Genomic DNA, 57671 nt, shown 5'->3' on the forward strand with positions numbered 1-57671 from the left:
GCAGCACCGCGAAGTGCCGCAACTCGATACCGAGCGGACGGAGCGCCTCCGTCATCACCCCCGCCGCCCGCCAGTGCGCCCGCCGCAGCAACAGGCCGAGAGCAAAGGGCGAGGTGTCCCCGGGACGGTCGGTCGCACGCGAACCGGCCGAGGGGTGAGGAGCGTCGGCAATCACAACTCCAGGTTACCAGCCACCCATTCATCCAATACGGTATCGTTTGAAACAAACTGTGACTGTGCCCGCCTCCGCTGCGGCCTGACAACGCCGGCGCGGGATCACCCCGGGGTACTCGAGGCTTGCCTTGACGGCGGTCGTTCGGGGAACGATCGTGAAATAGAGCCGATGGCGAAGGTAATCCGGCGGTCATCCGGCACGGCACACCAGGTAGGCACCATGGCACACTCCCACGCGCGGTCGGGCCCGCTGCCTCCGGGGTCGGCACCGCTCCACGTCGACACAGCCGCGGCCATCGCCGTCTCGGACTCTTCGGGCCGCATAGTCCTCTGGAGCAGCGCCGCACAGGCACTGTGGGGTTACGGGCCCGAGGAAGTCATCGGCACGTCGCTCACCGGTCTCCTCACCGCCGACGGGGCGGCGCTGTTGCATCGTGACGGCCGCTCCGTCGAGGCGCGGGTCTGCTTGTCGCCACTGGTGGCCTCTGAACTGCCTGGCGGGTTCCTCCTGACCGCGGAGCCCCAGGTGGCCGCGGAGGCTCGGTCGGGTACGCAGGAGCCCGGAGACGAGGCGTTGATGCGGTGGGTGTTCGAGCAGCACCCCGCCCACCTCGGGGTATTCGACTGCGAAGCCCGGAGCCTGAAGCAGAACCACACGATGGCCCGGGCCACCGGCCTGCGCGAGGACGAACTCCGGGACCGGCGCGTCAGCGACCTGATCCCGGATGCCTCGCTGATCGAGAACGACCGATGGATCCGGCGGGTGGCCGCGACGGGCGAGCCGGCACAGAGAGAGGCTTTCCTGAAGGTCCCCGGCGAACCGAAGGCGCACGCCTGGACCGTGGACTACTTCCCGCTCAAGGACCCGGTCGGCCGGGTGCGCGCAGTGGCGATGTCGGCGTACGACTACTCCCAGCAGTACGAGTCACGAGAACGGCTGGCCCTGCTCGGCGAGGCACGCACCCGCATCGGCGCCAGCCTGGAACTGGAGGGAACGGCTGACGAGCTCGCCGAGCTCCTCGTGCCCCGCTTCGCGGACGTTGTCAGCGTCTACTTGTTCGAGGAGGTCTTCGGCGGTGATCTGCCCGCGTCTGTTCCCTCCGGCCCCGTTCTGCTGCGCCGAGCCGCCCAACGGCCTGAATTCCTCGCGACGGGGGCACGTCCCGCCCTCGGCGAGACGCGGTGGCACCCGGCTTCCTCACCGGTCAGCAGGAGTGTGGCGACGGGGAGGGCGGAACTGCACGACGTCACCGATCCACAGATGGCCCGTTGGTTCGCCGACGCCCCCGCGACCGCGGCTGAGCTACGCGCCGGTGGAGCGCACTCGCTGATCACGGTGCCGATCCGAGCCCGCGGCACCACTCTCGGAGCTGCCGCTTTCTTCCGCCATGGCACCTCGCACGAGTCTTTCGCCGCCGACGATCTGACCGTCGCCGAGGACGTGGTCGCCCGTGCTGCGATCTGCCTGGACAACGCCCGCCGGTTCACCCGCGAACGCGGCATCGCGCTGTTCCTGCAGAGCACCCTGCTGCCTCGTGGCCCGATCGTGCATCCGGGCGCGGAGACCGCTGCCCGCTACCTACCCGCCGACCGCGCCACCGAGGCGGGTGGGGACTGGTTCGACGTGATCCCCCTGCCAGGTACGCGCGTCGGCCTGGTCGTCGGGGACGTCGTCGGCCACGGCATCGGCGCCTCGGTCACCATGGGCCGGCTCCGGACGGCGGTACGTACTCTCGCGGACCTCGATCTGCAGCCTGACGAACTCCTCACCCGCCTCGACGACATGGTGACCCACCCGGCGGAAGAGACGGGCGACGAGACCGATGCCGGTGCCACCGATTACAACGCGATCCCCGGCGACATCGGCGCCAGCTGTCTGTACGCCGTCTACGACCCCGTGTCCGGTACCTGCACGCTGGCCCGGGCAGGTCATCCGCCCCCGGTCCTGGTATGTCCGGACGGCACCACGCAGGTCGTCGACGTGCCCGCCGGGCCTCCGCTCGGGCTGGGCAGCCTGCCGTTCGAGGCTACGGAGCTGACCATTCCCGAGGGCAGCCTGCTGGCCTTGTTCACAGACGGACTCGTCGAAACCCGCGGCCACGACGTCGATGACCGAATCGACGAGTTGCGGAACGCCCTGGCCCGGTCCGTGCCCTCGTTGGAAGAACTGTGCGACACAGTCCTGGAGTCCTTGCATTCCGAGACGCGAACCGACGACATCGCCCTGCTCGTCGCCCGCACCCGCCTCCTCCGCAAGGAACAGGTCGCCGAGTGGGGCGTGCCCGCAGACGCGGCCGCTGTGGCGGAGACACGCAAACTGGTGGACGAGCGGCTCACCGCGTGGGGGCTGGAGGAGGCCGCGTTCACCATGGAACTGGTGGTAAGCGAACTGGTCACCAACGCGATCCGATACGGCAACGAACCGATCCGCCTGCGGCTGATCAAGGAGCGGTCTCTCATCTGCGAGGTCTCCGACAGCAGCAGCACCGCCCCTCACCTGCGCCGGGCCCGGGTCAGCGACGAGGGCGGCCGGGGACTGTTCCTGGTCGCCGAGCTCACTCAGCGCTGGGGCACCCGCTACACCTCGGCGGGCAAGACCATCTGGGCCGAACAAGCCCTGGGCCGGTCGCCGCGGACGGTTCCCTCTTTCTGACAGGTCAATTGCTCCTGGTGTTTCACCACGCGAGTCCTGATTGGCCATCCGCGGGGCCGCCTCATGGCCCAGCGCTTCGCCGACGCGGCCGGTGTCACAGACCGGGTGGTCGCCCGGTCCTGGTGGGGGCTATGCGGGCACGACGATGCGCGGAATCGCCCAGCGGGCGGACGTGGATCCCGCGCTGATCCACCACTTCTTCGGCAACAAGGACGGCCTCTTCCGAGAGGCCGTTTCCTCCCGGATCGACATGTCCGCCGTTTTCGAGTCCCGGCCGGAGAAGACGGAGGAGGGAGAAGAAGAGGGAGAGGAGAGGAAGGTCCGGGAGGAGAACCGTGGGAAGCGGATCGCGCGGACGTTCCTCTCCCATTGGGAGGACCAGTCGACCCGCCCCGCGCTGGTCGCCGTCTACCGGGCCGGCCTGTCGGACGAGACGACGGCCAAGACGTTCGGCAACGAGTTCGAGGCGGCCTTCGTGTCGTGCTTGGGCCGGATCGCCTCCGAGGAGACCGAGCGGACACCGACGTTCACGTCACTGGTGTCCGCGCAACTGGTCGGCCTCGCCACACTGCGCTATGTCCTCGCGGTGGAGCCGCTGGCCTCTCTTGACTTCGAGGAACTGATGGAACGGCTCGTCCCGGCCATCGAGGTCCACTTCCGCCGGCCGTCCTCGGCCTAGCCGCTCCCGGTCCTGGGCCGCTCGCTGCGCGTGGGCGGCCCAGGGGGAAAGCGCCAGGTCAGCCTGTGCTGTCTCGCCGAGCTGCTCCAGCCGGCGGGCGACCGTGCTCTCGGTTGCTCCTCATGCGATCGCAGCGCGGCCGTAGCGATCGCGAGCCTGGACAACCATCTCCGGGACGACTGCGCCCACCCGCGCCAACTGGTCCAGGGCGGCGACGACGATCGACTCGGCGTCGACATGGAAATAGCGGCGTACGGCATCACGGGTGTCCGACAGCCCGAACCCGTCCGTACCCAGCGACGTGTAGTCCTGCCCCACCCACTGGCTGATCTGGTCGGGCACCTGCCGCATCCAGTCGCTGACCGCCAGAACGGGCCCTGGAGCGCCCGACAGCGCAGCCGTCACGTACGGAACGCGCTCCTCACCCCGAAGCCGCGCCCTGTCGGCGCTCATGCCGTCGCGGCGCAGCTCCGTCCAGGAGGTCACCGACCACACGTCAGCCTGGACTCCCCACTGGGAGGTGAGCAGTTCCTGGGCCTCCAGCACCCAGTGGATGGCCGTGCCGGAAGCCAGCAACTGGATCCGCGGCCCCGCGCCCAGTTGCTCCGCCTGCCGGAACCGGTAGATGCCCCGGAGGATCCCCTCCTCGACCTCCGGCCCGGTTGACATGGCCGGCTGCTGCTTGGGCTCGTTGTAGACCGTCAGGTAGTAGAAGACGTCTTCGGGCTGGTCGCCGTACATCCGTCGCAGCCCTTCCCTGACGATCACGGCGATCTCGTACGCGAAGGCGGGGTCGTAGCTCACCGCGGCCGGATTCGCGGATGCCAGCAGATGGGAATGTCCGTCGGCGTGCTGCAGCCCCTCACCTGTCATGGTCGTACGGCCGGCCGTCGCCCCGATGACGAACCCGCGCCCCATCTGGTCTGCCAGGGCCCAGAACTGGTCACCGGTTCGCTGGAAACCGAACATGGCGTAGAACATGTAGAACGGGATCATGGGCTCGCCGTGAGTGGCGTACGAGGTCGCCGCAGCGGTGAACTCGGCCATGGAGCCGGCCTCGGTGATGCCCTCGTCGATGAGCTGGCCGTTCTTGGCCTCGCGGTAGTAGAGCAGTTGATCCGCGTCGACCGGTTCGTAGGTCTGACCGTGCGGCGAGTAGATGCCGGCTGTCGGGAACAGGGATTCCATGCCGAACGTGCGGGCCTCGTCGGGGATGATCGGCACCCAGCGCCGGCCGGTCTCCTCGACGCGCATCAGGTCCTTGACCAGTCGGACAAGAGCCATGGTGGTGGCCACTTCCTGTCTGCCGAAGCCCTTCGTCAGGGACTCGAAGGGCCCCGCCGGGGGCGGCTGCATCGGCTTGGCCACCACCTTGCGTACCGGGGCGGGGCCTCCCAGAGCCGTACGCCGGTCGCGCAGGTACTGCACCTCTTCCGAATTCTCACCGGGGTGCCAGTACGGCACCAGGTCGCCGCTCAACGCGCTGTCGGGAATGGGAAGTTCAAGCACGTCCCGCATGTCGCGGAACTGCGCCATGGTCAGCTTCTTCATCTGGTGATTGGCGTTGCGGGACTCGAAGCCCGCGCCCAGCGTGTGGCCCTTCACCGTCTGGGCGAGGACGACGGTCGGTGCTCCGTGGTGCTGGACTGCGGCGCGATAGGCGGCATGGACCTTGAGGGGTTCGTGCCCACCGCGCGAGTTCTCGAACAGATCGGTGAGCTGCGCGTCGCTGAGCCGGGCGGCGATGCCGGAGAGCGCATCACCGGTGAAGAAATGCCTGCGTATGTAGGCGGCGTCCCGCGCTGCGTACGTCTGCATCTGGGCGTCGGGTACCTCGCCGAGTCGGTGGACGAGGGCCCCTGTGGTGTCCTGTCGCAGCACGGCGTCCCAGGCCTCGCCCCAGAGGGACTTCACGACCTTCCAGCCCGCTCCGCGGAACCGGCCCTCAAGTTCCTGAACGATCTTGGAATTCGACCGTACGGGGCCGTCGAGGCGCTGGAGGTTGCAGTTGATGACGAAGGTCAGGTTGTCGAGCCCCTCGCGGGCGGCGAGCGCCAACGCGGCCGTCGCTTCGGGCTCGTCCATTTCCCCGTCCCCCAGGAACGCCCATACGCGGGACCCGGATGTGTCCTTGATGCCGCGCGCGTGCAGGTAGCGGTTGAACCGAGCCTGGTAGATGGCGGCGAGCGGGCCAAGTCCCATGGAAACGGTGGGGAACTCCCACAGCCACGGCAGGCGGCGGGGGTGGGGGTAGGAGGGCAGTCCGTGGCCGCCGGCCTCGCGCCGGAAACTGTCCAACTGCTTCTCGTCGAGGCGTCCTTCCAGGAACACTCGGGCGTAGATGCCCGGCGAGGCATGCCCCTGCACGTACAGCTGATCGCCCGAGCCGTCCCCGTTCTTGCCTTTGAAGAAATGATTGAACCCGACCTCGTAGAGCCATGCCGCCGAGGCGTAGGTGGCTATGTGACCGCCGAGCCCCAGGCGGGAGCCGCGTGTCACCATCGCTGCCGCATTCCAGCGGTTCACGGCGGTGATCCTGGACTCCACGGCGACATCACCGGGAAAGACGGGCTGCGCGGACGCGGGGATCGTGTTGATGTAGTCCGAGGACAAGAGCCCGGGCAGGGCGATCCCGGACCTGGCCGCGTACTCGTGCACTCGTCGCAGCAGGTACACCGCCCGATCCGGCCCTGCGTTCCGCACGACAGCGTCGAGTGATGCCTGCCATTCGGCGGTCTCCTCGGTGTCCCAGTCGGGTAGTTGGTCGAGCTCGCTCGTCGCAGAGAACTCAGTGGGCCGGAACGGATCACTCATGGCGGCCTTTCTGTCACAGCGTGGGCAGGTGAGAGACCGACTGCCGACACGGAGGTACTCCGGTGCCGACCGGTCAAAGATGTGCGTGGGTGGGGTGAAGTCAGCCGTTCACAGCACCTAGGACCGCACTCTTGCCACTTTTGTGACAGTCCTCGGCACTGTGCCGATGCGACGGGCCTGCGAGCCTCGCAGGCCACGTACGTGCTGCGCGAAGCGTTCGAGTACGCCTGCACCGAAACCGCGAAGTCCTTCGGGGCACGACCCACAGCCGGGGCTGTACAACGCTGCCCTGGCCACCGACACCTGCATCACACCGCGCTTCGGTGTCACACCTTGCCGGGCTGTCCGGTCAGTAGTGCGTACCAGCGATTTCGCCAGGAGGGCCAATGGACGCACGCCTCAACTACTACGGCAATCCCCTCGCCGGCAAGGTGCTCAAGCACCTCTTCTCGGCCAGCAAGGTGCTGTCGGACTCGACGCTGCCTGCCACCATTCAGTATCTGGTGGAGGTCCGCGCCAGCCAGATCAACGGCTGTGGCTTCTGCACCGACATGCACACCAAGGAGGCCGCCCACGCCGGGGAGTCCTCGGTGCGGCTCAACCTGATCGCCGCCTGGCGGGAGGCGACGGTCTTCACCGAGGCCGAGCGCGCCGCGCTGGAACTGGCCGAGCAGGGCACCCGCGTCGCGGACGCGAGTGGTGGTGTCACCGACGAGGCATGGGCGAACGCCGCCAAGCACTTCGATGAGGACCAACTCGCCGCGCTGACGACCCTCATCGCCATCATCAACGCCTACAACCGCATCAACATCGTCACCCAGCAGCCGGCCGGCAGCTACAAGGTCGGCATGTTCGGCTGAGCCAGAGCCGGAGTCCAGCCGGACGCGGACGGTGCTTCGTCCGCGTCACCGCTGCCTTCGCGCGGAGAACGGCTTCCGGGCGCCAGCCGATCGCGCTCGACACGTGGTCGGCTGAGCCGGTTTCTTCGGGGCCCGGTATGGGCGTGGCCGCATGTCTACACACATCACCGTGGTGCCGCCGCGCTCTCGATGTCGCGTTGGCCGAATGGGGGCGACCGCCGACCCGCTGTGCGCAAAGCAGCAAGCTCGCTGTGCGCAGAGCAGGGGGCTCGCGGCGTGTCACAGATGCGGTCCACGCTTTGTCTTCGCTGTAAAGCAATTTGTTGTGAGCCCGGAATTGCCGACACGAGATCGTCCGTTCCGGGCCGGTCTACGGAGGTTTATCACCATGCACGAAATGCACTCAGAGGACGGCTTCGGACCCAAGATGCTGGCGGACGTCAAACCGCCTTTCGTTCCTGAGGGTGCTTCGGGGATGACTGTCCTCGTCGAGTGGGCTCCCGGTCACCCTGGGACTCCTCCGCACCGCCACTCGGGGCCGTGTTTCGGCTACGTCCTGGAAGGAGCGGTCCGGTGGGAGCTCGAGGGTGAGCCGGAGCACGTGATCAAGGCCGGTGAGACCTTCTGGGAGCCCGGCGGTGACGTGATCCACTACCAGAACGGCAACGCCTCGTCGGACGCGCCGGCCAAGTACATCGTGTTCATGATGTGCGCGCCGAACCAGCCGATGCTCACCCTGGTCGACGACGAGGAACTGAAGGAGCGGGCCCACCTGCGTGCCCCGCGGCCCACCGACTGACCTCCCGGCTGCGCACAGCCCGGTCACCGCCATGGCCAGGGCCATGGCGGTGCCGCAGTCGAACCGCGGTCCCCGGCTGCCGAGACCGCGGCAGACGGCCTTCTTCGCAGCCGCTGCTCCGTGGTTCCCGCTGACCGCTGCATGGCCGCGACGGCCCGGACGAAGCTCGCCTTGGCGGGCCCGTCGCACGAGAGCCTGGCCGAAGGCCTTCCGTCGGAGCACCTGCCGTGCACCTCACGCCAGGCTGCGCGGCGATCCGGATGCCGTACCCATGTCCACCAGTGCGACGGGCCGCACGGCTGCTTCTGGGGCAGCCGCCGGCGCCCGAACCCCCAGGACGCGACCGGCGCCGGATGGAACGCCGCCAACTCGTCGGGCGCCCCGAACAGCGCGAGTTCCTCAGGAGAGCCAGTCGGTGTAGCGCGTGGGGGCGAGGTGGGCGTTCTTGTCGGTGAGGACGTCGCCCTTGACCACGGCGAACATGCCGGCGGTGGGGTCGGTGACGACGGAACGGTGGTCGCCCTTGTGGGACAGGGTGATCCGGCCCAGTTCGTCCAGGGGGAAGATCTCGGGGCCGGCGATGTTGCGGATCCCGTTCAGCGGGGCGCCGATGGCGACCTCCGTCACCGCTTCCGCCACGTCCTTGGAGGCGATGGGCTGGATGGGCGTGGCGGGCAGTCGGACGTTGTCCGCGTCGGCGGTCCAGGACAGCACCGCATCCATGAAATCCATGAACTGCGTGGCTCGGACGATCGAGTAGGGGATCGGCCCATCCGCGAGGATCTTCTCCTGGAGCGCCTTGGCGCGGTAGTAGTCCATCTCGGGCACCTGGTCCGTGCCGACGATCGAGAGAATGACGAAATGTCCGACGCCACCCTTGTCGGCCGCCGCCAGGAGGTTGTCCATCGAGGTCTGGAAGAAGGCGAAGGAGGCGTCGTCGAAGGTCGGGGAGTTCGTCAGGTTGACGACGACGTCGGCTCCCATGACCGCTTCGTCCAGGCCCTGACCGCTGATGATGTCGACGCCCGTGGACTGCGAGTGCGGTACCGCCTCGTGTCCGGCGGCGTTCAAGTTCTTGACGACCTGCGACCCGATCAGTCCCGTACCGCCGATGACTGCGAACTTCATGACATGCCCTTTCGCCGGTAGTACGCCTGAATTGATTGCATAAGCCACTATATGTGGGCAATATGGGTTTGGCCTGGGCACATGCTGCCCGACTGCCGGGGACGGGTTCGTGGCCGAAGCGGTCGACGGCCCAATCTGGCGTGCACCTGCACGAAGAGCCGTGGGCGCGGAATGTCTGATGGCGCAGGGCCCGCGTCGTGGGCGAACGGGCGACCGTCGGTGCTTTCGGAGACGCCCGGCACATGTCCGTCGACGCCCGGTACATGCCCGTTCGCCGCTTGGCCAGGGCTGAGGCACTCGCCGAGCGAGCCGCACACCACCGACTGTCACAACAGCGGGGACGTGTCGGTCAACTGACTGTCCGCATCTGGAAACCCTCCATACGCGAAGGTGCACCAAATATGGCATACGACATTACGAGTCCATTGGGCTCTGCCCATGGCGCGGAATCCGGCATCGCATGGCGGCACGGCACAAAGAGGCCACGTGACGTAAAAAGGCCGACGGACGCGACCTTTCCCGCGTCGTTTTCGGCTCAGCGCCCGGCCGTGTACTGCACCGCTGACGGAGTCATGCCATGACTGAGCGGACCCGGCTGCCCAATCTGTCCACCGACAAAGACTTCGACGGCAAGGCCTTCGCCCCGATCTACACCACGGCCGTGACGGTGAGCGGGGGGGTGGTGAGTCACGGGCGGGCCTCGGGAAGGGCACGCTCGGGCGACGGAGTCCTGGATCTCAACCTGCGCATGCCCGCAGAACTGGGCGGCGACGGCCAGGGGACGAATCCCGAGCAGCTGTTCGCCGCCGGCATGGCCGCCTGTTTCCACGGGGCGCTGAGTCTGGTCGCACGGCAGGCCGCGCTCGACCCCGCAGCGATCTCCGTGGAGGCGACCGTGGCCTTCGGACGGGACCCTGCGGACGGCGGCTACTTGCTGCACGTCGACCTTGAGGTCAGATGGCCGGACATCGACCTTGCCGTCGCCGCCCCGCTCGTGGAGAAGGCCGATTCGCTGTGCCCCTACACGAAGATGGCCCAGCGGGGAACACCGACAAGCATCAGGCTGGCCTCATAGCCGACGGCGAAGGCTGCCTGTCCAGCTGTATGTCGTTTCCGTAGCCGTCGTGTGCGTCGTGCCGGCACACGACGGCTACGGAAAGCGGAGACCAACCGGCCCGTCGCCGGTCGACCGGGAGCGAGCAGGCCACAAACGCCACCTGATCACCGACGGGAGCGGCACGGTGCTGCCGGTCACCCTGACCGGCAGCAGCCTCAACGTCGTCACCCGGTTGCCGGCCCTGGTGGACGCCGCAAAGCGCACCCGAAGGATCGGACCCGCCACCCCGTGCCGTGGCAATGGCATGAGCCTCCACCGGTGGGTGGTCGGGTAAGCCCCTGACCGTTGAACAACATCCGGCCGCTTGCGCGCGCCGGACATGCCGAGCCTCAGGCGTTGCAAGTCCACGTTCACAGCGCATCCGGGGCCACCGGAGGAACCCCGGACCCCGGTTCCATCGCGCTCCTGCTCTGCTGGATGATCTCCTGGACGTGAAGCTCGATCTCCTGCGGATTCAGGCCGAGCGCCTTACCCGTGTGCACCGCCCAGACCTCGGCGCGCACATTGGTCTCGAAATCCAGGTCGGCCCGGACGTTCTCACGTACCGCTTGCCGATTCTGGCTCACCATGACGAATGTGGACAGGAAGATGGCCTCCAGGCTCACGATCATGGTGAGCAGCCCGAACGGGTAGGGGTCGAAGACGGCAACGGAGCCGAACAGCCTGAGATTGAGGGCGATCCACACCGCGAACCAGACGACATGGACGTACACGAAGCCCATCGTGCCCGCGAAGGCAGTGATCGCGTCCGCGAACCGGTCCTGCGACGTGCGCATCCTGACGAACGCCAGCCGCTCATGGCGCAGGCGGAGGTCGAGGCGCCGAGTACCGCCGGAAGCGGAGCTCGGCCGGAAGGCTCGGCCTCCGGGGTGAACGGTCATTCCCACTTGCTGCCTCGTTTCCTCGCCGGGGACGCCCTCGCCACCAGCCACCCATGGCCCCGGAGCCTGCCTGCTCCGAGCCGCCGCACGTGTGCTTCGCCAGGGAGACGACATCGAGCACGGTGCGAAGTCTCGACACGACCAGGTGGGGGCAAGCAGGCCACCGCGTGCGCTTCGGACCGTTCCGGCTCCCGTCTCCAGTCGCCGATCAGACGGTGATCGCCCTCGGGGACGAACGGCACGCCCCCCTGCGCCGAGGGCACTTGGGAGTACTCGGCCTTGGTCGTGTACTGCGCCCGGTTCTCTGGGACATCCTCTCGTAAAACACGGCGTCGACCGGACAGACGGGTGCGCGTGCGTGGCAGTCCACCGGGCGCTCGATGAGGCAAGCCCCGTCATCGATCGACGTCGGCGCAAGGCTGTGCACTGACGTACGGCATCTTCCGCTCCTTTACCCGACGGAGGTGACCAGTGGTCAGCCGGCTCGCCAGGGCGGTGGCCGACTGGAGGTATGACCATGAAGCCCTCGAGGTTGTGACGGCCGGCGCCTGACCCGCCCAGGTCGTCGCCGGGGTGAGGCACTGCGGGAGCAGGGTCGCAGTGGCCCGCCGACGGGCAAACACATGCCGGCAGGTACGAGCGGCGGTGTGCCGCAGTACACATCGTCTCTCCCCCACGTCGATGTCAGTGGACGCCATCACCCACGAGATCGTCCGCGAAAGGTGTCACAGATTCCGGAACGTCCTGGTCGTACTGAGTGACAATCCCTCGGCGATCGGAGTAGATCGTGGCTATCAGCGAACAACGTATTTCCACCATGGTGCTGGTGATCGGAACCGGAGGTGCTGGGCTGCGAGCAGCGATCGAACTGGCCGAAGCCGGTGTCGACGTCCTCGCCGTCGGCAAGCGCCCCAAGGAGGACGCGCATACGGCGCTCGCTGCCGGAGGAATCAACGCCGCCCTCGGCACCATGGATCCCGAGGACAGCTGGCAGCAGCATGCGGCCGACACGCTCAAGGAGAGCTATCTGCTCGCCGATCCCCGCACCGTGGAGATCGTCACCCAGGGGGCCGCTCGGGGCATCGGCGACCTGGAACGGTTCGGTATGGCCTTCGCTCGGGAGGAAGACGGACGGATCTCCCAGCGCTTCTTCGGCGCGCACAAGTTCCGGCGGACCGCCTTTGCCGGCGACTACACCGGCCTGGAGATCCAGCGCACGCTGATCCGGCGCGCGGACCAGCTGAACGTTCCGGTGCTGGACGGTGTCTACATCACCCGGCTTCTGGTCCACGACGGCGCCGTCTTCGGTGCCTACGGCTTCGATCTCACCCATGGAACGCGGTACCTGATCCACGCCGACGCGGTCATTCTTGCCGCTGGTGGTCACACCCGCATCTGGCGGCGAACGTCCTCCCGGCGCGACGAGAACACTGGCGATTCGTTCCGGCTGGCCGTGGACGCCGGCGCCCGTCTGCGCGACCCCGAGCTGGTGCAGTTCCATCCCTCCGGGATCATCGAGCCCGAGAACGCGGCCGGCACCCTCGTCAGCGAGGCCGCGCGCGGTGAGGGCGGCATCCTGCGCAACGCGCTCGGCGAGCGGTTCATGAACCGGTACGACCCCGCCCGCATGGAGTTGTCGACCCGCGACCGCGTGGCCTTGGCCTCCTACACGGAGATCAAGGAAGGGCGAGGGACGCCCAAGGGCGGAGTGTGGCTCGACGTCTCCCATCTGCCGCGGCAGACGATCATGACGCGTCTCCCCCGGGTCTACCAGACCCTGCTGGATCTGCAGATGCTGGACATCACCCGCGATCCGATCGAGATCGCGCCCACCGCGCACTACTCGATGGGTGGGGTGTGGGTACGTCCCGAGGACCACAGCACCGACGTGCGCGGTCTGTACGCCATCGGTGAGGCGTCGAGCGGCCTGCACGGTGCCAATCGCCTCGGCGGGAACAGTCTCATCGAACTGCTGGTCTTCGGCCGTATCACGGGCCAGGCGGCCGCCGCCTACTCGCAGTCCCTGACCGCCCAGCCCCGGTCGGCGTCGGCTGTCGCCCAGGCCCGCGCGGAGATCGACGATCTGCTGGTGGCCGACGGACCGGAGAACGTCCGCGCCCTGCAGCGCGCCATCCGCAACACCATGACGGAACACGCCGGAGTCGTACGCGACGAACAAGGCCTGCGCGCCGGGCTCATGGATCTCGCGGCGATCGAGAAGAGGATGGAGGACGTCGGCGTGCACCCGGACATCGCCGGCTTCCAGGATCTCGCGCATGCCTTTGATCTCAAGTCCGCGGCACTGTCGGCCCGGGCGACCCTCGAAGCAGCACTTGAGCGTCGTGAGACCCGCGGCTGCCACAACCGCAGCGACTACCCCCACCTGGACCCCGCTCAGCAGGTCAACCTCGTGTGGTCGCCCACGACTGGTATCACCCGGGAGAGCATTCCTTCCATCCCCGACGAGATCTCCTCGCTGATGGCAGAGGTCTCGACCGATGGAAAGCTCGCCGAATAACCCATGTGGCGTGTCCCGGTGAAGAGCCTCGCTCTCGTACGCGCAGGCCAAGCCCTGGGGCCCGATACGGGGATTTTCTCGATTCTCACGAAACTCTGTCACAAATGAACCTGCTGTCCGGTCTCTCCTAGTGCGGACCGAAATTATTTCGGCGCCGACGAGAAACTCGCAGTTGCACGTCGCACCATGAATACCTATGAAAGGAAACCGCTATGAAGGTCGTAGTGATCGGTGGAACCGGGCTCATCGGCTCGAAGCTGGTCGGCAAGCTCAACGAGTACGGGCACGAGGCGGTCGCGGCCTCGCCCAACACCGGCGTCAACACGCTGACCGGCGAAGGGCTGTTGGAGGCTCTGCAGGGCGCGTCGGTCGTGGTCGACGTGTCCAACTCCCCCTCGTGGAACGACGAGGACGTCATGAACTTCTTCCGTACCTCGACCACCAATCTCCTGCGGGCCGAGGCGGACGCTGGTGTGACGCACCACGTGGCACTGTCCGTGGTCGGCACCGACCGCCTCCAGGAGAGCGGCTACTTCCGTGCCAAGCAGGCGCAGGAAGAGCTGATCAAGGCCTCCGACATCCCGTTCTCCATCGTCCACGCCACTCAGTTCTTCGAGTTCGTGAACGGGATCGCGGACATCTCGACCGAGGGCGACACCGTGCGTCTGGCCCCCGTCAAGTTCCAGCCCATCTACTCCGACGACGTGGCCGCGGCCGTCGGCCGCACCGCGGTCGGCGCCCCGGTCAACGGCGTGGTGGAGGTCGCCGGCCCGGACGTGTTCCAGCTCGACGGTCTCATCCGTCAGGTACTCGCCGACAAGGGCGACACCCGCACGGTCGTCACAGACCCGAGCGCCCCGTACTCGGGTGCCACGCTGAAGGAGACCACGCTCGTGCCAGGTCCTGACGCGCATATCGCCGAGACCCGGTTCACCGATTGGCTCGGGCAGCAGCGCTAGACCCTGCGAGTGGCCCCTGACGGCAGTCAGGGGCCACCCCGGACGCAGATTCGCCGCAGAATGCGCCCCTGTCTGAGATCCACGCACGAAGGAACCGGCTCGCCATGTTCAACTGCATGGAAACCACTCTTTTTCGCACTGCCCCCTTTGCAGGGCTGACCGGCGTCTACGCTGTCGACCCGATCCACAGCACAATCGGGCTCTCCGTCCGGTACGGCATGGTCACGAACGTGCGCGGAAAATTCACTGCCTTCGAGGGCATAGTCAAGCTCGATGGAGAATGTCCCACCCGGTCCGAGGCCTACCTCAGTGTCCAGACCTGTAGCGTTGACACGGGTTATCCGGAACGGGATGAGCATGTCACCGGCCCGGATTTCCTCGATGCCGCGACGTTCCCTCTCATGAGCTTCCGCTCGGGCGGATTCCTCCGTGCCGGTCACGACCGCTTCCGTATGGCGGGATACCTCCTGATCAAGGACATCGAACTACCCGTGCACGTCGACCTTGGGTTCCGCGGAGCGAGCCGGGACGCTCACGGTCGGAACCGTGTCGGTTTCACGGGCACGGCCACCTTGCAGCGTTCCGACTGGGGGCTTGACAGCAAAAGGGCCCTGGCCACGGGCGGAGTTCTGATCAGCGACAAGGTGAAGGTGACTCTCGACATCCGTGCCGTGCGGCTGGACCAGGCACACGGCTCATAGGCCTCGAGACGCCTGCCGGCGTATCCAGCAGAAGGACACACGATGACGCAAGCCACGGAGAACGGCATCGACCTGGCGGCCACAGTCGTAGCGCTGACCGCCGAAGCCGCCGAACTTCACACGCGTATCGGCGCGCTTCACGAAGAACTCGTGGCGCTCAACGAGCAGATGAATGCCATCTCCGCCGCTCTGCGGCAGCCTCCGTCGCGTTGAGCAGTCGCACGGACCGCAGACGTCCGGCACTCGGCGCCGACCGGCCGTGCCGCCCGTCGCACAACTCTGGGTGGCGCACCTTGTTGGGGTAGGTAACGCGTTGTTCCTGTCCCAGCGTGCCTCACCCGGCTGATGAAGAGCGAGACCCTTCAGCGCGAGCCCTGATCGGGCGCCGCCGACGCGATACGCGAAGGCACGAGGTCCCCACCACCGCGGACACATCTGTCTGTCGTGGATCTCGCCCGCACCGCCCGCCCATCCTTGCCATGCGCTGTCCCCGACAGGCACTCAGCAGAGGCGCCCGGCGAACGCGGACCGCACGGCACGGCGCGCCTGCTTCAAAGGATTGACCGCGGCCAGAGCAGAACGACTTCGGAGACGGCCGTGCCCGAACTGTGGGCTGGTTTGGTTGGAAGCAAGGCCGTACACCACTGCGTTGTGTGGCTTTGGCGGTGTTCAATGGCTCCACCGAGGCGACTCCAACTGGCCCCATTTTGCCTCTGATTCGTGAGGATCAGGCGTTGTGACCTGGCTGTCGGAGGGCGGTTCGATGGGGGACCACCGAGGTGGCGGAGACGCGGAACGCGGTGGCCGTGGGACCGCGTTGCGGTGATGACGGCCTCGGCCGGACCACAGCACAATGCGCGAGTGGACAACGACATCATCATCCGTCCGGCCGCCTCCGATGAAATGGACGTCGTCGCTGAGCTTCGATGGCAGTGGATCCTTGAGAACCAAGACGTTCCCCTCATCGGGCGTGAGGAGTTCGTGCAGCACTTCGTCGCGTGGGCGAGGGAGAACACGTCGTCGCATCGCTGCCTGGTCACGGTCCGCGATGAGGTGATCATCGGCATGGCCTGGCTGGCGGTCCTCCCACGGGTGCCCAGCCCGCGCGCCCTGCAGCGGGCGTCAGGAGACCTGCAGTGCGTGTATGTCGTTCCCGGCGAACGCGATGGTGGCCTGGGGGGCCGGCTCATCGATGCGGTCCTGGACCGCGCTCGGGAACTCGGGCTCGAACGCGTCACCGTGCACTCCAGTCCCCGTGCGATTCCGGCTTACTCCCGCCACGGTTTCGAATCGTCACCCAGTCTGCTGCACGCCCACGTCGCCCGCACCACCTCCTATCCCTGATGGCCGATAAGGGGGCTACTTCGCCTCGTTGAGATTTCTTGCCCTGGTGTCGGCCAGGCGGTGGGACTCGGTGCCCGTCTCGATGAGGCCGGCGTTGAAGGTGAGGCGGTCCACGTCGGCGCCGCGGCGGTCCAGTTCGAGGTAGCCCAGCTCGTCGATTTCTGAAAGGTCGACGCGCCCGTAGCGGGCGATCGTCCTGCCCAGCTGCTCGTCATCGGCGGCCACGACCAGCTCGTTCACCCGGGCCGCGGCCGTCGGGTAAGCGCACCTACCCGGCCGGCACCCCGCCCAGCACGGACAGCGCGTGTATGTGTCCTTCGAAGAACGCCTGCTGCCGGCAGGAACGGAAGACGCGGTGCACCGACCTCGGTCGGTACCCCTGCCCCTTCGGCGATCACGCGGCGGCGGGCGGTGACGAAGTCACGCACAGTGGTGCAGGAGCGGGCGACGCCGAACTGCCTGCGCAGCTACGCCCTGTGGCGGCTCGCGGACCACGCCGCACCGTAGCCGACGGATATCCCACCTGTGACCAGCGCGTGCAGCCCTGCGGGTGGCGAGGCCGCTCAGCGCTCGTCGGCCGACCCGGGCCACAACGCCCGCACTGCGTCGGGCACCTCGGCCACAACAGCCTGATCGAGCAGAGCCACTTGGAGGATGTAGCCGGGGAGGATGGAGAGCATCGTTGATGCGATCCCCTCGGCCGTCGCGTTCGCGGGCAGACCGCCGCTTTCCTGATGGGCACGGACCAAGGGGACCAGATCCGCGCGTATGCGGCCCATGAGATGGTCGAGCTTGCGCGCCAGCGAGGGATTGCGCATCGCCTCTCCCCAGACCAGAACCGCGAGGCCGGCCACGTCTTCCTCGACGGACTTGGCCCGAATCACGTCGAGCAGTTCCGCCAGGACCGCCCCGATGGATCGGCCCCGCCGGTTCGTGGCGATGGCGAGCGTGATGTCGAGGACATCACGCATGTTCTCCTCGGCGATCGCGAGGATCATCTCGTCCTTGCTGGTGAAGTGTCGATACACCGCACCCGCGGACAGCCCCGACTCCGCGAACAGGTCCTGCATGGACGTGGAGTGGAACCCGTCACGGAGAAAACAACGGCGCGCCGCGTCCAGAATCTGCTCGCGACGGGCGTCCATGTGCTGCTGGGTGACCTTGGGCATGAGGCCAGCCTAGCAAAGAAAACGAACATTCGTGTTGACGTTCACCGATGTGGCAGGTCAAACTGAGAACCCAAGAAAAACGATCATTCTTTTTTGTGAGGCATGCTGTGAGGAACCCCTTGTCGCGACACCGGGCATGGCGGGAAGTAGCCATTGCCGCCGTGGTGCTGCCCATAGCGATCACTCTGGCGGTGATGGCGTTCGCCTGGCCGGCGGGGCGGATCTCGCCGCGCGACGTGCCGGTCGGGATCGTGGGTACGGGGCCGGCCGGCCAGCGCGCGGTGGAAGGGCTGACCCATGAGATGCCCGGCGCGTTCGACTTCCACCTCTATCCCGACCAGCAGGCCGCGCGGTCGGCGATCAAGAACCGGGATGTCTACGGCGCCTTCGCTGTCTCCGGCCACAGCATCACGGTGCTGAAGGCCACCGCCGCCAGCCCCTCCGTGGCCCAGCTTCTGACCGATGTCGGACAGCAGTTGGCCGACAAGGCCACCCAGCAGATGGCCGCCCGGCAGAAGGCTGCCGAGCAGAAGGCTGCCGAGCAGAAGGCCGGCAGTGCGCATTCCCCGGCGAAGGCCCACAAGCAGGCGGCCGCCCAGCAGGGCCCTGCCCGGCGGAAGCCCGCCCCGCAGGGAGCCGCCAGTGCTGATTCCTCGGTGAAGGTCCTCGTCAAGGCGATCGACGTGGTGCCCGTCGCCACAGAGGACCCCCGGGGTGTGGTGTTCAGCTCATCGGTTTTCCCGCTCACGATCTGCGGCATCCTGATCGGGGCGTTTGTCACGATGGCTCGCGGCCTGGCCCGCCCGCGCCACCGAGTGCTGACACTTCTCGTCGCATGCGCCGTCGCTGCCCTCGGCGTCTATCTCGTGGCCCAGGGTTTCCTCGGGGCACTCCCCCACAACCACGTGGCCACATGGGCGATCCTGTCGCTCGATCTGCTCGCCATCAGCGCCACTGCTGCCGGCGTGATCCGACTCCTCGGGCCGGCCGGCCTCGGGCTCAGCGCCGCGCTCATGGTCTTCGTCGGAAACGCCTTCTCCGGCGCCACCTCCGCTCCGGAGATGCTTCCCCAAGGCGTCGACCACGTCGGCCAGTGGCTGCCGCCGGGCGCCGGAGCCAGTCTGCTTCGCGACACCACGTACTTCGACGGCAACGCCGAAGCCGGCCACCTTGTCGTCCTCGCCCTGTGGAGCGTCTGCGGGCTCACAGCGGTCATGTGCGGCCACTGGGTCATCAGGGAAGCCCGCGGCACGAAGACCACGGCGCCGGCTTCCGGGGAGTTGCTCCCGGCCCTGCCGGGGTCCGGCACCGCTTTGCCGGTTCGGCGTCACGCGCACGCCCACGCCCGTCGCCATGACGACGACGGCTGATGCCGAGCGCTTCATGTGTGCAATCAGGCCCTGTCCGCCGCCGACTTCGGCAGAGTGTCGAAGGCGAATGAGGCGCCGACGCACGCCTGTTCCCTGGCCTTCGTCGCCTCTGGCGCCATGTTCCTGGCGGCGTAGACAGCGGTCCCGGCTGCCCACACACGCAAGCGGCACACCCAGGGCCCGGCGCCGCAGGAGCCGACATCACGAGGGCGCGCCACCTCCATGGGCCAGCCCGCCCCCAGGGGCGCGGCCGGCAGACACACGGGCCGACTCACGACACAACGACGGCCACGCCCACGGCCACGACCACGACCACGACCACGACCACCGAGTACAGCGCGAGGTGTTGAACCGCGACAGCTCGCGCCGTACCGAAACGGATACACACCATGACTACCCCCCAACAACCTCAGTCGGCACGCCGAACCGCGCCTCCGCAGTCGACCGATGACTCTCCGGCCATCACTCGGACCTTCACCCTGCTCAGCAGGCGCTGGAACGGCCTGATCCTCATGGCTCTGGCCAAAGACCCTGCGGACTTCGCGCAGATTCGCGAGCGCCTCCCCGGCATCAGCAACCGCATGCTCGCCCAGCGGCTCCAGGAACTGACCGCGATCGATCTGATCACCCAGGACGTCCCGCCCGGGCCGTCATCGCGAACCCGTTACGCACTCTCTCCGCATGGCAACGCCTTCCTCATCCCCTTGGCCGTTCTGTTCTTGTGGGCGGAGGATCACCTTGCGGCAAGCGATTGACCGGTATCTGATCAACCGGCCACGCCAGGCCCCTGACCTCCCTTTCCGGGCGGCCAGGGGGGAGCCGCAGCCGGACACATGCCTCGGCCGGGGGGGCGACCGACAACCAGGAGGAACGGGAGCACCGTTCTTGACCGCGGGCAGGGTGAGAACCGGCGGTGACTTCGCCGTCGTCTGCGGGAACTGACCAAGCACGCGGAAGTAGCGGGTTGGGTTCACCGCCGCACCATGACCAGGGCCGTGTCGTCGGTCGCGGCGCCCTGGTTGCGGACCAGGGTCCGCGGGCCGGTCGAGGCACGTCCCGATGCCTTCCCACCGGCGTTCCATGAGGCCGTCAGTGTGGATCACGAGAGGCTTCGAGGTACCCGACACCATGGCCCCCCCGGAGGAAGGCCCGGAACACCGCTGGGCAGCCGGCGGCTCCGTCGTGACATCCTGCCTCGCCAAGACCACGGCGCCATTTCTCACGATGCGAACGCTTCCGCGTGGCAGGCCGGACGGGGCGCGAACCGGCACTACTGCCATGTGTAGCATTTTGTGCATATCGTTGCATTTAATGGTCTTGTGACTGCCAGGGGGCACGTAGCGCAGACGAGGGAGATGGGTGGACTTGGACGTCTACGAGGCAGTCACGAGCCGACGAGCCGTACGTGGATTCATCGACCGGCCCGTCCCGAGAGAGGTACTGGAGCGGGTGCTCTCCGCTGCGGCTTGGGCGCCGTCCGGGTCGAACCTCCAGCCCTGGCATGTCTACGTGCTGACCGGCCGACCGCTGACCGAACTCAAGGAGCTCGCCGGCGGCCGTGTGACCGCGTGCGATGCCTGGGACGAGCGGGAATACGAGATGTACCCGCAGACACTGAGGTCCCCGTACCGCGAGCGTCGATCCGCCTTCGGTGCGGAGCGCTACAGCGCACTCGGTATCGCGCAGGAGGACTGGGAGGCGCGTCAGAGGGCCGCTTCCGCGAACTGGCAGTGCTTCGGCGCGCCCGCCGCCCTGTTCTGCTACATCGACCGAGGTCTGGGCCGGCCCCAGTGGTCCGACGTGGGCATGTATCTGCAGACCGTGATGCTGCTGCTCCGCGCCGAAGGCCTGCACAGTTGCCCGCAGATGGCGTGGTCGGTTTATCGCAAGACCGTCGCGGAGGTCCTGTCCCCCCCGGCCGACCTCATCCTCTTCTGCGGCATGTCGATCGGATTCGAAGACACCGCAGAGCGCTACACCCGTACAGGCCGAGCACCGCTCGACGAGACGGTCACATTCGTCGACGAATAGTCAGCGGTACCTTCTGCCCGTCACGGTCGGGCGCGTGACGTGGCGGCGGCGCTGCATCTCACGACGCAACCCGTGAAGTTGCTCCAGAGCCGTGCCGGACACGGCGGGGAACACCGGGCAAAGCGCACGGCTTCCGCCGCCTTCGCATCCGTTGAGAACGCCGATTGGACATCCATGAAGCGTTCCTCGAACTCCCCTGCCGCCTCATCACCCCCCGACAACTGGGCCCACTGTGCCGGCCGTTGTGACAGCCGTTCTGACATCGGCATCAGGAAGCGATCCCACGCCTGTCCATGGCGTCCTCGACTATGCGCAGCCCGTCCATGCCCGGCAGCTTCGCGATGTGCGCGTCGATGTCGCGGATGAGTTTGCGGCCCTCGGAGCCCGCGAAAAGGTGGGTCATGACGTGGGTGACCTCGCTCTCGGGCATGACGCCCGAGCCGACCGGGCCCCAGGCCTTTTCGAGCGCCAGCCGGGCGACCACGCGGGCCTTCTTGCTTGCCGCGAGCCGGTCACGCGCCTGTGACGCGTAGAACGCAACGTGCTTCGTCTCCTGCTGTGCGATCCGCTTCAGCAGGGGTACCAGCACCGGGTGGCTCTCCAGCGCGGCAAGCCGGTGGTACGCCGCTGTCGCCGACCACTCGTTCGCCGCGCCCCACGCCATGTGCACGGCGACGAAGTCGTTTCCGACCAGCCGACCGATCACTGTCTGCTTCACCGTCCCCAGGCGGTCCTTCCAGCCGAGCTTCAGACGGGTCGCCTTGAGCTCGTCGAAGTCGACGCGGAGGCCGTGGCGCTCCAGCACGGCCGCGAGTGCTTCGCCGTGCCAGAACTCCTCGCGGTTCCACATCGTCATGAAGGCGCCCACCGCGGGCTCGTCATGAGACGGCGTCGTCAGCAGATCACGCAGGTAGCACACTGTGTGGTATTCGATGTCACACATGTAGCGCAGGGTGCGCAATGTCTCCTCGGGCAGTGGGCTGCGCTCGAACTCGTCGAAGTCGAGGTCGGCCCACTGCACGCCGGTGGAGTTCTTCGTGTACTTGTCTATGTCGAAAGCCATCAGTCGCTCTTCTCGTCGGTGCGCGTCGTAACCGTCGCTCGGGCCGCGATGACGTCGCGGCGCACCCCCGAACCGCCCCTCTTCCAGCGGTAGATGTTCCAGTTCCTCTTGTGCGACTCGCGCGCCAGTTCGGCGTCGGGGTTGATCGCCGAGGGCTTGCCCAGCAGCGACAGCCACGGCAGGTCGGAGTGGCTGTCGCCGTAACCGTAGGAGGCGGCGAGGTCGTAGCCGCCCTCCTCGGCGTACCGCTGGAGCCACGCGGCCCTGGCCTCGTCCACAAGCGGCGGCTTCGCCAGGTAGCCGGTGAGCACACCGTCCCTCACGTGCATGGAACTCCCGACGACCTCGTCGAACAGGTCGGCGAGCGGAGCGGCGAGCAGGCCGATGGAGCCGGTGACCAGGACGGTGCGGTGACCTGCCGCACGGTGCGCGCGGATGCGTGCCAGGGCGTCCGCGCTCGTGTGCCGCAGCATCGTATCGGCGTACCCGCGCTGTACGACCTCCTCAAGACGGGCGATGGACATGCCGCGGTAACGGCGCAGGAACGCGCGGATGAACTCCCCGCGGTCACGTTTCTCGGCGCGGAGGTAGCCGGGCAGTGAGGCGAGCAGGTCCGCCACCTCCTTCGGCCAGGCCGCCTTGCGGAAGCCCGCGGTGCGCACCCAGAGATACTGCTCGACGATGTTGGAGTCGACGACGGTCCGTTCGAGGTCGAAGACGGCGAGTACGTCGCTACGCCGCGGCAGTTCGCGTCTCGGGCGGGCGTTCGCCGGCCGGGCGGCCGCGGCCTTCCGGCGGCGGTAGGCCGCTGTCAGCTCGCTGAGGGCGGGGAGGTGCACCTTCTGCAGGTACTGTTCCCAGTCGATCCGCTCCACGTCGAAGCCACGGTCCTCGCGCACCTCGGCCGGAAGGGCGTTGTTCAGCGCGCGGGCGTTGCGGTCGTCGAAGATGATCTCGGTCTGCGCGTACGCGCGGTAGAGGTCGATGAAGTTGCCGAGGGTGGCGATGCCGGCGCGCAGCTTGGCGTTCTCGGTCGCGAGAGCGCGCTTGCGCTCGTCGTTCGGCATCAGCCGCAGAGCGGCGTCCCACAGATCGGCCTTCTTCTTCGCCAGCAGAAGGCCTCGGTTGAACTTGCGCTCGCCCGAGAACTTCCAGGTCGGTACTTTGACGAATCCGTCGCCCTTGGGCAGCGGGTGCTGGGTGTAGTAGTCGCGTACGTTCTCGTACATGCGGTGGAACGGCAGGGGATTCGACGCGCCCGAGGCGATGTGGAAGTACTTCGGCTCGTCGACAGGGGTCGGGTTGGCCGCCACGGCCAGGATGGCGTTGACGACGAAGTCGACGGGGATGACATCGAGGATCGAGTCGGGCAGCCCCGGGAAGTCGGGCAGCTGGCCGCGGCCGTAGGCGAAGATCAGTGGATCGGCGACCTTGAAGCCGTCGATCCAGCCGGGGAACGGATGCTGGAGGGCGCTCTCGATGATCGCGGGCCGGACCACCGAAAGCCGGTGCCCGGCCTCGCCCCAGAGGTCTTCCGCGGCACGTTCGGCGAGTGCCTTCGTCAGGGTGTAGACGTCGGTCCACCCCAGACTCTGCGCGCGCCGCCGGCCGGCGGCCACTAGCTGGGAACGCACCCACTCGCGCCGCGCGTTCTCGCTCGCGCGGGCCGCCGCGATCGGGCCCTCCTTCCCGTGGTTGCCGCGGGCGCGGGACATGAACCGCTCGAGCATCGCCGGCTCCCGCGAGGTGAGTTCGGTCTGCTCGTGGGTCCGTGTCGCCAAGGTCCACTCGGTGTGCCAGAGGACATCGTGTTCGAGCTTGGCCTCGGGCACCACACCGCGGCGGAGCCCTCCGACATAGCAGGTGGACACGTGGACGACGTGCGGGTCGGATCCGGAGGCGAGCAAGGCCTCGTAGAGGCTTACGGCGCCGTTGACGTTCGTGTCGAACGCCTCGTGGATGGGCGGGTCGAACGAGACGGTCGACGCCGAGTGGATGACGACGTCAAGGTGGGAGGGCAGTTCGGGGACGCTGGTCATGCTGCCGTCGAGCACCGTGATCCGTGCACTGACGATGCGCTCGACCTCCTCGGCGCCCACAGCATCCCGCCAGCGCTCGAACACGGGTTTGCGCAGAAGCTGCCGGAGCCGGTCCTCCCCGCTCTGGCTGCCCTTCCGGCGCACGAGGAGTGAGATACGGGTGCCGGGGTGGTCGGTGAGCAGCCGCTCGAGCACGGCCTGCCCGACGAAGCCGGTCGCGCCGGTCAGCAGGACGTGCGCGTTGCCGAGTTCGGTCTTCGCGTTGTGCGATATCACGGAAGGAGCCTCGATTCCACGGTGGATGCGACACCCGGGCGGATGCCGGGGAGCGCGGCGACCATCCCGCGGATACGGCGCGCCTCGGCTCGTCCGCTCCGGTCGCCGAAGACATGGCGTTCGAAGAAGGTGCGCTCGTGCCCGGAGCGACCGACCGAGCCGAGCGGCCAGGCGGCGCGCCGGAGGGCGCGGCGGGTGATGCGCCGGGCCCGGGCCGAGCCCTGGAGCCGGCGCTCGGCCTCCTCGGCCAGGAAGCGGATGTGGCGATGCTTGATCTCCACCACGGGGTTGATGATCGACGCCATGGCAAAGGACACGCCGGCCAGACGCCGGTAGGCCGCCTGCGTGATCCATTCGTCCACGAGGCCCGTCGTCACGTGTTCGGCGACGATCTGTGTACCCGTGATGTTGGCGATGAGGGAACGACGGATCGGGCCACGGCGTTCGCGACGCTCCGCCAGTACCCGCCGCGCCGGACCGGCGCTCGAAGGGAGGTCGCAGGCGGCGGGAGAAGCATCCAGGACGGCGTCGAGGGCATCGGCTATCCAGTACCTCTCGAACATCCACGTGGTGAGGAACGCGGTGACACGGGCATCCTTGTGTGTCGCCGTGACGAGCAGGTCGCGCACACGGTGCAGCGTCGCGCGTTCCATGTCGCGCAGCGCGCGAACGAGCCGGACGGATTCGGCATCGAGCGGCTCTTCGGCGAGCGCCCCGAGGTCGAGGGTTCCGCGGTGGCTGCCGTGTGCCGTACGGGCGAACTCACGCACGTCGAAGCCCGCTGTCTCGGGCGGCGCGGTCGTCGTCTCGTTGTTCGAGTTCATGCACAGGCTTTCTGGGGCGGGAGCAGGGGAAACGCTGCAGAAGCCCCGGAGCGTGCGAGAAGCCGTCGGGGGCCGTCACGTGAGACCGGGCAGCCGACACATGTGTGACACGTGACCTGGTTCCGTACGGGGCCCGCATGTGCGTCCCCTGCGGGGAAGACCGCGAGATCCCGCAGTATCGGCGCGTGGTGTCTCGGTGCGGGCGGCGTGCACCGGGCCTTGCTGGGCATCGCTCGCCTCCGTCAGGTGCGGAAGCTCGTGTCACAAGACGGATGCGCGCCCGGTCTAACGCAGTGACCCGAGAAACGAAAGGTGTGTCATGCCCGAGGACTCAGCCGTCTGCCGTGGTGCGACCGTGGCAATTCCCCTGGGCCGGCTCGTCGGACGTCGAACATGGAAGCCTCGTGGATCTTCAGGTTCCCATGCAGAAGCGCGCTGTTGACCAGTTGGCTCCGAGCGGGGAGCTCGGATGTCGCGCAGGTGGCAGATGAGACCGTGCTGAGGCGTACACGGGTCGCACTGGTCACCGGTGCCACGTCGGGTATCGGCGCGGCGTTCGCGCTCGCTCTGGCAGACCGCGGATGGGACCTTGTCCTGGTGGCGCGCGACACGGAGCGGCTCGGCCGGACTGCGGCCGAGCTCGAATCCCGGGGCCGTGCTGTCGAGGTGCTCCCCGCCGACCTGTTCGATCGTGCCGCCGCCGAGCGGGTCGCCGCCCGGCTGGAGGACCCCGCCCGTCCCGTGGACATGCTCGTGAACAACGCCGGTTTCGGCGTGCACGCGCCGATGACCTCGGCCGACACCGCTCCGCACGACCGGGCGATCGAGGTCATGGGGCGCGTGGTGCTGGTGCTCGCCGGTGCCGCTGGGCGGGCCATGCGCGAACGCGGGCACGGTGCGATCGTCAACGTGTCAAGCACGGCCGGGTTCGTCACGATGGGGAGCTATTCGGCCGTCAAGGCCTTCGTGACCTCGCTCTCCGAGGGACTGGCGAACGAGCTCCATGGCACGGGCGTCACCGTGACGGCGCTTTGTCCGGGCTGGGTCCGCACGGAATTCCACACGCGGGCCGGAATCAGGTCGTCGAGCATTCCGGACTTCCTCTGGCTCGACGCCCAGCAACTCGTCGAGGCGAGTCTGCGCGACGTGCGCCGCGGACGGGTGATCTCCGTGCCGAGCCTCCGGTACCGGGTGCTCATCTGGTTCACACGTCATCTTCCACGCCGCACGGTGCGGTGGATCTCGCGACGGATCTCGTCGAACCGCAACGACAGTCTCACTCACTGAAGGAATCAGTGCGGGCGAGCCCGCACGGGAAGGAAGCGGATGCCTGCGACGATACGCGGCCGTTTCACCTCACGCTCCCACGCTGCGGCGCGTTTCATCGCGCAGCGGGGGCTGTTGAAGCCTCTCGTCTGGAGCATGACCAGCGTCACGGTGCTCGGGCGCGAGCACTTGGCGAACGTCGAGGACTCGTACGTCGTCGTCGCCAATCACACCTCGCACCTCGACACCCCACTCATCATGGGCGCGCTGCCCCGCCGATTGGCGCGTTACCTCGCGGTGGGAGCCGCCGCCGACTACTTCTTCGACGTGTGGCGGCGGCGCGGCCTCACGGCCCTCTTCTTCAACGCCTTCCCGGTCGACCGCACCGGGGCGAACGCGCGCGGAGTGAGCGCCAAGGCTCTGCTGAGCCGGGGAGTGCCGCTCCTGATCTTTCCCGAGGGGACTCGCTCGCGCGACGGATCGCTCGGGGCGTTCAAGCCGGGGGCGGCGGCACTCGCCTCGTCGGCCGAGGTGCCGGTGCTTCCCGTCGCGGTCATCGGCGCGCATGCGGCGCATCCTCGTGGGTCGAACTGGCCGAAACCGGGCCGTCTGCCGGTCGGGGTCGTCTTCGGCGAACCGCTCACCGCCTTTCCCGGGGAGTTGAGGAGCGAGTTCACCGAACGCATCCGCTCAGCGATCCTCACCCTCACCGAGGAGAACTCCGACCGCATCCTCGGCGTCAGTGCCACCTCACCTCGTATACCTGAAGGAGACCGTTCGTGACCGAGCCCACCGGCCGCACCGACACGATGCGCACCGACGATGTGAAACACATGAAGTGGTGGGGCTGGGGCGTGGAGGGCGTCGGATTCCAACACGAGGACAAGCCTGGTTTCGCGCCGTTCGTACAGAAGGCCGTCGGTCTCGATCTCTGGGCGGCCGAGCGCACCGAACGGCCCGACTTCTCGCAGTTGAAGGTGCCGGCCTCGACGGCGCCCGAGGAGTTCGTCGCGGTTCTGAGCGGCATCGTCGGAGCCGGGAACACCGTTGTCGACGACCTGTCCCGAGTCGTCCACACGTACGGCAAGAGCCTGCGTGACCTGGTCCGTATCCGAGCCGGCGCGATAGCACGCAGTCCCGATGTGATCGTCTACCCGGCCGACGAGGCGGAGGTGCAAAGCGTCGTCGACGCGGCTGTCGAGGCGGACGCCGTGATCATCCCCTTCGGGGGCGGCAGCAATATCGCGGGCAGCCTCGAGCCGCACGCGGACGAGTCCCGGGTGGTCGTCTCACTCGACCTCGGCCGCCTCAGCCAGGTGCTGGAGATCGACCCCGACTCCGGCCTGGCGCGCGTCCAGGCCGGGGCGCTGGGCCCTGATCTCGAGGCTCAACTCAATCGGGAGGGCTGGACGATGGGGCACTTCCCCGACTCGTTCACCCACTCGACGCTCGGCGGGTGGGTCGCCACGCGCTCGTCCGGCATGCAGTCGGACAAGTACGGCGACATTGCGGACATCGTCAAGGGGCTGCGCGTCGTGCGAGCCGACGGGGTCCTCGTGATCCGTGCCGTTCCGAGCGCGTCGACGGGGCCGAGCGTGCGGGAGATGGTGATGGGCTCCGAGGGGCGGCTCGGCGTCATCACCGAGGTCACGGTGCAGGTGCACCGGCTCCCCGAGAAGCGGGCCATCCACGCCTACTTCTTCAAGAATCTCGACCACGGCCTCGCGGCGATGCAGGAGATCGCCGAGAGCGACGTCTCGCCCTCGGTCACCCGTATCTCGGACGCGCATGAGACGGCCTTCTCCCTGGCGACGGGCAAGGAGTCGAAGGGTGTTCAGAAGAAGGCGCAGGCCGGCCTCATGGCGTATCTCAAGAGGCGCGGCTGGAACCTCGACGAGATGTGCCTCTCCTTCATCGGCTTCGAGGGCGACGAGGCACACGTGAAACGGCAGAAGTCGCTCGTCGGCCGGATCGTGCGCAAGCATCACGGCATCGGCGTCGGCAAGGGACCCGGTGCGCTCTATGACCAGAAGAAGTTCGACACGCCGTACATCCGCGACTTCCTGCTCGACCGCGGTGCCGCCGGCGACGTGAGCGAGACCGCCGGCCCGTGGTCGAAGCTTCGTGGCATCCACGCGGCGGTCTACGCGGCGGCCGACCACGCCTACGAGAAGATCGGCCGCACCGGCTGGACCATGTCACACATGTCGCACTCGTACCACTCCGGAGCCTGCCTCTATTTCACTTTCGCCTTCGTGTTCGGTGACGACCCGCTCGGCGAGTACGACACCGTCAAGCACGCGATCCAGCAGGCGTTCGTCGACGCCGGCGGCACGATCTCGCACCACCACGGGGTGGGCCTGGAGCACGCGCCCTGGCTGGAGGAGGACATCTCGACGGAGGGTGTCGCCCTCATGTCGGGTCTGTTCGGCGCTGCCGACCCGGGCGGCAACTTCAACCCGCGCAAGATCGTGGTCTGAGTACGGCGGTCGATGGCCCGCGCGCGTGGCCGGCACTCGGGCATCGGCACGGCCACGCCGCGAACGGGGCGGATCACGCACGGCCGCGTGTGATCCGCCCGGGCCGTGTGGGGGGTGCCGGACACCGGCCGAGCGGAAGCCCTCCTCCTTGCCCTTCGGGCCCAACGGTTCCGCGGCACTGGCGTTCCGGATCCCTTTCGAGAGTCGTCCAGCCCCTCGCAACAACCACGATCAGCGGTTGAATACACACCTCGTGCCCGCCGGCGTGTCACAAATCTGCCAGGTTCCCGGTCTCACCTGACAGCACTTTGAATCCTTCACGGAGACGAGAAAGACCGTGACCGCATTCCAGGTCCTCCTGTCGAGCGACGAATCCTGGAGGTTTTCTTTGTCATGGCTGCAGAACAAGGCGACCACGCAACGCATTGGCGCGAACGGGGGGCTTGCCTGCGCATCGACCCCGATCTGTTCTTCCCCATAGGCAACGGCGGCCTGACGCACGTTCAGATCGCCGAGGCCAAGGCCGTCTGCCGGCGTTGTCCGGTCATGGATCAGTGTCTCAACTGGGCCATGAGCGTCGAGCAGGTGGAAGGCATCTGGGGCGGAAAGACAGAGGGCGAACGCCGTCTGATGAGGCGGCGTGCGAGCGCTGAGCACCGCCTGGGGGTCATGCGTGTCACATCCGCGCCTCATGCCCGGTCATATAGGTGGAAGCAGTCATGAGCCTGCGCACCCAAGGAGTGCGGACTCGGCGCCCCGCTGTCTCGGTTCCGCCCACGACAGGCGACCGACCTGCCGTATCCATTTCCTGCCGGCAATAAGACGGGCTCATGACATCAAGACGTCCTTTTCGGGCCGGATGAGGAATGGTTTCAGGGGCATGGATGATCAGAGGCAGATAGAAGAAGCAGGCGAAGGAGGCGGTGGAGAGCGGATTGCCCGTTGGGCGGACAGACGCCTGGGCCCGTACAGCCTGATCCGGGCCAAAGCACGTAGGGTCTTCCCGGACCACTGGTCCTTCCTGTTGGGAGAGATCTGTCTCTACAGCTTCCTCGTTATCATCGTGACAGGGGTCTATCTGACCCTGTACTTCCATCCGTCGATGAAAGAGGTGCAGTACGACGGCAGTTACATGCCGTTGCGGGGGCAGACGGTGTCGGAGGCTTTCAACTCGACCATGCACCTCTCCTTCGACGTCCGGGGCGGCCTGTTGATCCGACAGGCCCATCACTGGGCAGCACTGGTGTTCATCGGGGCCATGCTCGTCCACATGCTGCGTGTATTCTTCACCGGCGCCTTCCGCAAGCCCCGCGAATTCCAGTGGCTGTTCGGGTTCCTGCTGCTGGTCCTCGGCATGTTCGGAGGGTTGACCGGATACGACCTTCCGGATGACCTTCTCTCCGGAACCGGGCTCGCCGTCGTGAACGGGACGATCCTTTCCATACCGATCGTCGGAACCTACCTTTCGATGTTTCTCTTCGGAGGCGAGTTCCCGGGCGGTGAACTGGTGGCGCGCTTCAACACAGTCCATGTTCTGATCATCCCTGGCATCATGGTGGGACTGCTCGTGGCCCATCTGATCCTGCTGCTCCACCACAAGCACACGCAGTATCCGGGCCCGGGGCGGAGCAACAAGAATGTGGTGGGCCTGCCGCTCAAGGTGCGGGCGGTGAAGTCCGCGGGCTTCTTCTTCCTGGTGACCGGTGTCATCTTCGCCATCGCAGCACTCGTGCAGATCAATCCCATCTGGCTGTACGGCCCCTACCGTGTCGACCAGGTCTCGGCCGGATCGCAGCCCGACTGGTACATGGGCGTGGCGGACGGACTGCTGCGAGTCATGCCCGGCTGGGAAATCGACTTCTGGGGCCACACCCTGGCGCTCGACAACCTGATTCCGCTGGTGGCAGGCGTCGGTCTCTTCCTGGCCATGGGCGCATACCCGTTCATCGAGTCCTGGCTGACCGGGGACGATCGTGAGCAGCACCTTCTTGACAGACCGCGCAACCGCCCCGTGCGTACGGCACTTGGTGCCGCCTGGATCAGCTTCTATCTGGTGTCGCTCATCGGCGCGGCGAACGACATCATCGCCACCCGGTTCCATCTCTCGGTCGAATCAGTGACGTGGGCGGTCCGCATCGGCCTCTTCGTCGCGCCTGTCGCAGCCTATGCCGTGGCGAAGCGGTGCGCCCTCGGTCTGCAACGCAGAGACCGTGACAAGGTGCTGCACGGCCGCGAGACAGGTGTCATAAAGCGCTTGCCGCACGGCGAGTTCGTCGAGGTGCACGAGCCTCTCAACCAGGCGGAACTCCACCTTCTTACGCAGCATGAGCAATACACGCCGATCGCACCCGGTGCGAACGGCACCGCGGAGAACCCGGGTGCCGGCAGCCGCCTTGCCCGCCGCCTGCGTGTCAGGTTCAGCGGCGCCCTCTACGGCGAAGGCTCGCAGATCCCCAAGCCGACCACGCAGGAGTACCACGAGATCGCCAATGAGCATCTGCACTGAACAGAGCGACCATGAGCCGACGGCTCGGCCTGCAGGCACTCGGTGCTGATCTGGTAGGCACCCTGCTGCTCTCGTTCGAGGGGATCGACGGGCGCTTTCGACAGGGAAGGGCGCATATCCAGCAAGGCGCGACCGGGCGCGTCACGCGCTCCGCCTCTCCACGGTCTATCCAACAACATGAGTCAACCAGACGGTGTGGGAGAGAGGTTCGGAAGATTGTGCCGAGAACATGTCTCATAGTCGACTACGGCGGTGTGCTCACGACATCGCTCGACGACGCGGTGCGCGGCTTCGAGGTCCGTGAAGGCCTTTGCGAAGGAGCGGTGGAGCACACCTGGTATCGGGACCCGGCGGTGGTCGCGCTCACTCACGACCTCGAACGTGGCAGGGCCACTCAGTTCGATTGGAACCGCCGTATGGGCCGGGCGCTGGGCATCGACAGCACCGATCTCCTGGGCCGGATCTTCGCGGATTCCCGTCTCGACGAATCCATGGTCTCGGTGCTGGCCAGGGCCCGCGCCTCCGGACTGAGGATTGGTCTGCTGTCCAACAGCATGGGTTTGGCGCCGTGGAACATGTATCGAGGCTTCGACATCGACGCGGCCTTCGACGCGGCGCTCATCTCCGGGCAGCATGGACTACGCAAACCGGAGCCGGCTGTGTATGAGCTCATCCTCAAGATGCTCGAAGTGCCCGGCGAGGAATGCGTCTTCGTCGATGACAACGCGGTGAACCTGCCGCCCGCCGAGGCACTGGGAATGGCCACCGTCCTGCATCGCAGCGCGGAGCACTCCGTGACGCGACTCGGAGAACTGCTGGGCGTCGCCCTCAGGCCCAGTCCGTGAGCCTGGAGACTGCGTTGAAGGGGCAAGCGGCGACGTCGCGAGCTGCCTCGTCGCATGGGACAGTGCCCCATCACTGTCACGGACACGTGCGCTGGTGACAATGGCTCCGCACGCGTCGCTGCGTGGCTACGGCCGTTCCTGGGACCCTCACGGGCAGCGAGCGTCAGCGCGGCCGTCGACTCCGGCTCGTCCGTCCGTCCGTCCGTCCGTCCGTCCGTCCGTCCGTCCGTCCGTCCGTCCGTCCGCGGCAAGCGGTACCAGGTGGTCCCCACGGGCATCACATGCCGACGGTCAGGGGCGCGCGAGCCACTCGGTGAAAGTCCGGCGCCCGAAGCTGCCGGCGTCCGCCTCGGGCAGCAGAGTCCGCTCCTGGAGCTCCACGCCGAAGAAAGGGGCGTGTGCGTCGGCGATCACCGCACGCTTGTCATCCTGCGCGGCCAGCAGCTTCTCAGCGAGCTTGTCGAGGCGGACCTCGTCCGGGCCGGCGATCTCAAGTACTCCGAACAGCGGCACGCCGACTGCGACGCGAGCGACCGCGGCGGCGACATCGTCCGTCGCCACGGGGCGTGTCAGGACGGGTGCGACATGGACGCTGTCCGTGTACGGCACCGAGCGTGACATGTCCTCCACGGACTCGAAAAACGGTGTGGCACGCACGATGGAGTGGGGAATCGGCGAACGCCGCACCAGGTGCTCCTGCGCTGCCTTCGCGCGGAAGTAGCCGACGGCTTGCAACCGGTCTGCCCCTACGACGGACAGAATCACATAGTGCTCGGCACCGGCTGACCTGGCGGCCTCCAGCAGATTGCGTGTGGAGGTACCGAAGAACTCCACGCTCGCGGTCTCCGCACGAGAGGGCGCATCGGTGACGTCCACCACCACATCCGCGCCGCGCAGGGCCTTGGGAAGGCCCTCCCCGGTCATGACATCGACGCCCTCCGTGCGTGAAACGAGTGCGACCTCCACTCCGTGGTCCCGAAGCCTCACGACCGTCTTGGAACCGATCAGACCGGTGGCTCCCGCAACAACGACTCTCATCTGGATCTCTTCCCGTCGGGGGGGGTGGCCCCGCTGATGCCTCCGTACGCCTGACGATGACGTCAGCCACGCACCACACCTAGGACAGCGTTCGCCTCGATGTTGTGACATCGCGCTGACACGCGTGCGCGATCCGAACGGCGTCCCCCGAAGAATCGACGCAGTCCCCTGTGTCACAGATTCACCGTGCGCTCGGTCATCACTGCAAAACGTGCAGGGACCCGGACGCGGGTACGCACGGCCGGCCAAGGGCATGTCCGTCCGGAGGTATTCCGTTCACGAGATATGTCCGGCTCAAGACACATTGGATCCACGGAGGTGCAACACGATGTCGGACAAGGACGCGGCGCACGGTCACGGTGAGCAGTCCCCGTCGCAAGGATGGAAGACGGCGGCGACGATGCTCCAGGACGCCGCACCCATCACCATTCCCGAGGGTGCGTCCGCGATGACCATTCATGTCGAGTGGGAGCCCGGAGACCCGGGAACGCCGCCGCACCGCCACTCGGGACCTGCCTTCGGGTACGTCGTCGAGGGAGCGGTCCGCTTCGAGCTCGAGGGCGAGCCCGAGCGCGTGATCGAGGCCGGCGGGACGTTCTGGGAGCCGGGTGGTGATGTGATCCATTACCAGGACGGCAACGCGCTGGCGGACGCACGGACCCGGTTCGTCGTGACCATGATGTGCGCACCGGGCAAGCCCATGCTCGAACTGGTCAGTGAGAAGGAGCTGGCCGAACGGGCCCGGCTGCGCGCCCCGCGCCCCACCGACTGACCAACCACCCGCTCACACAATCAGTTCCGACACGGATTCTGGCCGCTCCGTGGGAGGGTGCGATCCGGCATGAGTGCCGCTGAAGTTGTCCACTACATGCTGACTGCCCTCTTCGCAGCGGCCGCTGTCCGCGCACTCCGGCAGGCTGTCCTGACACGGACTCGTGCTTGCCGCAGCCGTGTCGACCATCTGCTGCACGCCGTCATGGCCCTGGCCATGGCAGTGATGCCGTGGAGTTGGGGCGGTGCCCTGCCGGAGCTGCCACAGTCGCTCTTCTTCGCCACCGCCGCACTGTGGTTCCCGCTGACCGCCGTCAAGTGCGGCCAGGAGCGACGGCTTTCGGCAACCGCGAGGAGACTGCCCTACGCGGTCGGTATGGCGGCGATGACCTGGATGTCGTACCGCGCGGCGGGCCATGCGCACCAGGCGGTGGCCGAGGGCGTTCCGACAGCACACCAGGCCATGCGTCTCAGCCACTTCACGGGTGGGTCGAAGGCCGACAACATCGTCACAGGAGTGCTGGCGCTGTACCTCCTCACATGTTCTCTTCGCTCGCTGACCCGTGACATGCCCACACTGCGCGCAACCGCCGGAACGGCCGACAACCCGACCAGTCTCAGGAGTGTTTGCAACCGCTTCTGGGACGGAGCGACAGCCATGGGGACGGCGGTCATGCTTCTGATGCCCCATTGACTCCTCGCCGGAACCCCGCTCAGCCGGACCGACCGTGTGTCGGCAGCCGTCACAACCGGGGTGACCCGCCGTCGTCGTCTCGCTTCTCAACAAGGCCGTTGCGCCATGCCCTTACGCGAAGACGGCCTGGCCGGGAACTCCGACACACATCACGCCGCCCTCTCAGGACAGCCCCATGTCCGTCACCGAAGGAGAATGACATGACCACCGCTCCCCCTGAGCCGCCGGACGACCTCCTGGGCGCCGACTTCTACCGCTACGAGGCGCTTCTCCCGGACGACGAACGCAAGATACTGCGCAAGGCCCGTGCCTTCCTGCGTGACGAAGTGAAGCCGATGGTCAACGGGTACTGGGACAAGGGCGAGTTCCCCATGGAGCTGATCGAGAAGTTCCGCGGGAGCGGGCTGACCGCCCTGTCCTACGAGGGTTACGGTGAGCACCTGCCCGCCGCCAGCCATCTGCTCGGCGGCATGCTGGCGATGGAGATGAGTCGCGTCGACGCCTCGGTCGCCACCTTCTTCGGCGTCCACAACGGGCTCAGCTTCCACTCCATCTACACCGGCGGGGACCAGGAGCAGCGAGAGAGGTGGCTGCCCGCCATGGCCTCGATGGAGAAGATCGGCGCTTTCGCCATGACCGAGCCGCTGGGTGGCTCCGACGTCTCCGGTGGCATGCGGACCACCGCCGAGCGCAAGGGCGACACCTGGGTCCTCAACGGCGCGAAGAGGTGGATCGGCAACGCGACCTTCGCCGACCACGTCGTGGTGTGGGCGCGGGACGTGGACGACAACCAGGTCAAGGGCTTCGTCGTCGAGAAGGGCACCCCCGGCTTCGTGCCGGTGAAGATCGAGGGCAAGATCGCGCTGCGGATCGTGGAGAACGCCGAGATCGCCCTGACCGACGTACGGGTGCCGGAGGCGAACCGCCTCCAGAACATCAGCTCCTTCCGAGACGTCGCGGAGATCCTGCGCTTCACGCGCAGCGGTGTCGCCTGGCAGGCTCTGGGTGTCATGATCGGTGCCTATGAGCTCGCACTCGCCTACGCCAAGGAGCGTCAGCAGTTCGGGCGTCCGATCGCCAGGTTCCAGATGGTGCAGGACCTGCTGGTGAAGAGCCTGGGCGACATCACCGCCTCCTGGGGCATGCTGGTACAGCTCGCCCGGCTGCAGGACCAGGGCATCTGCCGCGATGACCACTCGGCGCTGGCCAAGGGGTTCACCACGTCCCGGATGCGGGAGGTCGTCGCGGCCAGCCGCGAGATCTTCGGTGGCAACGGCATCGTCCTCGACTACGACGTCGCACGGTTCTTCGCCGACGCCGAGGCTCTCTACTCCTACGAGGGCACCCGCCAGATGCAGACCCTCATCGTCGGCAAGTCCATCACCGGGCAGAGCGCCTTCGTGTGAGTCGTGCCGCACTCTCCGAGGAAGCACGGAATGCTCGGCGAGGGCGTGGGGAAGCAAGGGGAGAGTTCGCAGAGTTGGGGGACCCTGGCTTCCGTCAGGGTTCAGCTCCCGGCGGCAGTCATCACTTCGGCTGCCGCTTGCGCCAGGCGCTGCTCGCCGTACGCGCATGCTCATCGGCTTCGCCTTCGGCGTTGCGGCCGCACCTCCCAGGCCGGCGCACCGCTCACTCGGCCCCGTCGGCGATAGCGCCCCGTTCGACGGCCAGCCGGGTCAGTTCGACGCGGGTGTTGATGCCGAGCTTGGTGAAGATGTGCCTCATGTGGGTGTTGACGGTGTGCACGGACACGTAGAGTCGGTCGGCGATCGCCCGGTTGGTGAGGCCGTCCACGACGAGCGGGATAAGTTTCCGCTCGGATTCGGTCAGACTCGCCCACCCCTGGGAGCTGTTCGTGTCCTGCCGCGGGGCGCCCGCGCGCACGCCGAGTTGCCGAAGACGCCGCATGATCCGTTCGTGATCGCGCAGGGCCCCCGAGGCCACCACCAGCTGAGCCGCCTCTTCGAAGTACGGGATCGCCTGCGCCGTATCGGCTGATGTGGCCAGGAGCTCGCCGAGGTCCTCGCATGCCGCGGCCAGAGCCAGTCGCCTGCCGGTGCTCCGGTAGCCGGTGATGGCGGACGTGAGTGCACGGGAGTCGTTGTGGAGCAGGCCGTCCACATGGGCGCGGACGGCCGCGATGATCTCTTGGCTGTCGTCCCGGGCGGTCAGGGTGCCCAGTGCGCCGGACACGGCGTGCGCGACCGACAACTCCGCGCCGCGCAGCGCGATGCGCACGATTCCGGGCCAGTGGGACGGCGGAAGGGCGAGCAGCCGCGCCGGCTCACTGTCTTCGAAGCTGCCCGTGAGTGCCGTTGCCGCTGCCCCGTCCCGGCCCTCCGCTTCCGCCAAGCAGGCGCGGGCGAGAGACACCCACAGGCCGTACCGCCGCGCGTTCGGGCCGGAGCCGGCTTCGGCGGCGCGGAGATGATCCCTCGCCTTGGCAAGGTCACCGCGCCTGATCGCCACCAGTGCCAGCACGGAGCGGGCCTGCGGATTCGGCTGGGTGATCTCGAGTTCGTCCGCCACCGCCAGACTGGCCTCGGCCTCCACTGCCGCGTCGTCCAGCGCGCCCTGTTCGAGCAGGGCGCAGGCACGGCGAGCGTGCCAGTGGGGAAGTGACCAGCCGAGGCCCAGCGCCTCCGCTTCGTGCTGTCCCTCACGCAGAACCCGATCGGTGTCCGCGAGCCGGTCGGTGGTGGTCAGTACCGTGGCCAGCCACAGCGCCGGAATTCTCGGGGGCCGCAGGTAGGGGACGGTGGGCTCGGCGCAGGCGCGTGCGGTGGCCGCCTCGGCAAGCTCCAGAGCTCGGGCCAGGCGCCCACGGTAGAAGAACGTCTGCGACTGGAACACCATGACGCTGACGACGACGGCCGGATCGTGGCTCCGGTAGGAGGCCGCGACCAGTCCGGTGTCCATCTGTTCGGCAGCGGTGATGTTTCCGAGGTACACGTGGCCCGTCGCCTGCGTCTTCAGCAGCAGGACACGCAGGCCGGACGGCAGCGCGGGGAGGTCCAGCGCCTGCTGCAGGTGTGTCATGGCGGCGGCGTCATCGCCCGTGGCCTGGTGTATCTCGGCGGCCACCAGGCGCAGGTTTGCCTCCTGCGGCGGCTCCAGACCGTCCGACAGCGCGGCGTCGACCAGGTCGAGCGCCTCGTGGACCCGGCGGGTCCGGCCGAGGTACTCGGCGGCGTCGGTCAGCAGACCGACACGACGCCGGTCGCGCCGGGGCAGCAGGCCGGCGATCCGCTGAGCGAAGTCCGCTGCCGCGTCGGGTGCGGTCGACGACAGTTCCCGTACGGCGGTGTGCAGCGTGGTCACGGCGTCGTCGTCGACCGGGCCGCCCGCCATGACGACATGCCAGGCCACCTCCGCCGACCGTGCCCCGGTGGCGTGCAGACTCTCGGCGGCCTCCCGGTGCAGAGCGGTCCGCACGGCCGGCGGCAGGTTCTCGTGGACGGCCTGCCTCAGGAGGTCGTGGCGGAAGGTGAGTCGCGCACCGGCCGCCGAGAGCAGACCGCCGTTCAGGGCGGCCTCCACGCCTGCCAGCAGGCTGCCGACCTGCCTGCCGAGCATGCGGGCGGCCGTGCCGAAGTCGAATTCGCGGCCGAGGACGGAGCCGATCTGGAGCAGGCGCGCGGCATCCTCCGGGAGCTGCTCCAGACGTACGGCGACACTCTGACGGAAGCCGGCGGGGAGATCGTGGTACAGGCGGCCGGCCGCGCCCGTCTCTGGTTTGACGGCATCCGCGTCACGAAAGGAGCGCACCAGTTCGATCGCCAGGAACGGATTGCCCGCGACGCCGCGCAGCATCCTGGCCAGACCGGGTGAAGGCTTCGCCCCGAGCGCGTCGGCCGCGATGTTCTCCAGTTCCTGCTGTGGCAGAGGGCCGAGGGTCAGCCATCGGGCTCCGAGGCGTTCGAGGTCCTCCCGCACCCTGGCCACGGTCGGCCGCTCGGTCTCCGACCGTACGGCCAGCACCCACAGGATCCGCGAGGCGGCCAGTCGTCCGGGCAGCGTGCGCAACGCGAAGAGCGTGGCCGGATCTGCCCATTGCGCGTCGTCCACGAGCACGAGCACCGGTGCGCGCTGAGCCCGCTCCTCCAGAGCGTCCGCGATGCTGTCCAGCAGCGAGAGCCGCTGGTCGTTCACGGCCGCGGCGGCACGGGCGGAACCGTCGGAGGCCTGCAGGGCGGACTGCAGGGCGGCGCCTGCCGCGTACTGATCGAACTCGTCGGCCCGTACGGAGACCACGTCGAACCCGCACCGCCGCGCCCGCTCGTCCAGCTCCGCGAGCAGCCGGCTCTTGCCGACGCCGGGTACGCCTTCCACGACGACGCAGGCGCCCCGTCCGGCACGCACTGTCACCAGAGCTTCGCGGACAGCCGTGATCTCACGGTCCCGTCCCCTGAGGCTCAGCCCGGACCCGGCCTGGTTCCCGCGCCCGGGGTCCAGGTCGCCCGTGGGGTCTGTGCTGCGCATGGGGCAAGCATGCATCAGGCCAAATGTGCCCTCAACGCCGGTCCCCCTGTGTGATCGGCGCTTGCGCCTGGGTGACCGCCGATTGCGCGCCGTCCGCTGAACGACAGCGGCAACGTGCGGGGAACGAACTCGGGTCACGGAGTCGACGGGCTCCGTTCGGAACCGGCTTGCGTGAGCCGGCAGGTCAGTCGGTGGGGCGCGGGGCGCGCAGATGGGCCCGCTGCGTCAACTCCCGCTCCTCGACCAGGGTGAGCATCGGCTGACCCGGCGCGCACATCATGAACACGATGTACTTGGCCGGCGCGTCCGACGAGGCGTTGCCGTTCTGGTAGTGGATCACGTCACCGCCGGGCTCCCAGAAGGTCTCACCGGCCTTGATCACGTGCTCCGGCTCACCCTCGAGCTCCCACCGGACCGCTCCTTCCAGGACGTAGCCGAAACACGGCCCCGAGTGGCGGTGCGGAGGAGTCCCAGGGTCGCCGGGCGGCCACTCGACGAGAACGGTCATCCCCGAAGCACCCTCGGGAATGAAGGGCGGCTTGATGTCCGCCAGCATCCTGGGGCCGAACGTCGACCCACTGTCCTGTTCGACGGTCTCGTTCGCTGAGTCCTGTGCCGACACTGCTACACCTCCGTGGGCCTGCCCGCAACGGATGGTCCGGCACCGCTCGTGGGCCGGTGTACCGCATCCGCGGCCCGTGCGCCTGCTGCCTCACGCGCAGAGCTGCCAAGACCACCCTGCCTCCAGTCGGCGGCCCTCACAAACCAGGAGCCCGCGGCATGGAGAACGCACCTCAGGCGAGGACGGGTCGCTCCTCGGGCATGGGTGGTACCCCGAGCGCCGGTACGAGCGCTGACGCGGGGGCCAGATCTTCTTCGGCCCAGACCACCTTGCCACCCGATACGGAGCGGAAACCCCATCTGCGGGACAACTGGGCGACCAGGAAGAGGCCGCGGCCGCTCTCGTCAAGGGTGCGTGCGCTGAGCAGACGGGGGGAGCAGGCGCTCGTGTCGAACACCTCGCAGGTCAGCACCTGGTGCCGGATCAGACGCAGAGTGATCCGGTCGCTGCCGTGGCTGACGGCGTTGGTGACCAGTTCACTGACGATCAGCTTCGTGGCGTCCTCAAGACCTCCCAGGCCCCATTCGGCCAGCTGACGGGCTGCCATGTGCCGGGCACTGCGGACAGCGGTCTGATCGCTGGGCAGTGTCCAGGAGGCTACCTGGGTGGGGCTGAGCGTACGGGTCCGGATGAGGAGCAGTGTGGCGTCGTCGGAGGGCGCCTGCCCCGGGAAGGTCTCCATCGCGCGGCCGCAGAGCTCTTCCAAGGAGCGGCTCGGTTGTGCCAGAGCGGTGCCGAGGCGGTGCATTCCCACGTCGATGTCGTGGTCGCGGGTCTCGATGAGGCCGTCGGTGTACAGGGCGAGGAGACTTCCCTCAGGCAGTTCCAGCTCCACGGACTCGAAGGGGACTCCCAGCCCGATGCCCAGTGGGGTTCCGGTGGGCAGGTCGGGGAAGGCAACCCGCCCCTGCGGGTCGATGATCGCGGGCGGGGGGTGCCCGGCCCGCGCCATGGTGCATCGGCGGGTGACCGGGTCGTAGACCGCGTAGAGACAGGTGGCACCCACGGCCGCGGGGTACTGCTCCGGGGCGTCGGCATCCTCCTCGGCCAGCCGCTGGACCGTGTCGTCGAGGTGGGTCAGCAGTTCGTCGGGCGGCAGCTCCATGTCGGCGAGGGTGCGCACGGCGGTGCGGAGCCGGCCCATGGTCGCGGCCGCGTTGATCCCGTGTCCGACCACATCGCCGACGACGAGTGCCACCCGCGCGCCGGACAGCGGGATCACATCGAACCAGTCACCCCCGACGCCGTGATCCATGTCGGCGGGGAGGTAACGCGACGCCGTCTCGACCGCCGCGCCACCCTTCAAACGGTGCGGAAGCAGGTTCCGTTGGAGGGCGAGGGCAGCGGTGTGCTCGCGGGCGTACTGGCGCGCGTTGTCCAACGCCAGCGCGGCGCGGCTGACGAGTTCCTCGGCGAGGAGCACATCGACGTCCTGGAACGGCCCCGGGTCCACGGTGCGGATGAACAGCACCATGCCCAGCAGGACTCGCCGCACCCGGATGGGAATGACCATCAGGGAGTGCATGCCGTTCTCGTGGATCTTCCGCGCCCGCGCGGGGTCATGGTCGATCCATGTACCCGGAGCGGTGTCCAGGACCGGCTCAAGGTAGGGCCTGCCGGAGCTCAGGACGTCGGCGAAGGGTGAGGCGGGCGGCCAGGCAACCGCCTCACCGTGCACCCACGGGGACTCCGGGACCCCATGACGAATCGAGGCCAGACCGGCGCGCCTGAAAACAGGGAGGCGTTCGCCCGTGAAGCCGACATGGACCGGGGGCCCTTCGCCGCCGGGGACCGACTGCTCAAGGTCGACGGCGACGTAGTCGGCGAGCAGAGGTACGGCCAGGTCGGCCAGGTCCTGGCTGGTCCGCATCACGTCCAGGCTGCTGCCGAGGCGGGTACTGCCCTCGCTGAGTATGGCCAGACGATCGCGCGCCCGCCGGCTCTCGGTGAGGTCGACGCTGATGACGCACACCCCCAGCACCAGGCCGTCGGCGTCCTGGAGGCAGAAGATCGAAGCTGCGAACGTATGCTCCCGATCCGGGCCCGACGCAAACCGCGTCCGGTAGTCGTGAACCTTGGTGGGCCCGCTCCGGACAGCCTGTCGCATCGCTGATTCGAGTGCCTCGGTCTCGGCGCCCGGCTGCACATCGGTGAATCGACGTCCGAGCCTTCGGTCGCGGGAAATGCCGTCGTGGCTCTCCATCGTGTCGTTCACCCAGGTGCAGCGCAGTTGCGGGTCCCCCACGACGATGCCCATCGGGACGCGGGCGAGCAGCGACTCCCGCACCAGTCCGTTCGTCGCTCCCCCGGAGACCTCGCCGATGTCGGTCACGGACACCAGCCAGCGGACCGTTTCGTCCTGCCCCCACAGCATCGAGACCCGCAGGCTCACGTCGAGCCCGTGACCATCTCTGTGCCGTACCGTCGTCGTGCCCGACCAGCCGTGCTGGGCGCGGCACTGCTCAACGAACTCCGCCGTCGTCGGCTCTTCTTCGGAGTACGGCAGTACGGCTGCGGCCGACCGGCCCACGACGTCGCCGGCGGAGTACCCGACCAGCCGCTCGGCGGCCCGCGTCCATCCGACCACCGTCCCCTGCTCGTCGAGCATCGCAATAGCCGACTCCGAGGGCTCGCGGATGTTCGGCTGCTTATCGGGTATCACTTTGTCAGTGCTGATCATCGAATTCGTTGTCCTCGGATAGGTGGCGGCGGGGCAGACGTCTGCGGCACGCCTTGCTTCGTCACCGTTCTCAATTCCGGACTCGTTCTCCATTCCGGACTCGGACATGCGCTGAATTGCGCCCCTACTTTTCCCTTTTCAGGCTATTGACCGGATACCGCTCTGATCTGTGACAAGAGGCGCTGCCGCGATCGTGGGCTCAGGCGGTTCTCGCGCGCGGGGTCGGCCGGTGCGGACATACGGTGCTGGTATGTGCGCCATGCGGGAAGACGGCGCGGTACAGCCCTACGGGCCTCCTCCGTTCTCACCCGCCTCCGGATCGATTCGCCGGGCGGAGCTGGATCGGCTGCTGGAGTTCGCCGTGCACGACACGGGCGTGCTCGCGGGTGCGGTGTTCTTGGTGGCCTCCAACGGGCACGCGCTGCGGCTGGAGGTGACCGCAGGGCTGCCGGCGGAATATCTGGCGCCCTGGTCCCGGGTGGCGCTGTCCAGTCCTGTTCCGGTGGCGGAGGCGCTGCGCCAGCGGCGGCTCGTCTGGCTGAGCGCCCCCGATGAGTTCGCCCGGCGCTATCCGCGTACGGCCCTCGCACTTCCGTACCACTGCGCGGCGGCCGCGGCACCGATCGTCACCGGCACCAGGGTCTGGGGTGCGCTGCTGCTTTTGTGGCCCGGCTCCGACACCGCCGGGGCCGCCGGTCCGGCGCCCGATCGGGTTGCCGCCGTCTGTCGCCGCCTGGGGCGGTTCCTGCGCGACGCCGCCGATACCGGCCACGCCGTTCGTCCGGGACCGGCACCGCGCACTCTGCCGCAGCAGCCGGCCCGCAGCCGGGATCCGGCCGAGGCGCTGGCCGCGACGGACCTCCTCGAACGGTTGCCGGAGGGCAACTGCTCGCTCGACCTCAAGGGCGAGTTCACCTACGTCAGCGCCACCGCCGCCACCTTGCTCGGCGGCAGCATCCCCGAGCTGACCGGCACCCCTCCCTGGCAGTCCGTGCCCTGGTGTGCCGACTCGCCCTTCGAGGACTGCTTCCGCGGCGCACTGGTCAGTCACAGACCCGCCTACTTCACCGCCATGCGTCCGCCGGACCAGTGGCTCGCGTTCGAGCTCTATCCCGACGGATCCGGGGTGAGCGTCCGTATTTCGCCGACCGGCGCGGGCCTGGCCTCACAGTCCGAGCCCGCCAGGACGGGGACGTTCCTCGGCGAGCCGATCCCCCTGGGCGAGGTCTACCAGGTGCTCCACCTGGCCGCCGCCCTCTCCGAAGCCGTGGGCGTGCGTCGCGTGGTCGATCTGATCACCGAAGAGATACTGCCGGCCTTCGGGGCCCGGACCGTGGCCCTGCTCGCGGCCGAGGACGGCAGAATGCGGGTCATCGGCCGTCGCGGATACAACCCCGGGCTCCTCGAACACTTCGACAGAGCTCCGCTGACCTGCCAGGCACCCCCGGTCCGGGTCCTCGCCACCGGCCGGCCCAGATTCTTCGCCACGTTCGAGGAACTGTCCCGCGCCTACCCGCCGGCCGTCCGTCGGGAAGGTCTGCACGCCTGGGCCTTTCTGCCGCTGATCACCTCGGGGCGCCCGGTGGGTTCGTGCGTGTTCGCCTTCGACCGCCCCCATCCCTTTTCCGAACAGGAACGGGTCGTCTTCTCACCCGTCAGCCGACGCGAGACCGGGAACAGTCGCGCAGCGGGCGCGGGAGCCCAGAAACGCGGCGATCTTGCTCGGGTTGAACACCCACATCACCTTGTGTATGCCTTCCCTCGAAGCGGCGACCGTCAGGATCGTGGCGGGGGAACCGTCGCGGTACATCATCACGCTCGCACGACCATTGGCCTGGACCAGTCGCAGGTCCGTCTCCCGCCAGAACCGCGGAGTGGCGGTCGCCAGGTTGGCCACACGCGCACGGCCCACCACAGGTACGCGGGCGGCACCGCGGAGCCCGTTGCCGTCGGACAGGCTGACGATGTCAGGGGCGAGGACGGCTTCCAACGAGGCCACATCCCCGGTGCGGGCCGCTGAGACGAAGGCGTCCAGCAGGCGGCGATGCTCCCCCGCGTCCACACTCGCGCGCGGCTCGCCCGACAGACGCTTGCGCGAACGGCTCACGATCTGGCGGACGTTGACGACGCTGAGCTGCAGGATCTCAGCAATCTCCGGATAGGAGTAGTCGAACGCCTCGCGCAGGACGTACGCGGCCCGCTCAGTGGGACTCAGCTTCTCCAGAACCAGCAACAGGGCCAGCTCCAGAGCCTCCGCCCGTTGCGCGCCCACCTCCGGATCCAAACTGGTGTCGACGGGCTCAGGCAACCACGGCCCGATGTAGGTCTCCCGACGCACCCTCGCCGACTGCGCCACGTTGATGGCCAAGCGGGTCGTCGCGCTCGACAGGAAGGCCACCGGGCTCACCACCACGGAGCGGTCGGTCTTCTGCCAACGCAGCCAGACCTCCTGGACCACGTCCTCAGCCTCGACCACACTGCCGAGCACACGGTAGGCGATCCCGAAGAGGCGCGCGCGGTGCTGCACAAAGGCAGAAACAGCCTCGTCAAGGTCACTCGTCATAGGGGACGACTTGAGATACATGATCCTGTGGTCCTCGTTCCTCCGGATACGGCTGTCGCATGGCGGGATCACATCGCCACCGCGCGCAAGCAGGTGGCTTCGACAAGCCGTCCTGCGACGCGTTCCTCACGGCCGGCGTCGCGCCGGGCCTGAGGCTCCGCGTGGCTTGTTCTGGTGGTGCGGGAAATGTGGCCACCAAAAGTCACGACTGGTCCCATCGCAGCTGAATCAGAGATCCGAATCGGCCCCGCTCCTCCGACCGAACCGGCACATGGGAATGTCGCAGGCTGTTGTCGGAACCGCGGCGGTCAGGCAGAGACATCGTTGCCTCACCGCCCGCCCCTTGGCTCACATCAGGACTCTGAGCAACAGCTGCACTTCTCTTCAGGTAATAAATGCGATCTTCGCCAACCAGGTCAGACTGGGCCATAGCGGCACCTGGGCGCATCGCACAATCGAGTGATCCGGCGTGCCACGGTCGGCGGTCCGGGCACCGCGCCTCGGCTCATGACCGCGTCGTAGACGTCCAAGACCGCCCGCCTCCCTCATCCGCCTGACCTGTCGAGCCATTGACCGGGGGGGCGAAAGGTGTGACACGGAGCCCAAAACACCCTGTGCGGCAGTCGCACCGGGACGCTCCTTGCACAGGCGACCATGCGATGGACATTGGACACCGCGTCCGGACAGGCCTGAAGAGACAGAGTGGCTCAGGGCACTCCCGAGGCGCATCGCATGATCTAGTGATACGGCTCGGCCGCCGACCGGCAGGCCCTCAAGCACGCAGACGCAGCATCACCACCATCGGCGCTCGCTGTGCGAGCCCAGTGCTCTGCGCCGAGGTCACGAAGGGATCGTCGGGGCAGGATCGCCCGACTGCGATCGTGGCGGATCTTCCACGGAGCACGATGCAGCCTGGTCAGACGTCACGGCGCCCTTGTAGAAGGGTGCATATCATGGTGGTGGGGTACCCATTTCCGCGTCCGGGCCGAGCGGCACGCAGCTGAGTCGAGACGTGGCCGGAGGGGTACAGGATGAGAGGAACGCATGGTCCCCGTAACCCACTCGAGGCACGACATCGAGGTCACTGCCGAAGGCCTCCAAGAGGATTTGGCCCGTCTGCAGATCCAGAAGCAGGCGCTGGAAAGGGAACTTGCTGCGGTCGTGGCACATCTCGGTTCGGTGCAACGGGCCCTCAGCGCCTTCGAGTCCTTGATGCGTGCCCCGGCTGCCGCGGACCAGGCCCACGTTCCGAAGCCCGTCGTCCCGCAGGCCGAGACTGCCTCAACCGAGTCCGCCAAGTCCGCGGACATCGCGACGACACCTGCGCCTCGGGCGCAGAAGCCGCCGAGCAAGAGCGAGGACGCGGACCGTCCTGCTCCGGCTGAGGACGACACGGACGGGCAGAAGAAATACGGCCAGCTCACCGAGCAGATCATGGAGTACTTCGCCGCGGCCGACGACGTCGACGTACGGGCTCGTGATGTGGCCGCCGCTCTGGGCCGCGACTCCGACAGCGGAAGCATCAACGGGGTTCGCAGCACACTCGATCGCCTCGTCGGCGCCTCGCGTATCCAGCGGACCGGGCGAGGTCTCTACCGCGCCCGTCGTTCCTAGACCACGGTGATGTGTCCACGACGTCGTCGAACACCATGAGCCGGAGACGAACGAGGAGGTGGGGTCCGCCGAGTTCGCCAAGGTCATGCATCGACGACGCGAGCGCACGGCGGTGGTCACCTTGTTCGGCTCCACACGCGAGCACGGTGTGTGAGCCGAGCGGCGCCCGGCAGTTCAGCTCAACGATCCCAGGAGCACAGCGAAGCACAAGCCCATGGCCACGGTGATCAGAATCATCGCGGTGAGTGTTCCTCGTAGCCATCGTGTGACGCGGACGCGGTGCTGCTGCGCCTCGCTGATGCTCGCGGCGATGTGTTCCGTCACCATGCGTGCGACGTACGTCTGTTCCTTGAGGTACCAGCTCTCGATATCCGCCTTCTGCTCCTGGTTCAGCCCCGTCACCCGCGTGGTGAGAACCGCCACGCGCTGCCGTGCTGCTTTCAGATGAGCATGCCGGTACAGGAAGGTCTCGATGTCGGTCAGGCCGCGCGCGGCCTCCTTACTCGTGTTCATGGTGTGCTCCACAGGAAAGGCGGTAAGCCCGGGTGCGGGAAGGCAGAGACGCCTTCAGCGCTCGGTAGGTGGACGAAGGCAGGGGCCGCAGCAGGTGCTGCGGTCGGCGGTGAACGTATCCGGGCGACATCGGCTGTGCCGTCGGCGGACTCGAAGCGCCGGGTGACGCGAACGGTGGACAGCTTCCCGGGAGAGAGCCGCAAGGACACTGTCCAGCGCGCCGTTGTGGTGCAGCCTTCACAACAGATGGACCGAGCAGTTCGTCCACCTGTGACAGGCACCCCGCGGCTGCCGGACGAAGGGTAAGCCCACGGTGCGACACGCGTGGCGTCCCGGTTGTCCGATCGGCCGGAGACACCTGCCGCGCCACAAGCCCAGGCTCAGTCGCCGAGGCCGCCGTCCGACAGGGGCGTCGCTCCGACCGGCCGCTCCGCCCGGCTCACGTGGTCATGCGGCCGTGCGGCCACTCGTCGGGCTCTCACCAGGTCGCTGCGGATCGCCGCTCGAGACGAACGCGTCGCGTGGATGCTGCACGGAGGCGAGGGAGACGAGGTCTCGGCCGAAGACCGCAGCCGTGAGCCAGACCGTGAGGACGCGGATCTTACGTTCCCACGAGGGCACGGCCAGGACGTGATAGCCCCGGTGCATCAGCCAGGCCGGAAGCCCCTTGATGACGATCCTCTTGTACTGGAAGATGCCCCGTCCCAGCCCCAGCGTGGCCACCACCCCCAAACTGTTGTGGCGGTAGTTCTTGGTTCTTCCACCGCGCAGGTCGGCCACGATGTTCTTCGCGAGGCGTCTGCCCTGCCGTACGGCGTGCTGGGCGTTCGGCACCGTGTGAGCCCCCGGCACCGTCGACGCCAGGTCGGGAACGGCCGCGTCGTCCCCGGCCGCCCATGCATCCGACACGAGTTCGCTGTCGGTGCCCATGCGTAGATCGGGACGGACCACGAGCAGACCGCGTTCGTCGATCGGGAGATCCGAGTGGTTGTGCACGACCGGATTGGAGGCATTGCCGGCGGTCCACACGACCAACCCGGAATCGAACTCCTCCCCGTTGGAGAGCACTACATGGCCGTCGGCGAGGGAGCGGATCTGTGTGTTGAGGTGAACGTGCGCGCCACGGCGTTCCAAAGAGCGCACCACCCAGGCGCCCGGCTTGTCCCCCACCTCGGGCAGGATCCGGCCCCGGGCCTCGACCAGGTGGAAGGACAGCTCGTCACCGCTCAGCTCCGGATACGACTTCAGCATCGCCGTCGCGAGCGACAGCAGTTCCCCGAAGCCCTCGACTCCGGAGAATCCGCCACCCACGAACGTCACGGTCAGCAGCCTTCGCCGCTCGGCGCCGGGAGGCAGGGACGCCGCCTGGTCGAACGCGGTCATCAGCCGGTCGCGGATGGCCACCGCCTCTTCGACGTGCTTGAGACCGATCGCGTGCTGGGCAAGCCCCGGGATGGGGAAGGTGCGGGTCACGGCGCCGGCGGTGACGACGAGGGTGTCGTAACGCAGTTCGTAGTCCGCTCCCTTGGCAGGCCGTACCGTGATCGTCCGGTCGGCATGGCGGATCGCGGTCACGGTCCCTGCGATCAGCCGGGCGCGGCGCAGGTGCCGCCGCAGCGACACGGCGGCGTGACGAGCCTCGACCGATCCGGCCGTCACCTCCGGCAGAAACGGTTGGTAGGTCATGTAAGGGCGGGGGTCGACAACCGTGACCCGCGCCTCTGCTGGACTCAGCCTCTTCTCAAGGCCCCATGCAGCGTAGAAGCCTGCATAGCCGCCACCGACAATCACAATGTCACGCATCAGACCCTCTGTTTGTTGTTCGACACCTCTTAGACAAGGCAGGGCCAGACGGTGTGACACCGCCTGCCTATCGAGCGCAGGGAAGGAGGCGGGAAAAACGCCGGCAAGGACCGGACCGATGGTGCCGAGCACTCGGGGAGGTGCGCGTGTCCGCGGACCCGGACGGTGACGGTGTCACGCCGGTCCCAGGTCGGCGCCAGGGAGACGATCTCGGCCCTGGTTCGGCCGAGCCGGGACGGAGACTGTGCAGTGCCGAACTGGCCCGCCGCTGCGGCTCGCCCGGCAGCGGTGCCCCGTTCGGGCTTGCGCGCTCACAGACGTTTGACAGCGCCACCGGACATCCACCATGCTTCCATTAATTCATTAGTACAAGCATGGTGGAGCCGAGGAAGACGACGTGATCGACTACCGGATCGACCGTGGCAGCGGCGTACCGGCCTATGTGCAGATCGTCGAGCAGACCGAGCGAGCGCTCCGGATGGGCTTCCTCAAGGTCGGGGACAAGCTGCCCACGGCCAAGGAGGTGGTGGCGGCGACCGCCATCAACCCCAACACCGTGCTACGCGCCTACCGCGACCTGGAGCAGGCCGGCCTGGTCGAACTGCGCCGCGGCCTCGGAACCTTCGTGACGCGATCACTGGCCCGGCCCGGCGCGGAGGACGACTCGCCGCTGCGCCGGGAGGTCACCGACTGGGTGGCACGCGCCCGGACCGCAGGCCTGGAACGGGCCGATGTCCTCGCCATGGTCACAGCGGTTCTGGACGCCTACGACAACGAACACGACAGGCACACCCCGGGCGACCGGGCACGGAAGAAGGAGGACGTATGACCGGGCCTGACGCGCCGGCCGCTCTGCGCGCCGCGGGACTCGGATTCCGGTACCGGAAGCGGGGCGGCTGGGCCCTGCGGGACTGCGAGTTCACCGTGCCCGGCGGTCGTATCGCCGCCCTCGTCGGACGCAACGGCGCCGGCAAGAGCACCCTGCTGCACCTGGCCGGCGGCCTCCTGCGAGCCGGCTCCGGGGAACTGCGGGTGCTGGGCACCGCGCCCGGCACGACCGAGGCCCGCGCCCGGGTCGCTCTGCTCACCCAGGACAAGCCGCTCTACCCCCGTTTCACCGTGGCGGACACCCTGCTGATGGGCGAGAAGCTCAACGCGTCGTGGGACCGGACGGCCGCCGAGCGAATCGTCGACGAGGGCGGCATCCCGCTCCACGCCCGCGTCGGCGACCTGTCCCCCGGACGGCGCACCCGCGTCGCGCTCGCCCTGGCCCTAGGCAAGCGGCCCGAACTCCTGCTGCTCGACGAGCCGTTGGCCAACCTGGACCCCGTGGCACGCGGCGAGATCATGGCGGAGCTCATGACCGAGGCCGCCGAGCGCGGCACGAGCATCGTGCTGTCCTCGCACGTCCTGCCCGAGCTGGAGGAGACCTGCGACTGGGTGCTGCTGCTGCGCGACGGCCGCGCCGAGCTGAGCGAGGACGCCGAGGCACTGCGCGAGAGCCACGCCGTACTGACCGGACCCGCCGACCGGGCCGGCGCCCTGGCAGCGCAGCACACCGTCGTACAGCACCGTACGGCCGGCAGACAGCTGACCGCCCTCATACGCCAACGCGGGCCACTGCGCGGTGACTGGCATGTAGCACGGCCCAGGCTGGAGGACATCCTGATCGGCTACCTCCAGGCCGGGAAGGAGCCGGGGCATCCCGCCGCCGGCGAGCAAACGGAGGCGGCGGCGTGAAAGGCTCCCTCTGGCTCGCCTGGCGCCAGCAGCGCGTGCCGGCCGGCATCGGCGCGGCCGCCCTGGTCCTCACCGCGGCGATCGCCGCGTACTACCGCTCGGGCATGCTGGACGCCCTGCGCAGCGGGCTGTTCGACCACTGCGCCACCGGGCCGCTGTACTGCACACGGGCCGACAGCGGCCTGCCACTCCTGCTGGACGTCGAGCCGCTGAAGTACCTCGGGGCGCTGAACATCGCCCTGCCCGTCGTCATCGGCGTCTTCTGGGGCGCCCCGTTGCTGGGCCGCGACCGGGAACTGGGCACACACCGCCTGGTCCTCGCCCAGGGTCTGAGCCGCGGTCAGTGGTTCGCCTCCCGGTTCGCCCTGGCCGCGTCGACCACGACCGTCCTCTCCAGCCTGCTCGCGGGAGTGTTCGCATGGTGGTGGCGACCGGCCGCCGACCGCAGCTACGGCCTGTTCTGGTACGACAACACGGTCCTGAGCGGCTCGGGCCCCCGCGTCGTCGCGGCCGCCCTGTTCGGCCTGGCAGCCGGCACCCTGCTGGGCCTGCTGGCCCGCCGGGTACTGGCGGCAATGGGCCTGACCCTGCTGGTGACGGCGATGACGACACTCCTGCTGGAGTGGATGCACTGGACCCGGCTACTGGTCCCGCCGCGCGCCTACGTCAGCGCCGGCATCATCCCCAAAGCGCCGATGGGCGAGAAGTGGTCGACCGGCAACTACGGCCTGATCACGGCCTCCGGCCGCCACGACTCCGTGTTCAACTGCCCTTTCCCGTCAGGCGCCCAGCTCAAGGAGTGCATGACGGCACACGGGTACGTGGCCCGCTTCTACGAGGCCAACCCGGCCGGTGACTACTGGACCTTCCAGTGGACCGACACCGCGGTCCTCGGCGGCCTGGCCGTCCTGCTCACGGTCGTCACGGTACTGCTCCTGCGCCGCCGCGTCTGACGTCGTCGCCGTACCGCCTCCCCCGCACTCCACCCCCACCCCTCACCCGGACTCCCCCTCTTTTCCTTTCTCTGTACGGAGGTCGCTTCGCCATGCCCGCCGACGCCAGGTCGCCGAAGAAACTGCGCCACAACCGCACCGCCCTCACCCACAAGACCGGCTACGCCCTGCGCCACCCCGGCCGCGTCGTCCCGTACCTCCGCCGGGCCGGCCGGGACGCGTGGCTGCGTCTCAAGCACCCCGACCACGTCGGCTACTACCGGGCCGTGATGGCCTCGGACACCCAGCGCAACCCGGAGGCCGCGGTCGGCAGCCGGACCCACGACCGCTGGCTGGCGCTCGGGCAGATGCAGTTCGACTACCTCGTCGAACACGGACTGTGCCCCGAACACCGCATGCTGGACATCGGCTGCGGCAACCTGCGGGGCGGCTGGCGCTTCATCGACCACCTCGACACCGGCAACTACTACGGCATCGACATCTCGCCCGACATCCTGATGGCCGGCAAGAAGACCCTCGTCGAGCGCCGTCTGCAGGAAAAACTTCCGCATCTGACCATCTCCGGCGACCTCACCCTGGACTTCCTGCCCGGGGACCACTTCGACGTCGTCCACGCGCACAGCGTCTTCTCCCACTCGCCGCTGGAGGTCATCGACGAGTGCCTCGCCCACGTCGGCCGCGTGCTGACCGAAACCGGGTTCTTCGACTTCACCTTCGACCGCACCGAGGGCACCGAACACCAGGTGCTGCGCGAGGACTTCTACTACCGCACCGAGACCCTCGTGGCCCTGGCACAGCGGCACGGCCTGCACGCACGGTTCATGGAGGACTGGGAGAAGCGCCCGCACGGCCAGTCCAAGATACGCGTCAGCCGCTCGCCCCTCCCCGGCGACTGCTGACACGGCCCCGGTACCGACGTGCCGTCCCCCGAAAATCACAACGACCAGTCGCGCCTGACCGCGATAGACGGGCTTCGTTCGGTGGCAGCGGTGATGGTGGCCGCGTACCACTTCCTCGGAACGCCCACCCCGCACTTCTGGGGCAGGGCCGAGCTCCGGGACTCCGCCCCGCTCCTGCACGAGATCAGCCGCTACGGCTGGCTCGGCGTCGAGTTCTTCTTCCTCATCAGCGGATTCGTGATCTGCATGAGCTGCTGGGGACGGACTCCCGCACAGTTCACCGTCTCCCGAATCTCACGGCTCTTCCCGGCCTACTGGTGCGCGGTACTCCTGGTCGTCCTGCTCGTCCTGGTCTCGCGGCTGGGCCATCGGCCCGCAGCCACGCGCGTCGACCCCCGTACCGTCCTGGGGAACCTGACGATGGCCCCGGGACCGCTGGGGCTCGATCCGGTCGACGGCGTCAGCTGGACCCTGTGGGTGGAGGCACGCTTCTACCTGCTGATGGCCGCGCTGCTCGTCTTCGGCCTGTCCTATCAGCGGGTGGTGGCTTTCTGCGGAGCCTGGCTCCTGGCCGGTGTCATCGCCCTTGAACTCCACTCACCCCTGCTCGACGAATTCGCCCTGCCCCGGTACACCGGCCTCTTCGTCGCCGGCATCGTGCTCCACCTCATGCACAGGTTCGGACAGAACCTCCTGCTCTGGCTGCTGCTCGGGCTCGCCTGGTGCTACCAGCTCACCGTGCTCGAACTACGGGTGGCCGACCACGCCGCCGTACCCACTGGCGAGGGCCGGCCCTCCTGGGCCGTCTGCGCGGTCGTACTCACCCTGTGCCTCGGGCTGCTGGCCCTCGCCGGAATCGGCCCGCTCACCGGACTGCGATGGCGTTGGCCGGTCACCGCCGGGGCACTCACCTACCCCTTCTACCTCATCCACCAGAGCCTCGGGATCCCCCTGGCCAAAGGCCTGATCCAGGCATTCCCCAGGCTGGGGCCACTGCCCTCGATGACGCTGTCCGTCATCTGCGTGCTGGGGCTGTCCCTGCTGGTCCACACCCTGGTGGAGCGTCGGCTCGGACGCCGTCTGAGGCATCGCCTGACGCTCGACATGCGGCCGCGTGACCTCACCGCGCAGCCCGCCCTCATCCGCACCCAGTGACCCCGGAACCCGGGAACCCCACCGCAACTCCAACGAACCCCACCGAAGGACGGGCTCGCATGCTCTTCAAGGCACTAACCAGACGGTCACGCATACTCATCGCCGTCGCGGCAGCGGCGGCCGTCGTCCTGGCCGTCGCCGTGACTGTGGCACTGACGGTCACCACCTACGATCACACCTCACCGCGCGCCGCCCGAGCCAAGGCATCGGGATCGGTCACCGGAAACGCCGACTGCCGCATGGAGAAGTGTGTGGCCCTCAGCTTCGACGGCGGTCCCAGCCCGACGACCCCCAGGCTGCTGGACATCCTCAAGCAGCAGGGTCTGCACGCCACGTTCTTCGTGCAGGGCAAGGGACACATCTCGAAGTACCCCGACATCCTGCGCCGTATCGCGGACGAGGGGCACGAAATCGGCAATCACACCTGGAACCACAAGCGGTTGACCGACCTCGACGAGGACGACGCCCGTCAGGAACTGAGCCGGACACAGGACGCCATCGAGAGGATCACCGGCACCAGGCCCGTCCTGATGCGTCCGCCGGAGGGCCGCACCAACCGCAAGGTAGCCAAGATCTGCCAGGACCTGGGGCTGGCGCAGGTGCTCTGGAGCGTCACCGCCAAGGACTACGAGACGACCGACTCGGCCCTGATCACCAAGCGGGTGCTCGACCAGACCCACCGCGACGGCATCATCCTGCTGCACGACCTGCACAAGGGGACCGTGCCCGCCGTCCCGGGGATCCTCAAAGCACTCAAGCAGCGCGGCTACACCATCGTCACCGTGTCGCAACTGCTCGCCCCCGCCAAGCCCCAGCCCGGAATGGTCTACCGGCCCTGAGCCACCTCAGCGGCGAGCCCGTGTGCATCCATGAAGTCGAGTCATGCTCCGTACCTGTGGATCACTCCTGACGGATGGAGACGTACCCCTCGGAGGAAGCCCACCGCGAGTACCTGGCGGACGGGGCGGGCGAAGGGTGTTTCGCGTCACGCGACTTCGCGGTCGGGTCCGCGGCCTCGGTGCTCTTCGCCCCCTCCCCGATTCCGCCGGGCTGCTCGACTCGCCAAGCCCGGCCCGTACCGAGAGCGTCCCTCCTGAAGCGCCGTTCGCTCCTACTTGACCGCGCCGGCCAGCCCGTTGATGAAGAACCGCTGCAGCACGACGAAGATCAGGACGATGGGGAGCAGGGTGATGACCGACCCTGCGCACACCAGCGTCCAGGCGGTGGAGTTCTGGCCGATGAAGTTGAACATGCCTACCGACAGCGTGTGCAGCTCGGGGCGGGAGAGGGTGAAGACCAGCGGGATGAAGAAGCTGTTCCAGGCGGTGATGCAGGCGAACAGCCCCACGGTCGCCAGCATCGGCCCGGACAGCGGCAGCATGATCCGCCAGAAGATCTGGTGGAAGCTCGCCCCGTCCACGCGGGCCGCGTCCTCGAGCCCCCGGTCGATCGTCGTGAAGTAGCCCATGAAGAGGAAGGTGCCGAAGACCATCCCGCCCGCCGACTGGACGATGACCACCGCCCAGAGGGTGTTGAGGAGATGGAGCCGCTGGATCAGGTCGAAGACCGGGATGATCGTGTAGCCGTGCGGCAGGAAGAGCGTCACCCCGACCAGGCCCAGCCAGAGCTTCTTGCCGGGGAAGTCGGTACGGGCGAGGACATAGCCCGCCATGGAGGTGGCGAGCAGGGTGACGACGACCGTACCCATGGCGAACAGCACCGTGTTGACGAAGAACCGGCTGAAGTCCGCCTGTGTCCAGGCCTCGCTGTAGTTGGACCAGCGGAACTCGGACGGGATCGGGTTCAGTCCGCCGGAGAAGAAGCCGTCGGTGCTCTTCAGTGAGCTTCCCAGCGCCCACAGGAACGGGTAGAGCCAGATGAGCCCGCCGCCGAGCAAGGCGAGATAGAGCAGGCCGCGCCGGCCCTGGCGCAGGCTCAGCCGCGGACGCGGGCGCGGGGACAGTGTGGACATCGACGAAACCCCTTCACTGGTCGGCGGCCGCGCGCCGTCGGCTGATCTGGCGCAGGGCGAGGACCTGCAGCGCGGAGAAGACGATGAGCAGAAGTCCGTACAGGAACGAGGCCGCGGAGGCCAGGCCTATGTCGGGCTGGGCGGCGGAGCCCGGGGAGCCGCCGAAGGCCAGGTGGTAGATGTACGTGTTGACGACCTCGGTGGCGAAGTACGGGCCACCGCCGGTGAGGACCTGCACCAGGTCGAAGACCTGGAAACTGCCGATGAAGGCCAGCACGACGATGACGACGCCGACTTGGCGCAGCATCGGGACGGTGATGCGGAAGAAGGACTGCACCGGGCCGCAGCCGTCGAGCTTCGCCGCCTCGTACAGTTCCGCCGGGATGGTCTGCAGGCCGGCCAGGAAGTAGACGAGGTTGTAGCCGAGGGTGTGCCAGATACCGATCGCGATGATCACGGCCAGGGCGGTGTGCGGGTCGCCGAGCCAGTCGATGTGCCCGTCGGTCGCCCCGGTCTTGGCGAGCAGACTGCCCGCGGAGTCGCCGAAGTTGGCCAGCATGAGCTGGATGACCACTCCGACGACCGCGGCGGAGGTGACGACGGGGATGAAGTAGACGGTCCGGAAGAACAGCGCGAACTTGAGCTTCGGGTTGTTCAGCACCAGCGCGAGGGCCAGCGCCAGCACCAGTTGCACCGGGACGAGCACGAACGCGTAGACGAAGGTGTGCTGGACCGCGCCCCAGAAGATGCGGTCCTGCAGGATCTGCCGGAAGTTGGCGAGGCCCACGTAGTCGCCCGGTTCCCCGATGCCGTTCCAGCGGTAGAAGGTGTAGCCGAAGGAGGCGAAGATCGGGTAGATCACAAAAGCCAGCAGCAGCACGGCCATGGGGGCCAGATAGGCGTACGACCACTTGGCGGCGCGGACGCGGTGCCAGAGGCCGGCCCGGGGAGCGACCGGTGGTGCGGTCCGGGGCGGCAGCCGGCGCCGGCGGGTGGCGAGGAGTGACATGGTGGCTGCTCATGCCTTCTTCGTGGGGTACGGCTTGGTGGGGTCCCAGTCCGCGAAGACGTAGTCGGACGTGCTGACCTTCTTGCCCTGCTTGGCCACGGCGGCGACCGCGTCGGAGAGGAGCTGGAACTTCTTGTCGGCCAGGCTGCTCAACGCGCTCTGTACGTCCTTGATCTGGCCGGTGTAGACGCCGGTCACCACATCGCTGACGTCGGGCTTGGGGGCGCCGGGCGCGACGCCGGCCAGCTCCGGGTTGCGCACGAGGGGCACCGGGCCGCGCAGCACCTGCTGGGTCATGCCGACGAAGGCGGCGAAGGGCTTGGAGTCGATGCCGTCCGGGTCGTTGTTCGCGGGGTGGGCCGAGACGCCGTTGAGGTCCTCGACCCAGCGGCGCCCGGCGGCGGGAGACGTCAGCGCGTCCAGCCACTGGAACGCCTCGTGCGCCTTCCTGCTCTTGGCGGAGACCGCGGCGAAGGAGCCGTTGCCGACCGGGTCCGCGTAGTAGTAGCCCTGCGGGGTCGCGGTGGGCGAGGGCAGGGTGACGAGGCTGTAGTCGGTGAACTTGTGCTGGGTCCACTCGGGTTGGTTCCACACGCCGCCGACGGTCATGCCGAACTTGCCGCGCTCGAAGAACGCGCGGGCCGCTTCGTCGGACAGGCTCACGGAG

At 67.9% G+C, this 57671-nt stretch carries 47 protein-coding genes and 4 pseudogenes (1 of these 51 running past the window's edge); 32 read left to right on the plus strand and 19 right to left on the minus strand.

The window, feature by feature from the left end:
• The first annotated feature begins 394 nt into the window (after positions 1 to 394).
• Together AB0D59_RS02695 and AB0D59_RS02700 are read left to right on the plus strand one after the other, a co-directional pair.
• Positions 395 to 2827, plus strand: a complete 2433-nt coding sequence (locus tag AB0D59_RS02695; RefSeq protein ID WP_362559871.1) for a SpoIIE family protein phosphatase — start codon at positions 395 to 397, stop codon at positions 2825 to 2827.
• A 91-nt stretch (positions 2828 to 2918) separates the two neighbouring features.
• A complete protein-coding gene (locus AB0D59_RS02700; protein ID WP_362559874.1) occupies positions 2919 to 3506 on the plus strand; it encodes a TetR family transcriptional regulator in 588 nt (195 codons plus the stop codon).
• Positions 3507 to 3626: 120 nt separating this feature from the next.
• Here AB0D59_RS02700 and aceE read toward each other — a convergent pair whose 3' ends face one another.
• Positions 3627 to 6320 (minus strand): pyruvate dehydrogenase (acetyl-transferring), homodimeric type, encoded by a 2694-nt coding sequence (gene aceE / locus AB0D59_RS02705; protein ID WP_362559876.1) that lies wholly within the window; start codon positions 6318 to 6320, stop codon positions 3627 to 3629.
• 386 nt (positions 6321 to 6706) lie between these two features.
• On the opposite strand from aceE, the gene AB0D59_RS02710 reads away from it, so the two are divergent.
• Together AB0D59_RS02710 and AB0D59_RS02715 are read left to right on the plus strand one after the other, a co-directional pair.
• Positions 6707 to 7180, plus strand: a complete 474-nt coding sequence (locus tag AB0D59_RS02710; protein ID WP_362559879.1) for a carboxymuconolactone decarboxylase family protein — start codon at positions 6707 to 6709, stop codon at positions 7178 to 7180.
• Positions 7181 to 7577: 397 nt separating this feature from the next.
• Positions 7578 to 7979, plus strand: a complete 402-nt coding sequence (locus AB0D59_RS02715; protein WP_362559881.1) for a cupin domain-containing protein — start codon at positions 7578 to 7580, stop codon at positions 7977 to 7979.
• 399 nt (positions 7980 to 8378) lie between these two features.
• Here AB0D59_RS02715 and AB0D59_RS02720 read toward each other — a convergent pair whose 3' ends face one another.
• Entirely contained in the window at positions 8379 to 9107 is a 729-nt protein-coding gene (locus AB0D59_RS02720; RefSeq protein ID WP_362559883.1) for an SDR family oxidoreductase, read from the minus strand.
• A gap of 577 nt (positions 9108 to 9684) precedes the next feature.
• Here AB0D59_RS02720 and AB0D59_RS02725 point away from each other — a divergent pair.
• Both AB0D59_RS02725 and AB0D59_RS02730 read left to right on the plus strand, forming a co-directional pair.
• A complete protein-coding gene (locus AB0D59_RS02725; protein ID WP_362559884.1) occupies positions 9685 to 10182 on the plus strand; it encodes an Ohr family peroxiredoxin in 498 nt (165 codons plus the stop codon).
• A gap of 88 nt (positions 10183 to 10270) precedes the next feature.
• Positions 10271 to 10414: pseudogene (locus tag AB0D59_RS02730) on the plus strand (IS5/IS1182 family transposase); the annotation flags it as partial.
• Positions 10415 to 10574: 160 nt separating this feature from the next.
• On the opposite strand, the gene AB0D59_RS02735 reads toward AB0D59_RS02730, so the two are convergent.
• Complete coding sequence (locus AB0D59_RS02735; RefSeq protein ID WP_362559886.1) at positions 10575 to 11000, minus strand: DUF1003 domain-containing protein; 426 nt, start codon at positions 10998 to 11000, stop codon at positions 10575 to 10577.
• Positions 11001 to 11922: 922 nt separating this feature from the next.
• Between AB0D59_RS02735 and AB0D59_RS02740 the strand changes: the two genes are divergently transcribed.
• The 5 genes from AB0D59_RS02740 (at position 11923) to AB0D59_RS02760 (ending at position 16627) form a co-directional block, all read left to right on the plus strand.
• Positions 11923 to 13623 (plus strand): FAD-dependent oxidoreductase, encoded by a 1701-nt coding sequence (locus AB0D59_RS02740; protein WP_362560839.1) that lies wholly within the window; start codon positions 11923 to 11925, stop codon positions 13621 to 13623.
• A 212-nt stretch (positions 13624 to 13835) separates the two neighbouring features.
• A complete protein-coding gene (locus AB0D59_RS02745; RefSeq protein WP_362559888.1) occupies positions 13836 to 14582 on the plus strand; it encodes an SDR family oxidoreductase in 747 nt (248 codons plus the stop codon).
• Between the two features lie 104 nt (positions 14583 to 14686).
• Positions 14687 to 15283 (plus strand): YceI family protein, encoded by a 597-nt coding sequence (locus AB0D59_RS02750; protein WP_362559889.1) that lies wholly within the window; start codon positions 14687 to 14689, stop codon positions 15281 to 15283.
• A gap of 42 nt (positions 15284 to 15325) precedes the next feature.
• Positions 15326 to 15496, plus strand: a complete 171-nt coding sequence (locus tag AB0D59_RS02755; RefSeq protein WP_362559892.1) for a hypothetical protein — start codon at positions 15326 to 15328, stop codon at positions 15494 to 15496.
• Positions 15497 to 16144: 648 nt separating this feature from the next.
• Entirely contained in the window at positions 16145 to 16627 is a 483-nt protein-coding gene (locus tag AB0D59_RS02760; protein WP_362559895.1) for a GNAT family N-acetyltransferase, read from the plus strand.
• A 15-nt stretch (positions 16628 to 16642) separates the two neighbouring features.
• On the opposite strand, the pseudogene AB0D59_RS02765 reads toward AB0D59_RS02760, so the two are convergent.
• A pseudogene (locus AB0D59_RS02765) lies at positions 16643 to 16867 on the minus strand (AAA family ATPase); the annotation flags it as partial.
• A gap of 323 nt (positions 16868 to 17190) precedes the next feature.
• Entirely contained in the window at positions 17191 to 17796 is a 606-nt protein-coding gene (locus AB0D59_RS02770) for a TetR/AcrR family transcriptional regulator (RefSeq protein WP_362559897.1), read from the minus strand.
• A gap of 47 nt (positions 17797 to 17843) precedes the next feature.
• Between AB0D59_RS02770 and AB0D59_RS02775 the strand changes: the two genes are divergently transcribed.
• From AB0D59_RS02775 to AB0D59_RS02790, 4 genes and pseudogenes are all read left to right on the plus strand, one after another.
• The gene (locus tag AB0D59_RS02775) at positions 17844 to 19166 is read left to right on the plus strand and encodes an ABC transporter permease (RefSeq protein WP_362559900.1); all 1323 of its coding nucleotides are present in this window, start codon (positions 17844 to 17846) and stop codon (positions 19164 to 19166) included.
• A 389-nt stretch (positions 19167 to 19555) separates the two neighbouring features.
• Positions 19556 to 19921: a helix-turn-helix domain-containing protein gene (locus AB0D59_RS02780; protein WP_362559902.1), complete on the plus strand. Its 366-nt coding sequence runs from the start codon at positions 19556 to 19558 to the stop codon at positions 19919 to 19921.
• Positions 19922 to 20531: 610 nt separating this feature from the next.
• Positions 20532 to 21197: a nitroreductase family protein gene (locus AB0D59_RS02785; protein WP_362560842.1), complete on the plus strand. Its 666-nt coding sequence runs from the start codon at positions 20532 to 20534 to the stop codon at positions 21195 to 21197.
• Between the two features lie 125 nt (positions 21198 to 21322).
• Positions 21323 to 21445, plus strand: a pseudogene (locus AB0D59_RS02790) (IS5/IS1182 family transposase); the annotation flags it as partial.
• Between the two features lie 20 nt (positions 21446 to 21465).
• On the opposite strand, the gene AB0D59_RS02795 reads toward AB0D59_RS02790, so the two are convergent.
• From AB0D59_RS02795 to AB0D59_RS02805, 3 genes are read right to left on the minus strand one after another with little or no spacing between them, the layout of a single operon-like run.
• Positions 21466 to 22260 (minus strand): ferritin-like domain-containing protein, encoded by a 795-nt coding sequence (locus AB0D59_RS02795; protein ID WP_362559905.1) that lies wholly within the window; start codon positions 22258 to 22260, stop codon positions 21466 to 21468.
• A complete protein-coding gene (locus AB0D59_RS02800) occupies positions 22260 to 24575 on the minus strand; it encodes an HAD-IB family hydrolase (RefSeq protein WP_362559907.1) in 2316 nt (771 codons plus the stop codon). The genes AB0D59_RS02795 and AB0D59_RS02800 overlap by 1 nt, the downstream gene beginning before the upstream one ends.
• The gene (locus AB0D59_RS02805) at positions 24572 to 25399 is read right to left on the minus strand and encodes a hypothetical protein (protein ID WP_362559909.1); all 828 of its coding nucleotides are present in this window, start codon (positions 25397 to 25399) and stop codon (positions 24572 to 24574) included. Before AB0D59_RS02805 ends, AB0D59_RS02800 begins: the two co-directional genes overlap by 4 nt.
• Before the next feature lie 393 nt (positions 25400 to 25792).
• Between AB0D59_RS02805 and AB0D59_RS02810 the strand changes: the two genes are divergently transcribed.
• From AB0D59_RS02810 to AB0D59_RS02835, 6 genes are all read left to right on the plus strand, one after another.
• Complete coding sequence (locus AB0D59_RS02810) at positions 25793 to 26686, plus strand: SDR family NAD(P)-dependent oxidoreductase (RefSeq protein ID WP_362559912.1); 894 nt, start codon at positions 25793 to 25795, stop codon at positions 26684 to 26686.
• A gap of 135 nt (positions 26687 to 26821) precedes the next feature.
• Positions 26822 to 27448, plus strand: a complete 627-nt coding sequence (locus AB0D59_RS02815) for a lysophospholipid acyltransferase family protein (RefSeq protein ID WP_362559914.1) — start codon at positions 26822 to 26824, stop codon at positions 27446 to 27448.
• Entirely contained in the window at positions 27445 to 29145 is a 1701-nt protein-coding gene (locus AB0D59_RS02820) for an FAD-binding oxidoreductase (protein ID WP_362559916.1), read from the plus strand. The genes AB0D59_RS02815 and AB0D59_RS02820 overlap by 4 nt, the downstream gene beginning before the upstream one ends.
• Before the next feature lie 393 nt (positions 29146 to 29538).
• Positions 29539 to 29868 carry a WhiB family transcriptional regulator gene (locus AB0D59_RS02825; RefSeq protein ID WP_362559918.1) on the plus strand — a complete coding sequence of 110 codons (330 nt, stop codon included), beginning with the start codon at positions 29539 to 29541 and terminating at the stop codon, positions 29866 to 29868.
• Positions 29869 to 30025: 157 nt separating this feature from the next.
• Positions 30026 to 31651, plus strand: a complete 1626-nt coding sequence (locus AB0D59_RS02830; RefSeq protein ID WP_362559920.1) for a cytochrome b N-terminal domain-containing protein — start codon at positions 30026 to 30028, stop codon at positions 31649 to 31651.
• A gap of 218 nt (positions 31652 to 31869) precedes the next feature.
• A complete protein-coding gene (locus AB0D59_RS02835; protein ID WP_362560844.1) occupies positions 31870 to 32496 on the plus strand; it encodes an HAD family phosphatase in 627 nt (208 codons plus the stop codon).
• 291 nt (positions 32497 to 32787) lie between these two features.
• On the opposite strand, the gene AB0D59_RS02840 is transcribed toward AB0D59_RS02835, so the two are convergent.
• On the minus strand, positions 32788 to 33534 hold the full coding sequence (locus tag AB0D59_RS02840) for an NAD(P)H-binding protein (protein ID WP_362559922.1): 747 nt from the start codon (positions 33532 to 33534) through the stop codon (positions 32788 to 32790).
• Positions 33535 to 33862: 328 nt separating this feature from the next.
• On the opposite strand from AB0D59_RS02840, the gene AB0D59_RS02845 reads away from it, so the two are divergent.
• The 3 genes from AB0D59_RS02845 to AB0D59_RS02855 all read left to right on the plus strand — a co-directional run bounded on the left by AB0D59_RS02845 (position 33863) and on the right by AB0D59_RS02855 (position 36405).
• The gene (locus tag AB0D59_RS02845; RefSeq protein ID WP_362559924.1) at positions 33863 to 34306 is read left to right on the plus strand and encodes a cupin domain-containing protein; all 444 of its coding nucleotides are present in this window, start codon (positions 33863 to 33865) and stop codon (positions 34304 to 34306) included.
• A 69-nt stretch (positions 34307 to 34375) separates the two neighbouring features.
• Positions 34376 to 34999 (plus strand): DUF5134 domain-containing protein, encoded by a 624-nt coding sequence (locus AB0D59_RS02850; protein WP_362559927.1) that lies wholly within the window; start codon positions 34376 to 34378, stop codon positions 34997 to 34999.
• 200 nt (positions 35000 to 35199) lie between these two features.
• Positions 35200 to 36405: an acyl-CoA dehydrogenase family protein gene (locus AB0D59_RS02855; protein WP_362559930.1), complete on the plus strand. Its 1206-nt coding sequence runs from the start codon at positions 35200 to 35202 to the stop codon at positions 36403 to 36405.
• Between the two features lie 223 nt (positions 36406 to 36628).
• On the opposite strand, the gene AB0D59_RS02860 is transcribed toward AB0D59_RS02855, so the two are convergent.
• The 4 genes from AB0D59_RS02860 to AB0D59_RS02875 form a co-directional block, all read right to left on the minus strand.
• A complete protein-coding gene (locus tag AB0D59_RS02860) occupies positions 36629 to 39481 on the minus strand; it encodes an AAA family ATPase (protein WP_362559931.1) in 2853 nt (950 codons plus the stop codon).
• Between the two features lie 184 nt (positions 39482 to 39665).
• Entirely contained in the window at positions 39666 to 40037 is a 372-nt protein-coding gene (locus tag AB0D59_RS02865; RefSeq protein ID WP_362560845.1) for a cupin domain-containing protein, read from the minus strand.
• 238 nt (positions 40038 to 40275) lie between these two features.
• On the minus strand, positions 40276 to 42783 hold the full coding sequence (locus AB0D59_RS02870) for a SpoIIE family protein phosphatase (protein WP_362559934.1): 2508 nt from the start codon (positions 42781 to 42783) through the stop codon (positions 40276 to 40278).
• 1165 nt (positions 42784 to 43948) lie between these two features.
• Positions 43949 to 44194 carry a hypothetical protein gene (locus AB0D59_RS02875; protein ID WP_362560887.1) on the minus strand — a complete coding sequence of 82 codons (246 nt, stop codon included), beginning with the start codon at positions 44192 to 44194 and terminating at the stop codon, positions 43949 to 43951.
• On the opposite strand from AB0D59_RS02875, the pseudogene AB0D59_RS02880 reads away from it, so the two are divergent.
• Positions 44117 to 44380, plus strand: a pseudogene (locus AB0D59_RS02880) (GAF domain-containing protein); the annotation flags it as partial. The gene AB0D59_RS02875 and the pseudogene AB0D59_RS02880 sit on opposite strands and share 78 nt — an antisense overlap.
• Positions 44381 to 44431: 51 nt before the next feature.
• Here AB0D59_RS02880 and AB0D59_RS02885 read toward each other — a convergent pair.
• Positions 44432 to 45367 carry an RNA polymerase sigma-70 factor gene (locus AB0D59_RS02885; RefSeq protein ID WP_362559937.1) on the minus strand — a complete coding sequence of 312 codons (936 nt, stop codon included), beginning with the start codon at positions 45365 to 45367 and terminating at the stop codon, positions 44432 to 44434.
• A 1023-nt stretch (positions 45368 to 46390) separates the two neighbouring features.
• Between AB0D59_RS02885 and AB0D59_RS02890 the strand changes: the two genes are divergently transcribed.
• Entirely contained in the window at positions 46391 to 46960 is a 570-nt protein-coding gene (locus tag AB0D59_RS02890; RefSeq protein ID WP_362559939.1) for a hypothetical protein, read from the plus strand.
• Positions 46961 to 47134: 174 nt separating this feature from the next.
• Here the strand turns inward: AB0D59_RS02890 and AB0D59_RS02895 are convergent, their stop codons facing one another.
• Together AB0D59_RS02895 and AB0D59_RS02900 are read right to left on the minus strand one after the other, a co-directional pair.
• Entirely contained in the window at positions 47135 to 47485 is a 351-nt protein-coding gene (locus AB0D59_RS02895; RefSeq protein WP_362559941.1) for a hypothetical protein, read from the minus strand.
• A 435-nt stretch (positions 47486 to 47920) separates the two neighbouring features.
• Positions 47921 to 49276, minus strand: a complete 1356-nt coding sequence (locus tag AB0D59_RS02900) for an FAD-dependent oxidoreductase (protein ID WP_362560846.1) — start codon at positions 49274 to 49276, stop codon at positions 47921 to 47923.
• 397 nt (positions 49277 to 49673) lie between these two features.
• Here AB0D59_RS02900 and AB0D59_RS02905 point away from each other — a divergent pair, with 397 nt between their 5' ends.
• From AB0D59_RS02905 to AB0D59_RS02930, 6 genes are all read left to right on the plus strand, one after another.
• Positions 49674 to 50105 (plus strand): GntR family transcriptional regulator, encoded by a 432-nt coding sequence (locus AB0D59_RS02905; protein ID WP_362559944.1) that lies wholly within the window; start codon positions 49674 to 49676, stop codon positions 50103 to 50105.
• Complete coding sequence (locus AB0D59_RS02910; protein WP_362559947.1) at positions 50102 to 51016, plus strand: ABC transporter ATP-binding protein; 915 nt, start codon at positions 50102 to 50104, stop codon at positions 51014 to 51016. Before AB0D59_RS02905 ends, AB0D59_RS02910 begins: the two co-directional genes overlap by 4 nt.
• A complete protein-coding gene (locus AB0D59_RS02915) occupies positions 51013 to 51969 on the plus strand; it encodes a transporter (protein ID WP_362559949.1) in 957 nt (318 codons plus the stop codon). Before AB0D59_RS02910 ends, AB0D59_RS02915 begins: the two co-directional genes overlap by 4 nt.
• Before the next feature lie 92 nt (positions 51970 to 52061).
• A complete protein-coding gene (locus AB0D59_RS02920) occupies positions 52062 to 52868 on the plus strand; it encodes a class I SAM-dependent methyltransferase (RefSeq protein WP_362559952.1) in 807 nt (268 codons plus the stop codon).
• Between the two features lie 18 nt (positions 52869 to 52886).
• Positions 52887 to 54023 (plus strand): acyltransferase, encoded by a 1137-nt coding sequence (locus AB0D59_RS02925; RefSeq protein WP_362559955.1) that lies wholly within the window; start codon positions 52887 to 52889, stop codon positions 54021 to 54023.
• A 59-nt stretch (positions 54024 to 54082) separates the two neighbouring features.
• Entirely contained in the window at positions 54083 to 54862 is a 780-nt protein-coding gene (locus AB0D59_RS02930; RefSeq protein ID WP_362559958.1) for a polysaccharide deacetylase family protein, read from the plus strand.
• A 272-nt stretch (positions 54863 to 55134) separates the two neighbouring features.
• On the opposite strand, the gene AB0D59_RS02935 is transcribed toward AB0D59_RS02930, so the two are convergent.
• The 3 genes in view from AB0D59_RS02935 to AB0D59_RS02945 are tightly spaced (at most 13 nt apart) and all read right to left on the minus strand, a layout consistent with a single transcriptional unit that may run on beyond the window.
• Positions 55135 to 55995, minus strand: coding sequence for a carbohydrate ABC transporter permease (locus tag AB0D59_RS02935; RefSeq protein ID WP_362559960.1), 861 nt, complete (start codon positions 55993 to 55995; stop codon positions 55135 to 55137).
• A 13-nt stretch (positions 55996 to 56008) separates the two neighbouring features.
• Positions 56009 to 57004, minus strand: coding sequence for a sugar ABC transporter permease (locus AB0D59_RS02940; RefSeq protein ID WP_362559962.1), 996 nt, complete (start codon positions 57002 to 57004; stop codon positions 56009 to 56011).
• Positions 57005 to 57013: 9 nt separating this feature from the next.
• Positions 57014 to 57671, minus strand: partial view of an extracellular solute-binding protein gene (locus tag AB0D59_RS02945; protein ID WP_362559965.1) — the final stretch only. 830 nt of this gene lie beyond the right edge of the window; 658 of the gene's 1488 nt are visible here — the last part of the coding sequence; the start codon falls outside the window, past its right edge; it ends in the stop codon at positions 57014 to 57016.

This window comes from Streptomyces sp. NPDC048417 (genome assembly GCF_040651615.1).
GTDB lineage: Bacteria > Actinomycetota > Actinomycetes > Streptomycetales > Streptomycetaceae > Streptomyces.

Coding starts and splice junctions, on each gene's coding strand:
- AB0D59_RS02715 (WP_362559881.1), top strand. CDS start 7,578: ATGCACTCAGAGGACGGCTTCGGACCCAAGATGCTGGCGGACGTCAAA.
- AB0D59_RS02775 (WP_362559900.1), top strand. CDS start 17,844: ATGTGGCAGGTCAAACTGAGAACCCAAGAAAAACGATCATTCTTTTTT.
- AB0D59_RS02845 (WP_362559924.1), top strand. CDS start 33,863: ATGTCGGACAAGGACGCGGCGCACGGTCACGGTGAGCAGTCCCCGTCG.
- AB0D59_RS02780 (WP_362559902.1), top strand. CDS start 19,556: ATGACTACCCCCCAACAACCTCAGTCGGCACGCCGAACCGCGCCTCCG.
- AB0D59_RS02795 (WP_362559905.1), bottom strand. CDS start 22,260: ATGGCTTTCGACATAGACAAGTACACGAAGAACTCCACCGGCGTGCAG.
- AB0D59_RS02695 (WP_362559871.1), top strand. CDS start 395: ATGGCACACTCCCACGCGCGGTCGGGCCCGCTGCCTCCGGGGTCGGCA.
- aceE (WP_362559876.1), bottom strand. CDS start 6,320: ATGAGTGATCCGTTCCGGCCCACTGAGTTCTCTGCGACGAGCGAGCTC.
- AB0D59_RS02825 (WP_362559918.1), top strand. CDS start 29,539: ATGGCTGCAGAACAAGGCGACCACGCAACGCATTGGCGCGAACGGGGG.
- AB0D59_RS02885 (WP_362559937.1), bottom strand. CDS start 45,367: ATGTATCTCAAGTCGTCCCCTATGACGAGTGACCTTGACGAGGCTGTT.
- AB0D59_RS02840 (WP_362559922.1), bottom strand. CDS start 33,534: ATGAGAGTCGTTGTTGCGGGAGCCACCGGTCTGATCGGTTCCAAGACG.
- AB0D59_RS02855 (WP_362559930.1), top strand. CDS start 35,200: ATGACCACCGCTCCCCCTGAGCCGCCGGACGACCTCCTGGGCGCCGAC.
- AB0D59_RS02910 (WP_362559947.1), top strand. CDS start 50,102: ATGACCGGGCCTGACGCGCCGGCCGCTCTGCGCGCCGCGGGACTCGGA.
- AB0D59_RS02745 (WP_362559888.1), top strand. CDS start 13,836: ATGAAGGTCGTAGTGATCGGTGGAACCGGGCTCATCGGCTCGAAGCTG.
- AB0D59_RS02720 (WP_362559883.1), bottom strand. CDS start 9,107: ATGAAGTTCGCAGTCATCGGCGGTACGGGACTGATCGGGTCGCAGGTC.
- AB0D59_RS02860 (WP_362559931.1), bottom strand. CDS start 39,481: ATGCGCAGCACAGACCCCACGGGCGACCTGGACCCCGGGCGCGGGAAC.
- AB0D59_RS02805 (WP_362559909.1), bottom strand. CDS start 25,399: ATGAACTCGAACAACGAGACGACGACCGCGCCGCCCGAGACAGCGGGC.
- AB0D59_RS02710 (WP_362559879.1), top strand. CDS start 6,707: ATGGACGCACGCCTCAACTACTACGGCAATCCCCTCGCCGGCAAGGTG.
- AB0D59_RS02930 (WP_362559958.1), top strand. CDS start 54,083: ATGCTCTTCAAGGCACTAACCAGACGGTCACGCATACTCATCGCCGTC.
- AB0D59_RS02755 (WP_362559892.1), top strand. CDS start 15,326: ATGACGCAAGCCACGGAGAACGGCATCGACCTGGCGGCCACAGTCGTA.
- AB0D59_RS02890 (WP_362559939.1), top strand. CDS start 46,391: ATGGTCCCCGTAACCCACTCGAGGCACGACATCGAGGTCACTGCCGAA.
- AB0D59_RS02750 (WP_362559889.1), top strand. CDS start 14,687: ATGTTCAACTGCATGGAAACCACTCTTTTTCGCACTGCCCCCTTTGCA.
- AB0D59_RS02870 (WP_362559934.1), bottom strand. CDS start 42,783: ATGATCAGCACTGACAAAGTGATACCCGATAAGCAGCCGAACATCCGC.
- AB0D59_RS02920 (WP_362559952.1), top strand. CDS start 52,062: ATGCCCGCCGACGCCAGGTCGCCGAAGAAACTGCGCCACAACCGCACC.
- AB0D59_RS02850 (WP_362559927.1), top strand. CDS start 34,376: ATGAGTGCCGCTGAAGTTGTCCACTACATGCTGACTGCCCTCTTCGCA.
- AB0D59_RS02830 (WP_362559920.1), top strand. CDS start 30,026: ATGGATGATCAGAGGCAGATAGAAGAAGCAGGCGAAGGAGGCGGTGGA.
- AB0D59_RS02810 (WP_362559912.1), top strand. CDS start 25,793: ATGGAAGCCTCGTGGATCTTCAGGTTCCCATGCAGAAGCGCGCTGTTG.
- AB0D59_RS02735 (WP_362559886.1), bottom strand. CDS start 11,000: ATGCGCACGTCGCAGGACCGGTTCGCGGACGCGATCACTGCCTTCGCG.
- AB0D59_RS02740 (WP_362560839.1), top strand. CDS start 11,923: ATGGTGCTGGTGATCGGAACCGGAGGTGCTGGGCTGCGAGCAGCGATC.
- AB0D59_RS02815 (WP_362559914.1), top strand. CDS start 26,822: ATGACCAGCGTCACGGTGCTCGGGCGCGAGCACTTGGCGAACGTCGAG.
- AB0D59_RS02865 (WP_362560845.1), bottom strand. CDS start 40,037: ATGCTGGCGGACATCAAGCCGCCCTTCATTCCCGAGGGTGCTTCGGGG.
- AB0D59_RS02935 (WP_362559960.1), bottom strand. CDS start 55,995: ATGTCCACACTGTCCCCGCGCCCGCGTCCGCGGCTGAGCCTGCGCCAG.
- AB0D59_RS02770 (WP_362559897.1), bottom strand. CDS start 17,796: ATGCCCAAGGTCACCCAGCAGCACATGGACGCCCGTCGCGAGCAGATT.
- AB0D59_RS02900 (WP_362560846.1), bottom strand. CDS start 49,276: ATGCGTGACATTGTGATTGTCGGTGGCGGCTATGCAGGCTTCTACGCT.
- AB0D59_RS02940 (WP_362559962.1), bottom strand. CDS start 57,004: ATGTCACTCCTCGCCACCCGCCGGCGCCGGCTGCCGCCCCGGACCGCA.
- AB0D59_RS02725 (WP_362559884.1), top strand. CDS start 9,685: ATGACTGAGCGGACCCGGCTGCCCAATCTGTCCACCGACAAAGACTTC.